Origin of the sequence: Streptomyces sp. NPDC085481 (assembly GCF_044541845.1) — a bacterium.
In the GTDB taxonomy this organism is placed as follows: Bacteria; Actinomycetota; Actinomycetes; order Streptomycetales; family Streptomycetaceae; genus Streptomyces.
Map to the genome: position 1 here is coordinate 110,332 of NZ_JBITTJ010000014.1, position 56,480 is coordinate 166,811.

The 56,480-nt window shown below is 72.5% G+C and carries 46 protein-coding genes, 1 tRNA gene and 1 pseudogene (1 of these 48 running past the window's edge); 22 read left to right on the forward strand and 26 right to left on the reverse strand.

Features of this window, described 5'->3' with window-relative positions:
• Window positions 1-11: 11 nt before the first annotated feature.
• Window positions 12-230 carry a hypothetical protein gene (locus tag ACIGEZ_RS26750; RefSeq protein WP_399835516.1) on the reverse strand — a complete coding sequence of 73 codons (219 nt, stop codon included), beginning with the start codon at window positions 228-230 and terminating at the stop codon, window positions 12-14.
• A gap of 82 nt (window positions 231-312) precedes the next feature.
• Between ACIGEZ_RS26750 and ACIGEZ_RS26755 the strand changes: the two genes are divergently transcribed.
• On the forward strand, window positions 313-801 hold the full coding sequence (locus tag ACIGEZ_RS26755; RefSeq protein ID WP_399835519.1) for a GNAT family N-acetyltransferase: 489 nt from the start codon (window positions 313-315) through the stop codon (window positions 799-801).
• A 146-nt stretch (window positions 802-947) separates the two neighbouring features.
• Here ACIGEZ_RS26755 and ACIGEZ_RS26760 read toward each other — a convergent pair whose 3' ends face one another.
• Window positions 948-2,420 carry a CehA/McbA family metallohydrolase gene (locus tag ACIGEZ_RS26760; protein WP_399835522.1) on the reverse strand — a complete coding sequence of 491 codons (1,473 nt, stop codon included), beginning with the start codon at window positions 2,418-2,420 and terminating at the stop codon, window positions 948-950.
• A gap of 103 nt (window positions 2,421-2,523) precedes the next feature.
• Between ACIGEZ_RS26760 and ACIGEZ_RS26765 the strand changes: the two genes are divergently transcribed.
• From ACIGEZ_RS26765 to ACIGEZ_RS26775, 3 genes are all read left to right on the forward strand, one after another.
• On the forward strand, window positions 2,524-3,360 hold the full coding sequence (locus ACIGEZ_RS26765) for an LLM class F420-dependent oxidoreductase (RefSeq protein WP_399835524.1): 837 nt from the start codon (window positions 2,524-2,526) through the stop codon (window positions 3,358-3,360).
• 73 nt (window positions 3,361-3,433) lie between these two features.
• Window positions 3,434-6,028, forward strand: coding sequence for a bifunctional FO biosynthesis protein CofGH (locus tag ACIGEZ_RS26770; protein WP_399835527.1), 2,595 nt, complete (start codon window positions 3,434-3,436; stop codon window positions 6,026-6,028).
• Window positions 6,029-6,161: 133 nt separating this feature from the next.
• Complete coding sequence (locus ACIGEZ_RS26775; RefSeq protein WP_399835530.1) at window positions 6,162-7,280, forward strand: ADP-ribosylglycohydrolase family protein; 1,119 nt, start codon at window positions 6,162-6,164, stop codon at window positions 7,278-7,280.
• Window positions 7,281-7,327: 47 nt separating this feature from the next.
• Here the strand turns inward: ACIGEZ_RS26775 and ACIGEZ_RS26780 are convergent, their stop codons facing one another.
• Both ACIGEZ_RS26780 and ACIGEZ_RS26785 read right to left on the reverse strand, forming a co-directional pair.
• Window positions 7,328-8,869 (reverse strand): sodium:solute symporter family protein, encoded by a 1,542-nt coding sequence (locus tag ACIGEZ_RS26780; protein ID WP_399835532.1) that lies wholly within the window; start codon window positions 8,867-8,869, stop codon window positions 7,328-7,330.
• Window positions 8,870-9,045: 176 nt separating this feature from the next.
• A complete protein-coding gene (locus tag ACIGEZ_RS26785) occupies window positions 9,046-9,828 on the reverse strand; it encodes an SDR family oxidoreductase (protein WP_399835534.1) in 783 nt (260 codons plus the stop codon).
• Window positions 9,829-9,910: 82 nt separating this feature from the next.
• On the opposite strand from ACIGEZ_RS26785, the gene ACIGEZ_RS26790 reads away from it, so the two are divergent.
• Window positions 9,911-10,747 carry a hypothetical protein gene (locus ACIGEZ_RS26790; protein WP_399835537.1) on the forward strand — a complete coding sequence of 279 codons (837 nt, stop codon included), beginning with the start codon at window positions 9,911-9,913 and terminating at the stop codon, window positions 10,745-10,747.
• 103 nt (window positions 10,748-10,850) lie between these two features.
• Here the strand turns inward: ACIGEZ_RS26790 and ACIGEZ_RS26795 are convergent, their stop codons facing one another.
• The 3 genes from ACIGEZ_RS26795 to ACIGEZ_RS26805 all read right to left on the reverse strand — a co-directional run bounded on the left by ACIGEZ_RS26795 (window position 10,851) and on the right by ACIGEZ_RS26805 (window position 13,032).
• Window positions 10,851-11,051, reverse strand: coding sequence for a DUF397 domain-containing protein (locus ACIGEZ_RS26795; protein ID WP_399835861.1), 201 nt, complete (start codon window positions 11,049-11,051; stop codon window positions 10,851-10,853).
• A gap of 238 nt (window positions 11,052-11,289) precedes the next feature.
• A complete protein-coding gene (locus ACIGEZ_RS26800; RefSeq protein WP_399835540.1) occupies window positions 11,290-12,153 on the reverse strand; it encodes a helix-turn-helix domain-containing protein in 864 nt (287 codons plus the stop codon).
• Between the two features lie 174 nt (window positions 12,154-12,327).
• Window positions 12,328-13,032 (reverse strand): GPP34 family phosphoprotein, encoded by a 705-nt coding sequence (locus ACIGEZ_RS26805; RefSeq protein ID WP_399835543.1) that lies wholly within the window; start codon window positions 13,030-13,032, stop codon window positions 12,328-12,330.
• Window positions 13,033-13,206: 174 nt separating this feature from the next.
• Here ACIGEZ_RS26805 and ACIGEZ_RS26810 point away from each other — a divergent pair, with 174 nt between their 5' ends.
• Both ACIGEZ_RS26810 and ACIGEZ_RS26815 read left to right on the forward strand, forming a co-directional pair.
• Entirely contained in the window at window positions 13,207-15,447 is a 2,241-nt protein-coding gene (locus ACIGEZ_RS26810; RefSeq protein ID WP_399835546.1) for a serine hydrolase, read from the forward strand.
• Window positions 15,448-15,595: 148 nt separating this feature from the next.
• Window positions 15,596-17,383, forward strand: coding sequence for an MFS transporter (locus ACIGEZ_RS26815; RefSeq protein ID WP_399835548.1), 1,788 nt, complete (start codon window positions 15,596-15,598; stop codon window positions 17,381-17,383).
• 21 nt (window positions 17,384-17,404) lie between these two features.
• Here ACIGEZ_RS26815 and ACIGEZ_RS26820 read toward each other — a convergent pair whose 3' ends face one another.
• From ACIGEZ_RS26820 to ACIGEZ_RS26850, 7 genes are all read right to left on the reverse strand, one after another.
• Entirely contained in the window at window positions 17,405-17,830 is a 426-nt protein-coding gene (locus tag ACIGEZ_RS26820) for a hypothetical protein (RefSeq protein ID WP_399835551.1), read from the reverse strand.
• Window positions 17,827-18,264, reverse strand: coding sequence for an SHOCT domain-containing protein (locus tag ACIGEZ_RS26825; RefSeq protein WP_399835553.1), 438 nt, complete (start codon window positions 18,262-18,264; stop codon window positions 17,827-17,829). The genes ACIGEZ_RS26820 and ACIGEZ_RS26825 overlap by 4 nt, the downstream gene beginning before the upstream one ends.
• A 128-nt stretch (window positions 18,265-18,392) precedes the next feature.
• Window positions 18,393-19,046: an HdeD family acid-resistance protein gene (locus tag ACIGEZ_RS26830; RefSeq protein ID WP_399835555.1), complete on the reverse strand. Its 654-nt coding sequence runs from the start codon at window positions 19,044-19,046 to the stop codon at window positions 18,393-18,395.
• A 66-nt stretch (window positions 19,047-19,112) separates the two neighbouring features.
• Window positions 19,113-19,313, reverse strand: a complete 201-nt coding sequence (locus ACIGEZ_RS26835; protein WP_399835558.1) for a hypothetical protein — start codon at window positions 19,311-19,313, stop codon at window positions 19,113-19,115.
• Window positions 19,314-19,416: 103 nt separating this feature from the next.
• Window positions 19,417-19,935 (reverse strand): hypothetical protein, encoded by a 519-nt coding sequence (locus ACIGEZ_RS26840; protein WP_399835560.1) that lies wholly within the window; start codon window positions 19,933-19,935, stop codon window positions 19,417-19,419.
• Window positions 19,936-19,954: 19 nt separating this feature from the next.
• A complete protein-coding gene (locus ACIGEZ_RS26845) occupies window positions 19,955-21,679 on the reverse strand; it encodes an MFS transporter (RefSeq protein WP_399835563.1) in 1,725 nt (574 codons plus the stop codon).
• 117 nt (window positions 21,680-21,796) lie between these two features.
• Window positions 21,797-24,574: a LuxR C-terminal-related transcriptional regulator gene (locus tag ACIGEZ_RS26850; protein ID WP_399835864.1), complete on the reverse strand. Its 2,778-nt coding sequence runs from the start codon at window positions 24,572-24,574 to the stop codon at window positions 21,797-21,799.
• 320 nt (window positions 24,575-24,894) lie between these two features.
• Between ACIGEZ_RS26850 and ACIGEZ_RS26855 the strand changes: the two genes are divergently transcribed.
• On the forward strand, window positions 24,895-26,808 hold the full coding sequence (locus ACIGEZ_RS26855) for a glycoside hydrolase family 15 protein (protein WP_399835566.1): 1,914 nt from the start codon (window positions 24,895-24,897) through the stop codon (window positions 26,806-26,808).
• 208 nt (window positions 26,809-27,016) lie between these two features.
• Here the strand turns inward: ACIGEZ_RS26855 and ACIGEZ_RS26860 are convergent, their stop codons facing one another.
• From ACIGEZ_RS26860 to ACIGEZ_RS26880, 5 genes are all read right to left on the reverse strand, one after another.
• The gene (locus ACIGEZ_RS26860) at window positions 27,017-27,445 is read right to left on the reverse strand and encodes a hypothetical protein (protein WP_399835569.1); all 429 of its coding nucleotides are present in this window, start codon (window positions 27,443-27,445) and stop codon (window positions 27,017-27,019) included.
• Window positions 27,446-27,570: 125 nt separating this feature from the next.
• Entirely contained in the window at window positions 27,571-29,022 is a 1,452-nt protein-coding gene (locus tag ACIGEZ_RS26865) for an ATP-binding protein (RefSeq protein WP_399835867.1), read from the reverse strand.
• A 175-nt stretch (window positions 29,023-29,197) separates the two neighbouring features.
• Window positions 29,198-29,413: a hypothetical protein gene (locus ACIGEZ_RS26870; RefSeq protein ID WP_399835572.1), complete on the reverse strand. Its 216-nt coding sequence runs from the start codon at window positions 29,411-29,413 to the stop codon at window positions 29,198-29,200.
• 136 nt (window positions 29,414-29,549) lie between these two features.
• Window positions 29,550-29,622: transfer RNA gene (locus ACIGEZ_RS26875), tRNA-Arg, on the reverse strand.
• Window positions 29,623-29,684: 62 nt separating this feature from the next.
• Window positions 29,685-31,700 carry an acyl-CoA dehydrogenase gene (locus ACIGEZ_RS26880; RefSeq protein WP_399835574.1) on the reverse strand — a complete coding sequence of 672 codons (2,016 nt, stop codon included), beginning with the start codon at window positions 31,698-31,700 and terminating at the stop codon, window positions 29,685-29,687.
• 284 nt (window positions 31,701-31,984) lie between these two features.
• Between ACIGEZ_RS26880 and ACIGEZ_RS26885 the strand changes: the two genes are divergently transcribed.
• From ACIGEZ_RS26885 to ACIGEZ_RS26900, 4 genes are all read left to right on the forward strand, one after another.
• Complete coding sequence (locus ACIGEZ_RS26885) at window positions 31,985-32,671, forward strand: ScbR family autoregulator-binding transcription factor (protein ID WP_399835576.1); 687 nt, start codon at window positions 31,985-31,987, stop codon at window positions 32,669-32,671.
• Between the two features lie 106 nt (window positions 32,672-32,777).
• Complete coding sequence (locus tag ACIGEZ_RS26890) at window positions 32,778-34,058, forward strand: cytochrome P450 (RefSeq protein WP_399835579.1); 1,281 nt, start codon at window positions 32,778-32,780, stop codon at window positions 34,056-34,058.
• A gap of 122 nt (window positions 34,059-34,180) precedes the next feature.
• Window positions 34,181-34,852, forward strand: coding sequence for a ScbR family autoregulator-binding transcription factor (locus tag ACIGEZ_RS26895; protein WP_399835581.1), 672 nt, complete (start codon window positions 34,181-34,183; stop codon window positions 34,850-34,852).
• A 102-nt stretch (window positions 34,853-34,954) separates the two neighbouring features.
• Window positions 34,955-36,748: a class I adenylate-forming enzyme family protein gene (locus tag ACIGEZ_RS26900; protein ID WP_399835585.1), complete on the forward strand. Its 1,794-nt coding sequence runs from the start codon at window positions 34,955-34,957 to the stop codon at window positions 36,746-36,748.
• On the opposite strand, the gene ACIGEZ_RS26905 is transcribed toward ACIGEZ_RS26900, so the two are convergent.
• Window positions 36,721-37,992, reverse strand: a complete 1,272-nt coding sequence (locus ACIGEZ_RS26905) for a M6 family metalloprotease domain-containing protein (protein ID WP_399835587.1) — start codon at window positions 37,990-37,992, stop codon at window positions 36,721-36,723. The two genes, ACIGEZ_RS26900 and ACIGEZ_RS26905, sit on opposite strands and share 28 nt — an antisense overlap.
• Before the next feature lie 264 nt (window positions 37,993-38,256).
• Here ACIGEZ_RS26905 and ACIGEZ_RS26910 point away from each other — a divergent pair, with 264 nt between their 5' ends.
• Both ACIGEZ_RS26910 and ACIGEZ_RS26915 read left to right on the forward strand, forming a co-directional pair.
• Window positions 38,257-38,919, forward strand: coding sequence for a TetR/AcrR family transcriptional regulator (locus ACIGEZ_RS26910; protein WP_399835589.1), 663 nt, complete (start codon window positions 38,257-38,259; stop codon window positions 38,917-38,919).
• Between the two features lie 121 nt (window positions 38,920-39,040).
• Window positions 39,041-40,585: an MFS transporter gene (locus tag ACIGEZ_RS26915; protein ID WP_399835592.1), complete on the forward strand. Its 1,545-nt coding sequence runs from the start codon at window positions 39,041-39,043 to the stop codon at window positions 40,583-40,585.
• Window positions 40,586-40,634: 49 nt separating this feature from the next.
• Here the strand turns inward: ACIGEZ_RS26915 and ACIGEZ_RS26920 are convergent, their stop codons facing one another.
• On the reverse strand, window positions 40,635-41,123 hold the full coding sequence (locus tag ACIGEZ_RS26920) for a MarR family winged helix-turn-helix transcriptional regulator (RefSeq protein WP_399835595.1): 489 nt from the start codon (window positions 41,121-41,123) through the stop codon (window positions 40,635-40,637).
• Between the two features lie 132 nt (window positions 41,124-41,255).
• Here ACIGEZ_RS26920 and ACIGEZ_RS26925 point away from each other — a divergent pair.
• A pseudogene (locus ACIGEZ_RS26925) lies at window positions 41,256-42,041 on the forward strand (dioxygenase); the annotation flags it as partial.
• On the opposite strand, the gene ACIGEZ_RS26930 reads toward ACIGEZ_RS26925, so the two are convergent.
• Window positions 42,041-42,595 carry a GNAT family N-acetyltransferase gene (locus ACIGEZ_RS26930; RefSeq protein ID WP_399835597.1) on the reverse strand — a complete coding sequence of 185 codons (555 nt, stop codon included), beginning with the start codon at window positions 42,593-42,595 and terminating at the stop codon, window positions 42,041-42,043. The pseudogene ACIGEZ_RS26925 and the gene ACIGEZ_RS26930 overlap by 1 nt on opposite strands.
• Before the next feature lie 154 nt (window positions 42,596-42,749).
• Between ACIGEZ_RS26930 and ACIGEZ_RS26935 the strand changes: the two genes are divergently transcribed.
• Window positions 42,750-43,775: an RNA polymerase sigma factor RpoD/SigA gene (locus ACIGEZ_RS26935; protein ID WP_399835600.1), complete on the forward strand. Its 1,026-nt coding sequence runs from the start codon at window positions 42,750-42,752 to the stop codon at window positions 43,773-43,775.
• A gap of 78 nt (window positions 43,776-43,853) precedes the next feature.
• Here ACIGEZ_RS26935 and ACIGEZ_RS26940 read toward each other — a convergent pair whose 3' ends face one another.
• Window positions 43,854-44,813: a helix-turn-helix transcriptional regulator gene (locus tag ACIGEZ_RS26940; RefSeq protein ID WP_399835602.1), complete on the reverse strand. Its 960-nt coding sequence runs from the start codon at window positions 44,811-44,813 to the stop codon at window positions 43,854-43,856.
• A 62-nt stretch (window positions 44,814-44,875) separates the two neighbouring features.
• Here ACIGEZ_RS26940 and ACIGEZ_RS26945 point away from each other — a divergent pair, with 62 nt between their 5' ends.
• The 4 genes from ACIGEZ_RS26945 (at window position 44,876) to ACIGEZ_RS26960 (ending at window position 50,567) form a co-directional block, all read left to right on the forward strand.
• Window positions 44,876-46,426, forward strand: coding sequence for an MFS transporter (locus ACIGEZ_RS26945; protein WP_399835605.1), 1,551 nt, complete (start codon window positions 44,876-44,878; stop codon window positions 46,424-46,426).
• Between the two features lie 267 nt (window positions 46,427-46,693).
• Window positions 46,694-47,455, forward strand: coding sequence for a DeoR/GlpR family DNA-binding transcription regulator (locus ACIGEZ_RS26950; RefSeq protein WP_399835608.1), 762 nt, complete (start codon window positions 46,694-46,696; stop codon window positions 47,453-47,455).
• Entirely contained in the window at window positions 47,452-48,468 is a 1,017-nt protein-coding gene (gene pfkB / locus ACIGEZ_RS26955) for a 1-phosphofructokinase (protein ID WP_399835610.1), read from the forward strand. The genes ACIGEZ_RS26950 and pfkB overlap by 4 nt, the downstream gene beginning before the upstream one ends.
• Window positions 48,465-50,567 (forward strand): fructose-specific PTS transporter subunit EIIC, encoded by a 2,103-nt coding sequence (locus ACIGEZ_RS26960; RefSeq protein WP_399835613.1) that lies wholly within the window; start codon window positions 48,465-48,467, stop codon window positions 50,565-50,567. Before pfkB ends, ACIGEZ_RS26960 begins: the two co-directional genes overlap by 4 nt.
• A 78-nt stretch (window positions 50,568-50,645) precedes the next feature.
• On the opposite strand, the gene ACIGEZ_RS26965 is transcribed toward ACIGEZ_RS26960, so the two are convergent.
• Complete coding sequence (locus tag ACIGEZ_RS26965; protein ID WP_399835615.1) at window positions 50,646-52,076, reverse strand: hypothetical protein; 1,431 nt, start codon at window positions 52,074-52,076, stop codon at window positions 50,646-50,648.
• A 303-nt stretch (window positions 52,077-52,379) separates the two neighbouring features.
• On the opposite strand from ACIGEZ_RS26965, the gene ACIGEZ_RS26970 reads away from it, so the two are divergent.
• A complete protein-coding gene (locus tag ACIGEZ_RS26970) occupies window positions 52,380-53,522 on the forward strand; it encodes a glycosyltransferase (RefSeq protein WP_399835618.1) in 1,143 nt (380 codons plus the stop codon).
• A gap of 10 nt (window positions 53,523-53,532) precedes the next feature.
• A complete protein-coding gene (locus tag ACIGEZ_RS26975; protein WP_399835620.1) occupies window positions 53,533-55,125 on the forward strand; it encodes a glycosyltransferase family 39 protein in 1,593 nt (530 codons plus the stop codon).
• Window positions 55,126-55,210: 85 nt separating this feature from the next.
• On the opposite strand, the gene ACIGEZ_RS26980 is transcribed toward ACIGEZ_RS26975, so the two are convergent.
• On the reverse strand, window positions 55,211-55,990 hold the full coding sequence (locus ACIGEZ_RS26980; RefSeq protein ID WP_399835623.1) for a DUF6227 family protein: 780 nt from the start codon (window positions 55,988-55,990) through the stop codon (window positions 55,211-55,213).
• A gap of 202 nt (window positions 55,991-56,192) precedes the next feature.
• Window positions 56,193-56,480 carry the 3' portion of a P1 family peptidase gene (locus tag ACIGEZ_RS26985; RefSeq protein WP_399835624.1) on the reverse strand. The gene runs 762 nt beyond the window's last position, so 288 of the gene's 1,050 nt are visible here — the last part of the coding sequence; its start codon lies beyond the right edge, outside the window; it ends in the stop codon at window positions 56,193-56,195.

A 56,480-nucleotide genomic window follows, 5' to 3' on the forward strand; every position in this document is an offset into this window, starting at 1 on the left:
GTGCCGGCCGGTCAGTGCTGCCCGGGGAGCAGGCCCTCCACCAGCTTGTTGGCGGCGGGCATGTCGGCCGCCGAGGCCGGCTTCGCCTTGGGGGCCAGGACGCCGCTCAGCGGCACGACCGAGGGAAGGTTCGCGCCGGCACTGTCGGCGGCGGCACCCGGCGCGGTGGCGAGGAGCCCGCCCGCGACGGCGAGGGAGGTCAGGGCGGCGGCGGTGAGCATCTTCTTCATGCCCACTCCAACGCGGAGCCCGCGGATCCGGTTACGCCGCGGGGGACCGGGCCGCGCGCGGCCGTCTTCTTAGGATGCGTGCATGCATGGGGAGACGAACTGGCTGATACGCCCGGCGCGGGCGGAGGACGTGGAGACCGTCGCCGAGCTGAAGGCCGTGGTGATGCGGGACGACCTCGTGCGCCTGGGCCGCTACGACGACCACCGGGTGCGCCAGCGGCTGCGGGACGACTTCCGGCTCGCGCACACCTCGGTGATCGAGGTCGCCGGCGCCTTCGCGGGGTGCGTGGCCTTCGGCCCGTACGAGCACGGCCCCGGCCGCTATCTGGAGCACTTCTACCTCGCCCCCGAGGCCCAGGGGCAGGGCCTCGGGACGGCGGTGCTGCGCGCGCTGCTCGACCGGGCCGACGCCGAGGGCGTACCCGTGCGGCTGACCGTGGTCCAGGGCAGTGCGGCGCGCCGGCTCTACGAGCGGGCGGGCTTCAGGCTCGAGTCCGAGGACCCGATCGACGTGCGGATGGTGCGCGAGCCGGAGCTCGGATCCTCGCGCCGGCCGGCCGGCGGGTCGTGACGTCCAGCTCGCGCCGACCCGGCCGCCGCGAGTGCGGCCCGCTCCTCGTCGGAGAAGCACGGCACCCCGCGCCAGGCGGCCGACCGTGAACAGTCGCGCGCGGCGCGGATGTGACGGTTCCCGTGTGAGTTCTTCCGGGGAGGCCTTCAGGACGCCTCCAGGAAGACGGGGTTGGTGAAGGCCACGAGCGCCCCCGGCAGGGGCGGCAGCGTCGCCGGGTGGCGGACCTCCGCCCGTACGTACGTGGCGTAGGCGGCGGTCGTCGTCCACTCGGCCGTGCCCGTGCCGTCCGCTGCCAGGGGCGCGGTGTGCAGCACGCCCTGGTCGGTGACGAAGCGGGCGGTGCGGCCGGGGGCGCCGGTCACGCGGAGGCGGGCGGTGACCGGTTCGTCGGCCGGGACGGTGAGGCGCTCGCCGAGACCGGCCGTGCGCCCGCGGGTGTCGGCGAGCGTGAACTCCACCGAGACGGCGGAGGATTCGGCGACATAGCTGCGCCCGGCCCGCAGCCCGTCCAGGATCGCGTCCCGGCTCAGCTCGTCGGCGAGGACCACCGTCTGCGGGGTCCCGACCAGGTCGGGGTCGCGGTGGGCGTCGCTGTTGCCCATCGCCGGGGTCCAGCGGCCACGCGCCAGCGCCGCGTCCCAGCCGGCGAGGGCGACCTCGTCGTCCGGGGTATAGGGGCCGTTCCACACCTCGACCGCGTCCGCGTCGCCGAGTCCGGACTTCCAGGCGCAGCCGATGCAGGTGGCCTGCGGATGCGCGGGCACGACCAGGCCGCCGGCCCGGCGGATCTCGCGGGCGAAGTGGCCGAAACGGTTCTCCCGCGCCCGGTAGCGCCAGTCGACGAAGGTGCCCGGCTCGGTGCCGAGGGCGAGGACGTGGCCGTTGCGGGTGGTGACCTCCTCGCCGAGCAGGATCAGCAGGTCGTCCCCGGCGTGCGCGGCCCATGCGCCGTGCCCGGCATGGGTGTTGTGCTCCGTGGTCGTGAGGAAGTCGAGCCCCGCCGCCCGGGCGAGCGCGGCGACCTCGGCCGGGGTGCGGCGCCCGTCGGAGTACACGGTGTGGAGGTGGCAGTCGCCCCGGTACCAGGCCCGCCCGCGGCCCCGGGCCCGCTCCGGCGGATGGACGGGCGCCACGGCGGGCGCGGACGCCCCGAGCCGCAGGGTGACCGTCACCGTGTAGGCGAGCCCCTGCGGGGCGACCGTGTACGGGGCGAGCACGACGTACCAGGTCCCGGCCTTCAGCGGCCCCGCGACATAGCCGGGCGTCGCGTCGTCGCCCCGTACGAAGAACTCCGTGCGCGCCCCGCCCGACCAGCCCCGGAACCCGCGGCCGCCGAGGGCCGTGCCGCGCTGGTCGAACAGGCCGATGTCCAGGGCGTTGCCCTGCGTCCCCGCCGGCACGGCCGGCCGCTCGTACGCGTAGGAGACATGCAGCTCGCGCACCCCGCGCGGCAGCTCCACCGGCAGGTAGACGTAGTCGGGGGAGCCGGGCGGCAGGGTGCCGGTGACCGTCCGGGTGAGATCCCCGTCGGCGGCCTGGGCGAAGCTCACGGTCCCCAACGTAAACGCGGTCGCCGCGCCCGTCGCGAGAAGCGCGCGTCTGGTCGTATTCGTCATGTACACGACTCTCCTCGCGTGTCGTGAACAAGGGAACGACAACGCGGTACGGATCCCCGTCGCACCTCTCGGAAATCGGGGCCCCAACCCCTACCGTGCCGCTATGCGGATCTCGACCACGATCTTCCTGACCGACGAGACCATCACCCCCGTCCGCCTCGCGCGTGAGCTGGAGCAGCGGGGCTTCGCGGGGCTCTACCTCCCCGAGCACACCCACATCCCGATCGAGCGGACCACGCCCTACCCGGCCGCGGGCACCGAACTGCCCCCGGAGTACGGCCGCACCCTCGACCCCTTCGTCGCCCTCGGCCAGGCCGCCGCCGTCACCGAGCACCTCGCCCTCGGCACCGGCGTGACACTGATCACCGAGCACGATCCGATCGGCCTGGCCAAGCAGATCGCCACCCTCGACCACCTCTCGGGCGGACGCTTCACCCTCGGCGTCGGCTTCGGCTGGAACAAGGAGGAGGCCGCCGACCACGGCGTGGAGTGGGAGACGCGGCGCGAGCTCGGACGGGAGCGGATGGCGCTGATGCGGGCGCTGTGGGCGGCGGAACCGACCGCGTACGAGGGCGGGTTCGGGGTGTCGGTCCGGGCGTCCTACGCGTACCCCAAGCCGGCCGGCGGCGCCCCGCGCACCCTCCTCGGCGGCGCGGCGGGCCCCAGGCTCTTCGCGCAGATCGCCGAGTACGCGGACGGCTGGATGCCCATCGGCGGCCGCGGCCTGACGCAGTCGATGCCGGTGCTCCGCGAGGCCTGGGAGCAGGCCGGCCGCGACCCGAAGACCCTCCAGGTCGTTCCTTACGCGGTCCTGCCGAACCCGGGGAAGCTGGCGCACTACGCCGAGCTGGGCTGCGAGGAAGTCGTCCTCCAGCTGCCGCCGGCGGGCGAGGGGGAGGTGCTGGGGGTGCTCGACGAGTTCGCCCGGTATCTGCCGTGACGGCGGGCTCCTACTGGAACACGTTCCACTCCGTCGCGTTCCGGTCGGCCATGGCCGCTCGTATGCTCGGTCCATGACGGATCACCAGGCACGCCGCCCCGCAGGCCCCACCGAGAACGCCATGCGCCGCGCCCTCAAGAGGGCCAGGGACGGGGTGGCGCTCGACGTCACCGAGGCCGCCGTGCTGCTCCAGGCGCGGGGTGCGGACCTGGACGACCTCGTCGCGTCGGCCGGGCGGGTGCGGGACGCGGGGCTCGCGGCGGCGGGGCGGGCCGGGGTCATCACGTACTCGAAGAGCGTGTTCATACCGCTGACCCGTCTGTGCCGGGACAAGTGCCACTACTGCACCTTCGCCACCGTGCCCGGCAAGCTGCGCCGGGCCGGCCACGGGATGTTCATGACGCCCGACGAGGTGCTGGACATCGCCCGCCGCGGAGCCGCGCTCGGCTGCAAGGAAGCGCTGATCACGCTCGGCGACAAGCCCGAGGAGCGCTGGCCGGAGGCCCGCGAGTGGCTGGACGCGCACGGGTACGACGACACGATCGCGTACGTACGGGCCATGGCGATCCGCATCCTGGAGGAGACCGGGCTGCTGCCCCACCTCAACCCCGGGGTGATGTCGTGGACGGACTTCCAGCGGCTCAAGCCCGTCGCCCCCTCCATGGGGATGATGCTGGAGACCACCTCGACCCGGCTGTGGAGCGAGCCCGGCGGCCCGCACCACGGCTCCCCGGACAAGGAGCCCGCCGTGCGGCTGCGGGTCCTGGAGGACGCCGGACGGTCCTCCGTGCCGTTCACCAGCGGGCTGCTGCTCGGGATCGGCGAGACGTACGAGGAGCGGGCCGAGTCGCTGTTCGCGCTGCGCCGGATCGCCCGCGCCTACCACGGCATCCAGGAACTGATCATCCAGAACTTCCGCGCCAAGCCCGACACGGCGATGCGCGGCATGCCGGACGCCGAGCTCGACGACCTGGTGGCCACCGTCGCCGTCGCCCGGCACATCATGGGCCCCTCCGCCTGCCTGCAGGCACCGCCGAACCTGGTCGACGCCGAGTACGAGCGGCTGATCGCCGCCGGCATCGACGACTGGGGCGGCGTCTCCCCGCTCACCATCGACCACGTCAACCCCGAGCGGCCCTGGCCGCGGATCGACGAGCTCGCCGAGAAGTCCGCCGCCGCCGGCTTCGAGCTGCGCGAACGGCTCTGCGTCTACCCCGAGTTCGTCACCCGCGGCGAGCCCTGGCTCGACCCCCGTCTCCTCCCGCACGTGCGCGCGCTCGCCGACCCGGAGACCGGCCTCGCCGACCCCGGGGCCCCCGTGCGCGGACTGCCCTGGCAGGAGCCCGACGAGGCCTTCACCGCCGCGGGCCGCACCGACCTCCACCACACCATCGACACCGAGGGCCGCACCGGCGACCGCCGCGAGGACTTCGACGAGGTGTACGGGGACTGGGAGGCGCTGCGCGAGGCCGCCGCGCCCGGGATGGTCCCGCAGCGCATCGACACCGACGTCCGCGATGCCCTCGCGACCGCCGCCGACGACCCGACCCGGCTCACCGACGCCCAGGCCCTCGCCCTCCTGCACGCCGACGGGCCGGCGCTCGACGCGCTGACCCGGATCGCCGACGACGTACGCCGGTCCGTGAACGGCGACGACGTGACCTACATCGTCACGCGGAACATCAACTTCACCAACGTCTGCTACACCGGCTGCCGCTTCTGCGCCTTCGCCCAGCGGCGCACCGACGCCGACGCGTACACGCTCTCCCTCGACCAGGTCGCCGACCGCGCCCAGCAGGCCTGGGAGGTGGGCGCGGTCGAGGTGTGCATGCAGGGCGGCATCCACCCGGACCTGCCGGGCACGGCGTACTTCGACATCGCGCGGGCCGTGAAGGAGCGCGTCCCGGGCATGCACGTGCACGCCTTCTCGCCGATGGAGGTCGTCAACGGCGCCTCGCGCACCGGCCTCTCGATCCGGGAGTGGCTGACCGCCGCGAAGGAGGCCGGGCTCGACTCGATCCCCGGCACGGCGGCCGAGATCCTCGACGACGAGGTCCGCTGGGTGCTCACCAAGGGCAAGCTGCCCACGGCCACCTGGATCGAGGTGATCAGCACCGCGCACGAGCTCGGCATCCGGTCCAGCTCGACGATGATGTACGGGCACGTGGACCAGCCCCGGCACTGGCTCGGGCACCTGCGCACGCTCGCCCGCATCCAGCAGGAGACCGGGGGCTTCACCGAGTTCGTGACGCTGCCGTTCATCCACACCAACGCGCCCGTCTACCTCGCGGGCATCGCCCGGCCGGGACCGACGGTCCGCGACAACCGGGCCGTCACGGCGATGGCCCGGCTGTTGCTGCACCCCCACATCCCCAACATCCAGACCAGCTGGGTGAAGCTGGGCGCGGAGGGCGCCGCCGAGATGCTGCGCTCGGGCGCCAACGACCTGGGCGGCACGCTGATGGAGGAGACCATCTCCCGCATGGCGGGGTCGAGTTACGGCTCGTACCGTTCCATCCGGGACCTGGAGGCCATCGCGGAGGCGGCCGGCCGCCCGGCCCGGCCCCGGACGACCCTGTACGGCGAGGTCCCCCAGGAGCGACAGCAGGCGGCCCGCACCTCGGACGGGCACCTGCCGGAGCTCCTGCCGCTGCTGACGCAGGACTAGGGACTCTCTGGTCAAAAGTGGACCGACGGGCGTCAGATCACATACCGTTCCGGCCCCTGAACGAGCGCATCCGGTCTATTACAGTGCTCGGCAGACCGGTCTACGGGACCTCGTACCGGGGGGAGGGCACGTCGTGACCACCACAGCCGCGGCCGTGTGGGGCCGTACCGAACAGCAGGACTTCCGCGCCAGGGTCCGCGGCTGCCTGCTCGGCGGCGCGGTCGGCGACGCGTTCGGCGCGGGCGTGGCCGCCCTTCCCCTGGGCGGGATCCGCGAGGCGTACGGGCCCGAGGGCCTGACCGAGCCGGTCCCCGCGTACGGCCGCAGGGGGGCCGTCACGGCCGCCACGCAGATGGCCCTGTTCACCGTGGACGGCCTCATCCGCGCCCAGGTCCGCCGCGACACCGGCGCCTGGCACCCGCCCACCGACGTCCACCGGGCGCACCTGCGCTGGGCGGCGACCCAGCGTGACTGGGGCCCCGACGAGCGGCGCCGGGACCTCGGCTGGCTGGCCCGCGAGGAGTGGCTGTACGCGCGCCGGGACCCGGCCAGGGCCTGCCTGACCGGCTTCGGCGACGAGGTCCTGGGCACCCTGGACCGGCCCAAGAACCCCGGCGCGACCGACTCCGGCGCCCTGGTCCGCTCGGCGCCGTTCGGACTCCTGGTCGGCTGGGAGCCGCAGTTGGTGTGCCAGCTCGCGGTGGAGTGCGCCGCCCAGACGCACGGCGACCCGGCCGGCTACCTGTCGGCCGGCGCCCTCGCGGTCGTCGTGCACGGCCTGGCCCGCGGCGACAGCGTCGACGGAGCCGTACGCACGGCGCTCGAGCAGCTCGCCCCGCGGCCCGGCCACGAGCCGGTCAGCGGGGCCCTCCAGGCCGCGCAGGCCGCCGTACGCCAGGGGATGCCGGACGCGGAGCGGGTGACGGCGCTCGGCGCGGACGAGGACCGGGCGCCGGGGCAGCTCGCGGCGGCCGTGTACTGCGCCCTGGTCGGCGAGGACATCCGGCACGGGCTGCGCCTCGCGGTCAACCACGACGGCCCGTCCGCCGCGACCGGCGCGCTGACCGGCGCCCTGCTCGGCACCCTGCACGGCGAGACGGCCCTCCCGCCGGCCTGGGTGGCCGAACTGGAGGGCCGTGCCACGGTCCTGGAGCTCGCGGACGACTTCGCCATGGAGATGACCCAGGGCGCCGCCCTGCACGGTCCGGTGGAGTCGGCGCCGGGCTGGCTGGCGCGGTATCCGAGGGACTGACCCTCCGAGGGACTGACCTCCGGGGGACCGCCACCCCCGGGGGCCGCCTATCCGAGGGGCTGACCGGCCCGGTCGCCGGAGGCCTGCTCCGGGACCGCGGCGGCCCCGCCCCCGTCGCCGTTGATCCGGTCGAGGATCGCGTCCCGCTCCGGCGTCGCCTCGGGCCGCACGTAGCCGATCAGCACGTACAGGACCAGCGAGGTGGCGAGCGGCGAGACGATCTGGATCTGCAGCTCGATGCCGTCGAGCCCGTAGTTGGTCAGCCAGAAGGCGAAGAGCCCGGCCGCCCAGGAGACCAGCGCCGCCGTCGGGCCCGACGTGCGGAAGGTGCGGAGCAGGCCGAGCATGAACGGGATCGCGATCGGCCCCATGAGCCCGGCCACCCACTTGATGACGACCGTGATGATGTCCTTGAACGTGGGGGAGTCGACCTGCGTCGCGACCGCCATCGACAGGCCGAGGAAGGCGATCGTCGACAGGCGGGCGGCGAGCAGCCCGGCCCGCTGCGTCCAGGTGCGGGCCGCCTTGCTGAGGACGGGGGCGATGTCCCGGGTGAAGACGGCCGCGATCGCGTTGGCGTCGGAGGAGCACATGGCCATGGTGTGCGAGAAGAAGCCGACGATGACCAGCCCGAGCAGACCGTGCGGCAGGAGCTGCTCGGTCATCAGCGCGTACGAGTCGGAGGCGTCGGGCTTCTTCGGCTGGACGAGCAGCGGGGCGACCCACATCGGGAAGAAGAGGACCAGCGGCCAGACGAGCCACAGGACGGCGGAGAGCCGGCCGGAGCGGGTGGCCTCGCGGGCGGACGGGGTGGCCATGTAGCGCTGGGCCTGGTTCCACATGCCGCCGCTGTACTCGAAGGTCTTGATGAAGAGGTACGCGAGCAGGAAGGTCAGCGTGTACGGGCCGGCCGTCGGCGCCGTGTGCCCCTGGAGCTCCGGCCGGTCCCAGACGGTCCACAGCGCCTCGATCCCGCCGAGCTTGCCGAGGACGGCGACGAGCATCGCGACGCCGGCGAGCAACTGGATGACGAACTGGCCGAGTTCGGTGAGCGCGTCGGCCCAGAGCCCGCCGACGGTGCAGTAGATGCCCGTGATGACGCCGGTGATGAGGATGCCCTGGTCGAGGGAGATGCCGGTGAAGACGGAGAGCAGGGTGGCGATGGCGGCCCACTTGGCGCCGACGTCCACGATCTTCAGCAGGACGCCGGACCAGGCGAGCGCCTGCTGGGTGGGCAGGTTGTAGCGGTTCTTCAGGTACTCCAGCGGGGAGGCCACGTGGAGCCGGGAGCGCAGCCGGTTGAGGCGGGGTGCGAAGAGGTGGGCGCCGACCGCGATGCCGATGGCGATCGGGAAGGACCAGGTGACGTACGAGGTGACCCCGTAGGTGTAGGCGATGCCGGCGTATCCGGTGAACATGACGGCGCTGTAGCCGGACATGTGGTGGGAGATCCCGGAGAGCCACCACGGCATGCGGCCGCCGGCGGTGAAGAAGTCGGAGACGTCGTCCACGCGCTTGTGGGACCAGACGCCGATGGCGACCATCACGCCGAAGTAGCCGATGAGCACGGCCCAGTCGAGACTGTTCATTGCGCCCTCTCCCTGAGGTCTGGTCCGCCTTGTGAACGCGGTTCATGGTGTGGCGAGTTGCAAGGCGGGGACAATGCAAGGGAGAGTCAAGGGGCAGTAAAATCGTTCTACTTACTGACCCTTGTTCATGTCCGTGAACTTATCGAAGGGCAGGGATGCTACCGGGTCACGGCCCCTCAGCGCATCAGCTCCCCCGCGTTGACCAGCAGCGACTGCCCGGTGATGGCCCGTGCCCGGTCCGAGGCGAGGAAGGCCGCCGCCTCCGCCACGTCCCCGTCCGTCGCCAGCTCCGGCAGCGCCATCCGCTCGGTGAGCCGGGCGAGCACCTCCGCCTCCGGCACCTGCTCGGTGTGCGCGGTGAACTGGACGTACGCCTGGACCGGCGGCCCCCACATCCAGCCCGGCAGCACGGTGTTGACCCGGATCCGGTGCGGGCCGAGCTCGTGCGCGAGCGAGTACATGGCCGAGGTCAGCGCCCCCTTGGACGCCGCGTACGCCGCCTGCCGCACCTGCGAGGGCGCGGCCACCGCCGACTGGGTGCCGATCAGGACGACCGAGCCGCCCCGCTCCTTCAGGGCCGGCAGACAGGCCCGGGTCATCCGCAGCGTGCCGAGCAGGTTGACGTCCAGGACGCCCTGCCAGGTCGCGAAGTCGGCGTCCTCCAGGCCGCCGAAGTACGAGTCCCAGGCGGCCACGTGCACCACGGCGTCGATCCCGCCGAAGCGCTCGACCGCGAGCGCGGCGAGCGCCTCGCACTGGGCCTCGTCGGTGATGTCCGTGACCCGGTAGGCGGTCCGGGTCCCCTCGGGGTCGATCTCCGCGGCCGACTTGGCGAGATTGGCCTCCGTGCGGGCGCCGAGCACCGCCCGGCCCCCGTCCCGTACCACCGTCTCGGCGATCCGGTGGCCGAGACCGGCGCCGACACCCGACACGACGACCGTCTTTCCCTGGAGCAGCATCCGGGTCCTCCCTGGGCCTGTTCATCGATCTGACGGCCCGTCAGAGTAGGGGTGAGTCGTCGACAAGGGAAGGGGAACGAGGATGAGCGAGGAGACCCGGAGCGAGACGTACGCGGAGCTGGCCGCGGTCGGCCCGTACGGGGTGCACCCCGGCCACGCCCTGATCACCATGGTCGAACCGCACCCGGGCCACGAGTACGCCTACAACCGCTGGTACGAGGACGACCACTACTACGCCGGCGCCATGGCCATGCCCTGGATGTTCGCCGGCCGCCGCTGGGTCGCCACCCGCGAACTCCAGGCGCTGCGTGGCCCGGAGAAGTCCGCGGTCGCCCAGCCCGTCACCGCGGGCTGCTACCTCTCCACGTACTGGATCACCGACGGCCGCTACGACGACCACATGAAGTGGACCGTCGGCATCAACGAGCGCCTCAACCGGGACGCGCGGGTCCACCACGACCGCACCCACGTCTTCACCTCGTTCCAGGACCACGAGGCGACCGTCTACCGCGACGGGGCGGCCGGGCCGCGCGACTTCCACGCGCTCGACCACCCGTACGCCGGCCTCGTCCTCCAGGTGATCGACACCGAGGGGCCCGAGCGGCGGGCGGAGCTCCTGGAGCGGCTGCGCTCGCGCGAACTGCCGCGGCGGCTGGCCGGCTCGCCCGCGGCGATGGTGACGGTCTTCCGGCCCACGCCGCTGCCCGGCGACCGGATGACCTATGTGAAGCAGGTCGAGGGCGTCGACACCCGGCTGACCCTGCTGTGGTTCCTGGAGCGCGACCCGCGCGACTGCTGGGCGGATCACTTCGCGGACCTGGAGTCGATGGCGGGCGGCGACGACGCCCGGGTGGAGCTGGTGGCGCCCTTCATCCCGACGGTCCCGGGCACGGACCGCTACGTGGACGAGCTGAGGTAGCCCGCGGACCGGGGTCGTGCGGACAAGGCCGAGCCCCCTCGGCCAGGACGGCGGACCGGTCGAGAGGGCTCTTTCCTTGCGCGGGTCGGGTGTGCGCCCGGGGTCACAGCGCCCCGGCGCTCACCTCGCCCACGAACGCGTTCCACGTGCCCGGTCCGAAAGAGAGGGAAGGGCCCTCGGGGGCCTTGGAGTCACGCACGTCGATCGCGCTCACGGCGGGGGACTTGACTTCGACACAAGCCCCGTTGCCGCCGGAATACGAGGACTTCGTCCAGTTGTCCGTGCCGCCCTGAATAATGGCCATGTTTCTCAACTCCGGTTTCTTCGAACTCTGCCAGTAGCTGTCATGCCAAGGTTCTTGCTGTTTGGCGTGATCGACGCTACTCGCCAAGACCCACCCTGTGGGACCGTCGTTCACTCGACCGGATGGCATATTCCAACTGGGCTTCCGCCGGGGCGAGTCGGGGGTGTACCGTACCTGCCTCTCCCCTCACGCCCCGGTCCGAATGGTGGCATTCGGCCCGCGAAGCCCGGCAATGCCCCTAATTTCCGCCGGCGTACTCCTTCGCAATCCGCGTCACGAACTCCCGGGTCTGTTCCGCATTCAGCGCCTGCGCCCGAAGATGCTCGTACATCACGCTGTACTTGGCGACGTCCTGCGCCTTCTCCAGATACAGGTCACTGGTCACACCCTCGATGTAGACCACGCTGGAGTCGGACGTGTCCGGGAATTCCAGAATCGCGTAATGCCCGCTGATGCCCGGATGCGCGCCCATCTCGAACGGCAGCACCTGCACGGTCACGTGCGGCAGATGGGACTGCTCGATGAGGTGCTCCAGCTGCTCCACCATCAGCTGCTTGCCGCCGACCACCCGGCGCAGCGCGCCCTCGTCGATGACCGCCCAGAGCCGCAGCGGGCGCTCCTCGTCCTTGATGCGGTCCTGGCGGCGGGTGCGGACCGTGACCCGCTTGTCGATGTCGGCCGGGGCGGACTCCGGCAGCGCGCCGTTGATGACCGCCTCGGCGTACGCGTGGGTCTGGAGCAGACCCGGGATGATCTGCGGCTCGTACACCCGCAGGCTCTCCGCGTCGGTCTCCAGACCGATGTAGACGCTGTACGGGATGTCGCCGAAGGCGTGCCACCAGCCCTGCTGGCGCGAGTCCTTGGCCATCTGCATGAGCGAGTCGACGACCCGCTCGTCCTCGACCTCGTACACCCCGCACAGATCTCGGACATCGCGCTGGCTGATCGAACGGCGGCCGTTCTCGAGGCGGCTGATCTTCGACTGGGAGACGAGGAGACGCTCGGCGACCTGCTCGGCCGTCATGTTCTTCGCTTCCCGGAGCCGGCGCAGCTCCTGGCCCAATCGGCGTCGCCTGACGGTGGGGTTGACACTGGACGCCACGGAAACTGCACCTCCGGCTGTCGGCTGCGTAGCTGTACGTATCTACTGCTTGGCAGACTGCCACCAAAGGTGTGGTGTGCGCTGGGAAATGGCGACAACGCAACGGTGCGGGGCGGTCGTGTTCGACGACCGTCCCGCACGCGATGCGGCTCCCGGGCCTGTTCGAGCGGTGGATCACATGGCGGCGCGGGCCATGGTGCCGCGACGCGGCTGGGCCGGTACGCCGCCCGCCGCCGGGTTGCGGCGGGGCTGCGCGCCCACCCCGTTCTGGACGTCCATCACGGCGTGTGCCACGAGGCCGCCCATCGGGTCGTGCCGGATCAGGTCGCGCAGCCGGGACCGCGACGACCGTCCTTCGTTGCCTGGGTACAGGTGCTTGCCGAGACCGACCGCGTGGGCCAGCGCGGCGAGCGCCGCGGTCCGCGGGTCCGGCGGTACGCCGGTGCGGATCGCACTGTCCAGCCGGGCCCTGATGTCCCGGCTGATCGCCGTGTCCGTCGCCTGGTAGCGAGTCGTCGGCAGCACTCCGCACATCTGGCCCTCCACGGCATGCACCATGCCGCAGCGCTCCAGATGAGCGAGGTAGATCTGGCGCAACCCCAGTCGGGGCCCGCCGATCCAGTGGACCGCCCGAACCGGGCTGCCGCGTCGGCGCAGCAGTTCCAGCGCGGAGTCCAGTGTCGGATCTCCGGTCGGCCGTGGCATCACCACGGCGATACGATCCCCGTCAGGGGCTATCCGTCCTGCCAGAGCCAGCTCCACTAGCTGTGCTCCGGCCAGGCCGAGGTCGAGCGACTGCGGCTGCGCTGTGGTACCCGTGGCCGGGTCCAGAGCGAGCAGCAGAAGCTCCTCCGGAATAGTTCTGCGGCTCCTGCCCATCCATGCCTCCCCGCGTGGATGAATGACAGGGTGACCCCTCTCACATTCATCTGTCGAGAGCGCCTGGGTGCTTCGTACGGGAACCGGTAGGTATGTCGTTCTCGTCTAGCACGGGGGCCAAGGGGTTCACACAGGACACTGGTACACGGTTCGGACGTCCGGACGAGTTTCGGTATGACGCATGGAGGAGGCACGGTGGCGGGCGAGTCCCCCGACAAGGCGGAGCAGCGGGAGAGCGCGAAGCCCTCGCAGGACCCGACCCCGGTCGGCGGTGAGGGCAGGGACCCACGCCTGTCCGTCCTCGACGGCCGTGTGGACCAGCCGACCGCGGTCTTCAAGGCCCTGGCTCCACGGACGGCCCCGGAGGCCGAGGCGGAGACCGTCCCGGAGGACGCGCCGGTGGAGGCCGACGGTTCCGAGGACGGGCCCGGGTCCGGTTCCGGCCCGGGTGAGGGCGACCGCCTGCGGGAAGCGGTGGCGGCCTGGGTGGCGACGGAGGACGACGGCGAAGCCGAGGCCGAGGACGGCCGGTACGGCGGCGAGACGCCGGCCGAGGAGCCCGCGAAGGCGGAGGCCGACCCGGAGCCCGACTCCCGGACGCAGGTCTTCACGCGGCTCACCCGTGACGCGGAGCCGACCGCACCGGCGCGGCCCGAGTCCGAGTCCCCGAAGGCCGACGCCCCGCCTGCGGGCGAGCCGTCCGGCAAGGCCGCGGACGGCGAGTCGTGGTTCGCGCGGAATGCGGCCGCGCCCGAGGCCGAGGGGCCGAAGGCCGGGGATTCGAAGGGCGAGGCGCCGAAGGCCGAGGCACCGACGGACGAGGAGCCCGAGCCGGCGCCCGCCCCGAAGGCCGGGGCCGTGGACCAGCCGACCGCGGTGTTCAAGGCGGTCAAGCCGCCCGTCGAAGCCGTCAAGCCGCCCGTCGACCAGCCGACGACCGCCCTGAAGCTGCCCGAGTCGATGTTCGTGCCGCTCCAGGGCGACATCCCCCAGGAGCAGCCGAAGCCGACGCCCAAGCAGCAGCCGGCGCCGCAGCCGGCGCCCAAGCCGCAGCCGAAGGCCGCCGCTCCCACCCCCGTCCCCCCGTCGCTCGCGGAGGCCGAGCGGACCAGGCAGCAGCCGCTGCCGCCCCGCCCGCCGCTGGAGATCCTGGCGGAGCTGACGAACACCCCGCCACCGCCGGTGACCCCGCTGCGGAACACCGTCCGGCGGCTGAAGATCTGGACCCCGCTGGTCCTGCTCCTGATCGTCGTGTTTGCGGTCGTACAGTTCGTACGCCCGCTGCCCGCCCCCGCCCTCACCCTCTCGGCCGCCCCCACGTACACCTTCGAGGGCGGCGAGCTGCGGCTGCCGTGGCCGTCCGAAGGACAGGGCGCCGCCGAGGTCGAGGGCGTCGGTTCGCTCGGCACGTACGGCCCGCAGAAGCCGGCCCCGATCGCGAGCGTCGCCAAGACCATGACGGCGTACGTGATCATGCGTGACCACACCATCAAGGGGACGCAGAAGGGCCCGGAGATCGAGGTCGACAAGACCGCCGGCGAGCAGGCGAAGGCGAAGGACGAGTCGACGGCCCCCATCAAGGAGGGCGAGACCTACACCCAGAAGGAGCTCCTGCAGCTCCTGATGATCCCGTCCGGCAACAACGTGGCGCGGCTGCTCGCCCGCTGGGACGCCGGCTCGGAGGCCGCGTTCGTCGAGAAGATGAACGCCGCGGCCAAGCAGCTCGGCATGACGGACTCGACGTACACGGACCCGTCCGGTCTGCAGTCGACGACCGTGTCGACCCCGCTCGACCAGCTGAAGCTCGCGAAGGCGGTCATGCAGTACGACGTGTTCCGCGAGATCGTGGACATGCCGAACGTCACCATCGACGGCATCCCCGGCCAGATCGAGAACAACAACAAGATCCTGCTGAAGCCGGGCGTGAGCGGCATCAAGACCGGCTCGTCCACCCCGGCCGGCGGCAACCTGCTCTGGTCGGCGAACACGGTCGTCGACGGCAAGAAGCAGCGCATCCTCGGCATCGTCATGGGTGCCAAGGACGCCGACCAGCTGTGGCAGAAGCTGGACCTGGCCATCGCGAACAGCCTCACGATCATCCAGCAGGCGCAGAAGGACGTCACCTCCGCCGCCGTGGTCAGGAAGGGCCAGGTCGTCGGTTACGTGGACGACGGCCTCGGCGGCCGGACGCCGGTCGTGGCGACCAAGGAGCTCAGGGCGGTCGGCTGGCCGGGCCTGAAGGTGGACCTGGAGCTGACCGACGGCGGCAAGGCCGTCCCGCACACCGGCAGGACCGGTGACGTGGTCGGCCAGATCTCGATCGGCACCGGAAACGGCAAGGTCAGCGCCCCGGTCGCGCTGCAGAAGGACCTGGCCGAGCCGGGCTTCGGCACCAAGCTGACCCGGCTGGGCTGACCGTCGGGCGCCCCGGGAGCCACCGGGGCGCCCAGCTGTTAGCGTTCCCTGGGGACGGGAGACGGGCAGCAGCAGCACAGGGCAGAACGGGAAAGGGCCGTAGTTGACCACCGCCGAGGGGACCCGCGAAGCCGGAGGTCAACCCCACATGTCTTCGCCTTCGCGAATAGAGCTCCCGGGGCAGCGGCCGGCCCCCGAGGCCCCCGCCGCCCCCCGCCCGCCGCGGCGCAAGCGCCGCTACCCGGTGCTGATCGCGACCGGGGTCGCCGCGCTCACCCACATCCTGTGGTTCTTCTTCTTCGCGAACAGCGGTGGTGATCTGGCCGCGCAGGACGCGTGGGCGGAGTTCGTGGGCCGGCACCCGGACTCGGCGTACAACCTCGCCTGGTACGGCGGGATGCACCCGGTCTCGTACAGCGTGGTCTCCCCGTACCTCATGTCCGTGCTCGGGGTCCGGACGACGATGATGGTCGCCGGGACGCTGTCGGCGGGTCTGACGGCGCTGATCCTGGTGCGGGTGCGGGCGGTCCGCAATCCGATGGCGTGCGCCCTGGCCGGCGTCTTCGCCTTCCTGTGCAACGCGCTGTCGGGGCGGGTCACCTTCGGCCTCGGCATGATGTTCGCGCTCGGCGCGGTCGCGGCCGTCTTCTGCTGGCCGCACCGCTGGCGCCACAGACGCTGGGCGAAGGCCGCCGTCGCGGCGCCGCTGGCCGGCCTCGCGACGGCGTGCAGCCCGGTGGCCGGGCTCTTCCTGGGCGTCGCCGCTGCGGCGCTCTTCCTCAACAAGCGCCGCCCGGGCGCGTACGCCCTCGGCCTGGCGCCGGTCGCGGTGGTGGCGCTGTCGGCGTGGCTGTTCCCCTTCTCGGGTACGCAGCCGATGTCCTGGGCCTCGACGTCCCTGCCGTTCGTCTTCGGCGTCCTGTGCTTCCTCCTCGTCCCCCGCGAATGGCGGACGATACGCACGGGCGCGGCGGTCTACTCGGCGGGCACCCTCCTGACCTGGCTGATCGACTCGCAGATCGGCTCGAACGTCTCGCGCCTGGTGATGCTCTTCGCCGGCGTGGTGCTGCTCGCGGCCCTCCCGTACGCGGCGCCGCGCTCGCGCCGCTGGTACGCGATCGTGCTGGCCTTCGTGGGCCTGAACTTCTGGATCGGCTTCAAGGGCGTGGACGACGTCATCCGCACGGCCCCGGACGCGTCGTGGGCACGCGAGGTGGCGCCGCTGATCAACCAGCTCCAGGTGCGCGGAGCGGAGAAGGCCCGCGTGGAGGTGGTCCCGGCCTCGAGCCACCGCGAGTCCTCCGCCCTGGCCCCGTACATCAACCTGGCCCGCGGCTGGAACCGCCAGGCCGACATCCAGCGCAACCCGCTCTTCTACGACGACACCCTGAACGCCTCGAACTACCAGGACTGGCTCGACCGCTGGGCCGTCCACTACGTCGTCCTGCCGACCGGCGCCCCGGACTCGGGCGCGGAGCGCGAGGCGGAACTGGTCGACGACGGCCTGCCGTACCTGAAGCAGGTCTGGTCCGACGCCAACTGGCGGCTGTACGAGGTCACCGACCCCACCCCCCTCGCCGACCCGCCCGCCCAGGTGCAGCGCGCCGAGGCCAACGAGGTCGTCATCCGTCTGGACGCCCCCGCCCGCGTCCTCATCCGCGTCCCGTACTCGCCCTGGCTGGCCCTCCTCGACGAGAACGGCGGCAAGATCGAGCCGCCTCAGGAGACCGAGGCCTCCAAGGCGGCCCGGGAGGCCTCCGAAGAGGACCTCCCGAAGGTCTTCGCCAACGAACAGGGCTGCCTCCTGAAGGTCGAACCGGACGCGGAGGGCGACGAGTGGACCGAACTCATCGCCCCGAAGGCGGGCGTCTACCGGCTGGGAGCGCCGTACAAGCTCTTCCCGCGGGGCACGACCTGCCCGGAGGAACTGCGCTGACGCAAGGGTTCCAGGAACCGGCTACGTCTCCGTGGTCTCGTCGTGCCCGACCACGCACAGCGCCCAGATGATGAACCCCGACATCGCGATCATCAGGACCGACCAGACGGGGTAGTACGGCAGGGACATGAAGTTGGCGATGATGATCAGCGCGGCGATGCCCACGCCCGCGATCCGCGCCCACATCGCCGCCCGGTAGAGGCCCAGGCTCACGATCACGCCGATGGCACCCAGGATCAGGTGGATCCAGCCCCAGCTGGTCAGGTCGAACTCGAAGACGTAGTTGTGCGTGGTGACGAAGACGTCGTCCTCGGCGATCGCCATGATCCCCCGGAAGATCCCGACCACGCCGGTGATCCCCAGCATGACGGCCGCGAAGACGGTCAGCCCGCCCGCCCATGCCTGTCTCGCCGAGTGCCCGGTGCGCGGGGTGGGTGTCGTGGTCATGACGCTGCCTCGTTCCGTGTCGAGTCGCCGGACAGGACCAGTGCCTTCGCCCGGCGGAACTCCTCGTCCGTGATGTCGCCACGGGTGCGCATCTCGGAGAGCTTGGCGAGTTCGTCGGCGTGGCTGGGCCGGTCGGCGGTCTTCTTGATGTAGGCGTCGAACTCCTTCTGCTGTGCGCGGGCCTGCGCGATCTCGCGCTTGCCCATGCCCTTGCCGCGGGCGATCACGTAGACGAAGACGCCCAGGAACGGCACGACGATGACGAACACCAGCCAGCCGGCCTTGGCCCAGCCGCTCATGTCGTCGTCGCGGAAGATGTCGACGATGATCCGGAACAGCAGGATCAGCCACAGGATCCAAAGGAAGAACCACAGGATGGACCAGAAGGCGCCAAGGAGCGGATAGTCGTACGCCAGGTACATCGGTGCACTCATGTCTCCTCCGTTCCGGCCGCCTGTCGGGCAGCCGTTCCGTACCCCTCAAGCGTGGGCGGGGAGTGGACCGGGCGGCCTCACCCGACGAGGGTGAGCGCGTACGGGACCGGGCCACGGCCCTGCCGGCGTCAGGCCACTGTGCCGGAGCCCTCGTGGCCCGTGACGCCCGCCCTGCGCAGTGCGGACCGCCACGCGAGCGCCACCGCCGTCTCGGCCAGGCCGAGCAGGACCAGCCACAGGCCGAGCAGGCGGGTCAGGGCGCGCGCGGACTCGGTGGGCAGGGCGAGCACCACGATGCCCGCGGCGATGCCGAGGACCGCGACGGCCATGACGACGCCGCGGTGCGGCAGGTCCTTCGTGGCGATGGCCGTGTAGAGGGTGACGATGCCGGAGACGAGCCAGACGCCGCCGACGATCAGCGAGAGGGCGGCGATGGTCTGCAGCGGGTTGCGCAGGCACAGCACACCGCCCACGACGAACAGCACGGCCAGCAGCAGCCCCGGCAGCCGTTCGCCCTGCTCCTCCCGGCCGAAGACCGCCACGAACCGGAACCCGCCCATCGCCAGCAGGTAGAGACCGACGAGCACGGCAAGGACGTGCAGGGTCACGTCCGGCCAGACCAGCGCCAGGATGCCCGGCACGAGCGTCGCGATCGCCATGCCGAGGATCCAGGTCCACGAACGGCCGAGGCGGGCGAGCTGCTCCGCGGGGTCGGCGAGGCCCGCTCCGCCGCCCATGGGGTCCGGTCCGGCACCCGGTACCGGACCGCGCGATGTGGTCATGGCTCCTCCTGGCGTGATCGAGCCGGTCGCTTCCGGTGCCGCCGTTCGGCAGCCCTTCCGCCGCCCTCAGCCCTCCGGCAGCTGTCGCATCTCCACGACGTGCAGCCCCAGGGACTGGAAGCGGGCCAGCAGCCCGTACAGGTGCGCCTCGTCGACGACGGGGCCGTACAGGACCGTCTGCCCGGACATCACCACATGGCTCAGCTCGGGGAAGGCCTTGGTCAGCGTCTCCGACATGTGCCCCTCGACGCGGATCTCGTAGCGCATGAGCTGTTCTCCCGCGGGTGTCCGGGGGAAAGGGTGGCGGCTTCCTCACGATCGTGCGCCTCGGCAGCCCCGCCGGCCTCACCTGGTGCAGGTGAGCCGGGCCTCAGTGCTTCAGGAAGAGCTTGAACGAGATGATCAGCAGGCCGAGCGCCAGGTTGACGAGGGCCGTGCCGGCCATGAGGCGCCGGGACGCGCCGGCCCGCCGCGCAGCGACCAGCGACCAGCCGATCTGGCCGGCCACGGCGACGCTCACCGCGAACCAGAGGGTGCCCTCCAGGTCGAGGCCGAGGAGCGGGCTGATCGCCACCGCCACGGCCGGCGGCACCGCGGCCTGGACGATCGGCCACTCGTCGCGGCACGCACGCAGGATCGTGCGGCGGTCCACGCCCTGCTCGGCCAGACGCGTCCCGAACAGCTCCGCGTGCACGTGCGCGATCCAGAACACCGCGCCGGTGAGCAACAGCAGCAGCACCAGCTCGGTGCGCGGGAACTCGCCCAGCGAACCGGCGCCGATCACCACGGAGGCGGCGAGCAGGGAACCGTAGACGCCACCCGAGTAGTCGGCATGGGCCCGGCGCTCGGCACGGACCTCAGGGGTCGCTCGGGGACGGGGCCGGGTCACGGTGCCTCCAGGGGCTGGCTCAGTGCGTCGACTCGCCCGTCCCGGCGTCCGGTGTGCCGGCATCGGGGGCGCCGGGACCGGGGCCGTCGGGACCGGGTGCGCCGGCATCGGGTTCGCCGGGACCGGGTGCGCCGGCATCGGGTCCGCCGGCGTCCGGCTGTCCGGAGCGGCCCGCCCGGCCCGTCGGCAGGTGGCGGGTGACGGCGAAGCTCGCGAGGGCGATGCCGCCGGTGGCCAGGATCGCCGCCTTGAGGCCGCCGAGCTGCGCCGAGGCGTAGGAGTCCGTGACGGCCTCCACCTCGGACGGCGGCAGCCCGGCCTGCTCGGCCGCCGCGTGCACCTGATCGGTGGGGACGAAGGCGATCCCGGCCTCGAGGCGGACCGTGGCCTGGTCACGGGTCTCCTGTGACAGGCGCGGGTCGTTCGTCACGTGGGTGGTGAAGGCGCCCGCCAGCGCGCCGATGAGGATCGACCCGATGAGTGCGGTCCCCAGCGCCGAGCCCAGGTTCTGGGCCGTGAACTGGAGTCCGCCGACCTCGCTGCGCTCGTCGTCGCCCGCACTGGACTGCACGACGTTGCCCAGCTGCGAGGCGAGCAGGCCCATGCCCACGCCCAGTACCGCCATCGCCCCGGCGAACTGCGCGTCGTCGATGACGGGGTCGATGGTGGACAGCAGCCACACGACGGCCACCAGCAGGGTCAGCAGGCCCAGCCGGACCACCCGGCGCGGTCCCCACAGCCGGCCCAGTGCGGACCCGGACAGCGACACCGCGAGCATGGCGATCGACACCGGGAGCAGCCGCAGCCCCGTCTGGAAGGCGTCGAACCCCTGCACCACCTGCAGGTACAGCGGGATGGCGAAGAACAGCCCGAGCAGGATCAGGTTCTGGCTCAGCAGCGTCAGCAGCCCGGAGCGCAGCGGCGGCCTGCTCAGCAGGAGCAGGTGCACCAGAGGATCGGCGCCCTGCTCCTCCCGGTGCCGCTCCCAGCGGCGGAACGACAGCAGGACTGCGATCCCCGCGGCGACGACGAACAGCGTCGGCGCGAAGCCGAAGATCGTGAAGGGCGGGTTGCGCGGCTGCACCCACCCCCACGTGCTGCTCTGCAGCACGCCCAGGACACCGAGCCCGAGGCCGGCCGCCGAGAGCGCGGCGCCGACGCCGTCCAGCCGGGGGCGGCGCGCGCCCGTGTCGGCGGTCCGCGGGATCACCCGCTGGGCGCACAGGACGGCCACGACGACCACGACCTCGCCGGCGAAGACCAGCCGCCAGGTCAGGTACGTCGTCACCCAGCCGCCCAGCAGCGGCCCGACCGCGATGCCCGCGCCGGCCAGTCCGCCGATGACCCCGTAGGCGACGGCCCGGTCCCGGCCCCGGTACGACTCCGCGACGAGCGCGGCCATGGCCGGCAGCACCAGGGCGGCGCCGAGCCCCTCGATGACGGACCACCCCAGCGCGAGGACCCACAGGGTCGGGGCCGCGGCGGTGATGGCCGACCCCGTGGCGTAGACGGTCAGGCCGACGAGGAACATGCGGCGGCGTCCGAGGATGTCCCCCAACCTGCCGCCGATGAGCATGAAGGCGGCCATGACCAGCGCGTACAGGGTGATGACCGCCTGGATGGCGGTGACCTCGGTGTCGAAGTCCTCCACCAGCTGACTGATGGAGACGTTCATGACGGAGGTGTCCAGGACCATCAGGAACTGGGCCGTCCCGAGGACGATCAGGGCGCGCCAGCGTCTCACGTTGTCCACCTCGTCCCGTCCCGCCCGGGCACCGGCGAGGTCCGCCGGGGCGGCGGCCGCCGGGTGCCCGGCCGCCGGTCCCATTGCAGCCGACGGACCCGCCGTACGCCTCACCCGTCAGGGGGGAGGGGAGGGTGCCCGGGGACGGGGCTGCGCCTCGGGGAGCGGCTTCGCCCCGGGAGGCGGCTGGTCCGGCGCGCCGGACAGGCGCTCAAGGAGCCCGAGCTCGCGGGCGCGGCGAACCGCGTCGCCCCGCCGGTTCACCGCCAGCTTCCGGTAGACGCCCTTGAGATGGGTCTTCACCGTGTTCGCCGAGAGGTACAGGTCGGCGGCGATCTCCTCCGTCGACATCATCCGGGCCAGCCGCAGCAGCACGTCACCCTCGCGCTCGCTCAGCTCCGTCGCGGCGAGCCGCGCGGGCTCCGGCCCGCCCGCGGCCGGTCCCGCGCCCCCTGAAGGACCGGCCGTGAGCCAGCCCGCGGCCAGCTCCTGCAACGGCGGCGTGGCCAGGAGGGGCCGGATCCAGGGCCGGGCGTCCAGGAAGGGACGCCGCAGTCGCTCCCGCCGGGCGTCGAGGAGCGCCTGCGCGACGAGTCTGCGGGCGGTGGCCGAGTCTCCCGCCTCCTCCGCCGCCTGTGCCCTGACCAGCGCCGCCCTGACGGTCACCGCCGGGCCCTTGTGGCCGTCCGCGCGGATGCCGTCGACCAGGTCGACCGCCGACTCGGAGCGGCCCACGGCGAGCAGGATCCGTGCCGCCTCCACGGCACAGGCCGGGGCCTCGTGGGGCACGCCGTCGAGCACCTCGGCGGCCGGCCCCGGCCGTCCCTCCGCCAGGTGCGCGGCGGAGGCGACCAGCGCCTCGTAGCTCGTCGCCCAGGGCGAGGCGACGGCGGTGGCGACGGGGTCCGCCACCGCGGCGGCGGCCTGCGGGTGGCCACGGCCGAGCAGCAGCCGGGCCCGGGTGATGGCCCGCCCGGCCGCGAGGACCGGATCGTGCGTCGCGGAGGGCAGCAGCGCCGTCTCGTCGAGGAGCGCCTGGGCGCGGTCCAGCTCGTCGCGGTCGACGGCCACCGCGGCCAGCACCACCTGCCCGATGCCCGGAGCGCACGGCGGGGGCAGGCTCGACCGCTCCGCCTCGGACACGCGCGCCAGAACCCTGCGCTCCGCCCGGCCAGGCCAGCCGTTCAGGTAGTCGATCAGCGCCAGATGCCCCGACGACTCCTCCCGCGGGAACGCGGTCGACGCCCCGCCGGGCGTGCCGGCCACCGTGGTCAGGGCGGCGCGCGCCTCCTCGAACCGCCCGGCCCACAGGCGCGTGGAGCCCAGCTGGGTCAGCAGGAGCGCGATCAGCTCGGGATGCTTGTCCAGGAGCCGCGCGGGGACCTCCTGCCGCAGTCGCTCCGCCGTCTCGGCGGCCTCCTCGGCCCGTACCGGAGAACCGCTCAGCCGCGCGGCCACCGCCTGCAGCAGCGCGCAGCTGAGCTGTGCGGCCGCCGCGCCGGCCGCCGCGTCCCCGGACGGGCCCGTGGCCTCGGCGGCCAGCCGCTGCTCGGCGCGGTGCAGGTGCGCCAGGCCGCGGGGGACGTCACACCGGGCGAGGTCGAGGGCCGCCCGGACGAGATCCGTGGCACCGCTCGTGACCTCGGGCCCCATCCCGGAGAACAGCCGGGTCAGTTCGTCCGAACCCAGGCCGGTGAAGAGCTGCCCGATCGCCAGGTCCTCGACGAGGAAGCCGGCGGCGAAGCCCCAGTCGCCCCCGGCGGCACCGTGGGCGACCGTCTCCGACAGGGACCCGGCACGGCACAGCCACCGCGCGGCCCGCCGGTGCAGCTGCGGTTCGAGGCCCGGCAGGCGCACCCGGAGATGGGCCCGCAGGATCTCCCGGAACAGCGGGTGGAGCCGGTACCACGAGTGGCCGAGGTGCTCGACGAACGCGTTCTCCCGGTGCAGGGAGACGAGCAGCGGCTCGGCGTCGGTCCGGCCGGTCATCGCGTTCGCCAGCTCCGGGGTGAAACGTTCCAGCACGCTCACCCGCAGCAGCAGGTCCTGCGCCTCCTCCGGCTGCCGCTTGAGCACCTCGGCGAGCAGGAAGTCCGCCACCGTGCTGTGGCCCGCCTCGAACTCCTTCAGGTAGGTCTCCGGGTCGCCGCTCTCCAGCGCCGCCATGGCGCACAGGCGCAGGCCGGCGGCCCATCCCCGGGTACGGTCCACGAGGGCGCGCGTGGCGTCGACCGGCAGGCTCAGACCGTGCAGCTCCAGGAGCAGGGCGGCCTCCTCGTGGGTGAAGGCCAGCTCCGCGACGCGGATCTCCGTGAGCTCGCCGGCCACCCGGTAGCGGTGCAGCGGCATCAGGGGTTCGGTGCGGGTGACGAGGACCAGGCGCAGGCCCGGCCCGGCGTGCCGCAGGACGAAATCCAGCTGGTCCGCGATCTCCGGCGCCGTCACGCGGTCGAACTCGTCGATCACGAGGACGACGGGCCCGTCCGCCGCGTTCAGCTCGGCGGCGAGCGCCGGCAGCAGCGTCGGGTCGAGCCGGCCGGCGTCCGCCGGCACCCCGACCGGGCCGGCCAGCGGTCTGCCGCACTCGCGCAGCGCCTGCAGCACGTACGCCCAGAACACCCCGGGCCGCGGTTCCCCCGCCTCGGCGGTCAGCCACGCGACCGGCAGCCCGAGCCCGGCCGCCCAGTCCGCGGCCAGCAGCGTCTTGCCGGCCCCGGCAGGCCCGTTGACCAGCGTCAGAGCCGTCCGCAGCGCCTGGTCGAGATGCCCGGAGAGCCGCTCCCGCCGCAGATACGTCACGGGCCTCGTCGGCGGCGTGATCCGCGTCCGGAGAAGGGGGTCGCCCAGGGGATCATCACCCGGGGCACCACTCAGCGGACCGTTCAGGGCACTCAGCGGACCACTTGGGGCAGCACCCAGCGGATCACCCAAAGGACCACCCAAAGGATCGCCCAAGGGATCGCCCAAAGGATCGCCCAAGGGATCGCCCAAGGGATCGCCCAAGGGATCGACCGGGCCGACGACCGGACCGGTCGCCCCCGGGACGTTCCCGTCGGTCTCCGCCACGGCGCTCACCGCCACAGTCCGTCAGGGTCGGGGAACCTGGAGTGCTCCCGACCCTCAGAATCTCAGCTCCGGCGCCTCGGCGCGCGAGGTGGACGTCTCACCCTCCCCGGGTGAGGCGACGGCCCACGGCACTGCCGAAGGCTTGCCGTGTGAACCGATACCCACCCATCGCGGAGCACGGCATGGTCGGTGATCTCCAGACGGCCGCCCTGGTGTCGTCCGGCGGAACCATCGACTGGTGGTGCACCCCCCGCTTCGACTCGCCCAGCGTCTTCGCCTCCCTCCTGGACAGCGAACGCGGAGGTCACTGCCGGCTGGCCGCGGAGTTCCCGGACGACGACGCTCTGACCGTCCGCCAGCTGTATCTCTCGGACACGGCCATCCTGGTCACCCGGTTCATGGCGCCCGGCGGAGTCGGCGAGGTCGCCGACTTCATGGTGCCCATCGACTCCACGGCCGCCACGGACGTCCATCGTCTGGTGAGGGTCGCCCGGGTCGTCCGGGGCACCCTCCCCTTCTCCTTCAGCTGCCAGCCGCGCTTCGACTACGGCCGCGCAGCGCACACCCTCTCGCAGACCGACGACCGCTCCGCGCTCTTCCGAGGACCAGGGGGCGACCTGCATCTGCAGGCCACCACCGGCCTCGCCTTCCACGCGGACGGCAGCGACATCGCCGCACGCTTCACCCTCTCCGCCGGCCAGGCGGTCGCCGTGGTGCTCACCAGCACGGCCAGTGGCGCCCCCGCCCCACCCGCCCCCTCCCCGGACGGCATCGCCGACGAGATGGAGACGTGCCGCTCCTTCTGGCTCTCGTGGCTGCGCTCGTGCACGTACCGAGGCCGTTGGCAGGACATCGTGAACCGCTCGGCGATCACGCTCAAGCTGCTCACCTACGCCCCCACCGGAGCACCCATCGCCGCCGCCACGATGGGCCTGCCCGAACAGGTCGGCGGCGAGCGCAACTGGGACTACCGCTACACGTGGGTCCGTGACGCGTCGTTGTCCGTCAGGGCGCTGATCGATCTGGGCTTCCACCGGGAGGCACAGGCGTTCCGCCGCTGGCTGCGCGAGCGCATCGAGGCCAAGGACTCCGCCTCGGGAGACCCGTTGCAGATCATGTACCGCGTCGACGGCGATCCCCACCTCACCGAGGAGACCCTCGACCATCTGGAGGGCTATCGGGGCTCCCGGCCGGTGCGGGCGGGCAACGCGGCGGCCGACCAGCTCCAACTCGACATCTACGGTGAGGCGTCGGACGCCCTGATGGTGGGTCGGGACATCGGCGCGATCCGCGGCTGGCGGGCCCTGAGCGACGTCCTGGACTGGCTTGCCGACCACTGGGACCAGCCCGACGAGGGCATCTGGGAGACCCGCGGCGGCCGCCAGGACTTCACGTACAGCCGCCTGATGACCTGGGTGGCGTTCGACCGCGGGGTCCGCGCGGCCGGCGCCTTCTCCCGTCCCGCCGACCTCGCCCGCTGGACCGGTGCGCGGGACGCGGTCTTCCACCAGATCCTCGAACGCGGCTGGCACGACAGGCGGCAGGCCTTCGTACAGCACTACGAAACCGACGTCCTGGACGCCTCGCTCCTGCTCATGCCGAGGGTCGGCTTCCTCTCGCCGCACGACCCGGACTGGCTCAGCACGCTGGACGCCATGGACGGCGAACTGGTCAGCGACAGCCTCGTCTACCGGTACGACCCGAAGGCGTCCCCCGACGGCCTCCGTGGCTCGGAGGGCACCTTCAACCTGTGCAGCTTCTTCTACGTCGAGGCGCTCGCCCGCAGCGGCAGGCTCATCCAGGCTCGCTACGCCTTCGACAAGATGCTCACCTACGCCAACCATGTCGGCCTCTTCGCCGAAGAGATCGGCCCCTCGGGCGAGCAACTCGGGAACTTCCCACAGGCGTTCACCCACCTCGCCCTGGTCACCGCGGCCATGGCCCTCGACGAGGAGCTGGCGAAGGCGGACACCGGGCTGAGCGACGGCGGCCACGACCGTCCGGTGACCCACGGCCTCACGGCGCCCGACGAGGACACGGGCGAGGCCCACGGCAGTGGCTGAGCCGTCCGGCGCCACGCGGGCGGGCCACGGAAGGGCGCTCGCCGCCCTCGCCCGCACGCAGTTCGTCTGCCGTTTCGCCGGCTCCGACATGAACGTGATGATCACCGGCACCAGCGAGGACGGACGTCCTCACCGCGTGCCAAGCCGTGCAGACGATCCAAGGCGTCGAGTACGGACCCGTCCTCCTCGTCACCCGGCTCCCGGCTGATCACCAGGAGAACCACCCGGGTGTGGCCGAGTAGACCTGCGGCGTGTAGTCACAGCTCCGCTCGCTGAAGGGTTCGGCCGCCAACCTCGCTGCCCGCTGTTCGCCGCCGGCGTCCACCCTGTCGGCTGCCACGACGAGAGCCAGGGCGGCGACCATGCAGGCAATGAGGAACGGAGGGCGGGAAGGCTTGCTCCTCATCGTCGCCGTCGCCGCGCCGACGACGGCCGCCAGGAAGGCGCCTGCCACCAGTGCGAGAGCCACGAGTGTGAGGTGGTTCAGCGCCGGCGACGCGTGGCACAGCACGTATCGGCGGCCCGACCGAAAGCCCTGCACCCGCTCGAAGAGCGCGACCAACACCAGCGCCGAACCGAACGCAAAGACGTGCCAAGGCCGCACAACAGCGTGCTGACCAGCCTTTACGTCGCCCACAGCGCCCCCAACAGCCCACCCACCCAAGTCCCGTGCCGCACCTTACAGAACGGCGGCTCAGCGGCTTCAGCAAGAAGCTCCACACGTGCCGTGTTCCCCGTACAGGGGCGGTGACTGCGACTGGGTCAGTCGCCGTGGTAGAGGCGAACTGGATCGATCAGCTGGATGGCGGGGTCGTTTTCGGCGAGCTGGCGCAGTTCGTCGGTGAAGCCGGTGCCGCTGTAGCACTGCAGCCGTGTGACGTCGGTGGCGGTGCCGCGCGCGGTGAGGAGAGCACGGATGTGCTGGAGACGTTCGAGGTGGCCCTTTCCCATGACGTCGTTCCATTTGGCTTCGCCGATGGCGAGTAGTGTTTCGCGGCCGCTGTCGGTCTCGCCATGGACCGCGACGTCGACTTCGTGGCTGGTCTTCGCGGCAGGATCGTTGACGGTCCCGCTGGCGACACTTGTGACCTGCCCGCCGTGGGTTGCGGGGGACGCGTGCCAGCGGGCCCATTCGCGGCAGACCCGTTCGAAGTGCGGGCCGACAACCTTGCTGCGGAAGGTGGACTGGGCACGGCGCCAGACGGCAGGGGCGCGTCCGGGGCGTTCCAGATCGCCCCAGGCGGGGCGCATGACCGCGTGGTAGAAGGCGATGAGGGGTTCGGCGATGCGGTAGGCGGAGCGGTTGCGGCGGAAGGCGTCGGCCTCGTGGCTGATCATGCCGACGTCCTGGAGGACGCTGAGCGGATGGGCGAGGTCGGTGGACTTGCGGCCGAGGTAGTCGGCGATGCCGCCGCGTGCGGCGTTTCCGGCGGCGATGGCGGCCAGGACGGAGTGGTAGAGCGCGGTGTCGTGGATTTCGGGTTCCTCTGCGAGCAGGTAGCGGGCCTCGCGGAAGAGCGGACGGGCGGGATTGAGGACGGCGCGGGTGACCCAGGCGTCGAAGTCGTGGGGCCCGGCGGGGGCGTCGCCCTGGGTGAACTCGCGGCGGTAGGCGGGGGTGCCGCCGACGATGGCGTGGGTGAGCAGCGCGGTGCGCGGGTCGGCGATCTCCCAGAACTCGGCGGCGAGGCGGAAGTCCAGGGTGGGGACAACGAGTTCCAGGCCGGCGCGGCCGCGCAGCGGGGCGTTGCCGGCGAGGAGTCCGCCCATGAAGGACAGCGCGGAGCCGCACAGCAGGAGCCGTACGGGGGTGTTGGCGTGCTGGGCGGCAGGGTCGAGCGCGCGCTGGATGATCGAGGGGAGGGCGGGGGAGGCCTTGGCGAGGAAGGGGAATTCGTCGATGACCGCGACGGTGGGGCCGCCCCTGTCGGCGATGCGCATGAGCTCGGTGACTGCCTCGTCCCAGTGGGCGAAGCGGAACGGGGTGGGCTGGTCGCGGTGGCGGGCGAGGGCTTCGCCGAACTGGCGCAGGGCGTCGGCTTCGGTGGTCTCGGTGGCGGTGAACATGAAGCCGCCGCTCGCCCGTGTGACGGCGTCCAGGAGGAAGGTCTTGCCCTGGCGGCGGCGGCCGGAGACCACGCCGAGGGTGGCACGCGGTCCGGGCAGGGCGGCGAAGCGGGTCAGCTCGGCCCACTCGAAGTCGCGGTCGAACATCTCGGCTGGTTTATCCACTGCACACCCCTGTATGGATAGGTGCGCTTATTATATCTGGACTTATTCAAAAGTTCTGGCTTCCATGCCTGACTTCCATGCGGACGCGCCCGGCGTTGGCCAGGGTGCGCGCGACGCGTCGGGTGGCCGGCCGGCCGCAGTGGCACGCCGCATGCAGTCACACACCGTGTCCGGGCCTCGGGGGATCGCCGCGGTCGCAGCCGCCGAACTCGAACGCGGCACCGAAGGCCCTTTCCTGCTCCGCCCGGGCACGTTGCCGTGCATCGCGCCGTCGAGGGGTGGTAGCCAGGGCCGCATCCCCCGGGGGTGCGCCGGGGCGGAGGTGAATCTGGTGCAGGAAGTCGTAGGCGTTCGCGAACTCGGTCTGCGGCATGCGGACTCCTCCAGGAGGTTCCGGCCGTCGTGGTTGCGGACGTGGGGTCGGCCCGGCCGTGAGTGACCGCCGCCGTTGAAGTCGGCCGTAGATGTCAAAGGGCACCTAGGAACGTTCCTAGGTGCCCTTCTTCTTGTGCCCCCGGCAGGATTCGAACCTGCGACACCCGCTTTAGGAGAGCGGTGCTCTATCCCCTGAGCTACGAAGGCTGGGTTCCGACGCTCGACAGTGTAGCGGGTGGGGTGGTGGCCGCCGGGGGGTGAATCCCCGGTCAGCCGGCGAAGCGGTCGAGGTAGTCCGGGTTGGCTATCGGGGTGGCGGTCAGGTACTCGGCGGGGAGGTCGAAGGCGTCGGCCAGGGGGAGCAGGTGGGGGGCCAGGGTGGCCACGGTGTGGTCGGTGGTGGTGTGGAGGGACTCCACGTGGGCGGGGGTCAGGTGGCCCGCGGCGAGGAGGTCGCCCGTGTGGGGGCGGAGCTCGTGGAGGAGGAAGAGGCGGGCCAGGTCCTCCAGGACGGGGCGGGTGGTGCTCGCGCGGGTGGTGGCGGCCAGGAAGGCGTCGGCCGCGGCGACGCGGGCGTGGGCGGCGACCATTTCCAGGGCGGCGCCCGAGGTCTCGTTCCAGCGGGCGACCGGGTCGCCGGAGGGGCCGCCGCGCAGGGCCGCACGGGCGCGGGTCTGCCAGATGCGTTCCACGCAGGCGTGCAGGTCGCGGAGGTAGGACAGGTCGGTCAGCTCGGCCTCGGCGGCGCGGACCCGGTCCTCCGTGGGGGAGGACGGGGCGGGGCCGGCTTCGTGGGCGAAGACCAGTTCCGAGGCGGCCTTCACCCAGATGACCAGGTTGTCGCCCTCGGCGGTGATGCCGCCCTCGACGTTCAGGGGGAGGTCCGCGAGGCCGTTCTCCGGGAAGAGGCCCTGCGCGCCGCAGCGTTCGCGGGCCTCGACGGTGATGTCGCGGGCCTGCCAGGTGATCCAGCCCTTGGCGACCGCGATGAGGCGCTCGGTCTCCTCGCGCTGCTCGGGGTCGGTCGGGTCGTGGCCGGCCCAGCGGTCGAGGACGGAGCGGTGCAGGAAGGTCATCGCGTAGGCGGTGGCGAGTCCGCGCAGCAGGCGGGCGTGGTGGCTGCGGTGGGCGGTGAGCGCCATGCGTTCGCCGGCCCGGGGGGCGGCGACCCTGCGGTGGTGGGCGTACTGGACGGCGATGGCGAGGGCGGCGCGGGCCATGCCGAGGGTGCCGGCGCTCATGCAGAGCTTGCCCATGGTGACCCGGCCGACGGAGCGCAGGAACCGCTTGCGGCGGTTGCCGAGGCTGCTGGTGAAGCGGCCGTCCTTGTCGAGGCGGCCGTGGGCGGCCTCCAGCATGGCCTCGCGGGGGAGCCGTACGTGCTCGAAGGAGGTGAGGCAGTGGTCTATGGGGGTGCCGGTGCGGTCCGGCAGGCGCTGGACACGTATGCCGGGCAGATGGCCGTTCGCGTCGCTGAGCGGGGTGAGGAAGAGGTAGATGCCCTGGTCCTCGCCGTCGATGAGCAGGCGGGCGGCGACGACGGCGCTCTTGGGGCCGCCGGCGAGGCTGGTGTTGGGCATGAACTTCCGTGCCCCGGGGTTCGGGGTGTGCAGCTCGAAGCCGCCGCTCTCGCGGTCGAGGACGGCGACGGTCTCCAGGGAGGTGACGTCGTTGCCGTGGGCGAGCTCGGTGCACAGGAAGGTGCCGGTGTGCTCCATGGAGGTGTACGCGGTGAGGTCGCGCCGGTAGCCGTCGTGGTCGAGCAGGCTGCCGAGGAAGAGGTTGTAGTGGACGCTGGCGAGCGTGCACAGGCCGCCGTCGACGAATCCGGTCCACTCGTGGAGCGCGGCGAGGCGGCGGGCGTCGTAGCTCAGGGCCTCCGCGCCGGCGACGGCGGCGGCGGGCGTCTCGGTGCCGGATCCGGCGGCGGTGTCGTTGACCAGGTGGAGCCGCTCGTAGGAGAGCGCGGTGCGTTCCTGGGGGGTGAGCCCGGGGCGGTGGGCGAAGGCCTCGCCGGAGATCAGCCGGCGCCACTCGCCGTGGATCCGCTCGCGGTCGTCCCCGTCGAAGAGGAGGCGGGTGAGCTCGTCGGCCCGGACGCCGGCCGCGGCGCCGGCGTGGTCCACGCCGTCGAGGCGGTCCACGCCGCCGGCGTGGTCCACGCCGTCGAGGCGGTCCACGCCGCCGGCGCGGTCAACGCCGTCGACGCAGCCGTCGACCCCGCCGTCAAGGCCGCCACCTGCGGCAACGCTTTCTCTGAGCTGCGCTTCCGCGTGCTGGAGCATCGACTCGTCCCCCGAAATGAGTGGACCCGGTTGGGATGGTGGTGACTTTGTAGTGACTTGCCCCGATAAAGATACGGACCAACCGGTTTTGTTTCAATATCCTTGTCAAACCGGTTGGATGGTTTTATTCTCGAAATGTGGACGTGTGAAGAAACCGGTCTCGCCCGGGCTCACCTTACTGCCGGCGGGGGTTCTTGTGCGGACCGGTCGCCGACTCCTCACTCCATGTGAGCCGTTGGAATACCAGCCTTACGGGTTCTCCGCCGTGGGGTACGGAGGATGTAGTGGCACAACAAGAACGGGCCATCCGCACACGCCAGAAGATCGTGTTCGCGGCGGCCGAACTGTTCGACGAGGTCGGCTACGAGGCGGCGACGATCTCCGAGGTCCTCAAGAAATGCGGGGTCACCAAGGGTGCCCTCTACTTCCACTTCGCCTCCAAGGAAGAGCTCGCCCAGGAGGTGCTCGCCGGACAGGTCGGCGCCCTGCCCCCCGTACCGGAGCGTGAGCTCTTCCTCCAGCAGCTGACCGACGAGGCGCTCGTCCTCGCGCATCTGCTGCACGTCGGCGACCCCATGGTGCGGGGCAGCGTGCGCCTCACCGTGGACCAGGGCTCGCCGCACGACGGCCTCGACCGCCGGGTTCCGATGCAGGGCTGGATCGACCACAACATGGAGGTCCTCACCCGGGCCAAGGAGGCGGGCGAACTGCTTCCGCACGTGGACATCGCCTCCGCGGCCACCCTGTTCACCGGCAGTTTCACCGGAGTACAGGTCTTGTCCAAGATCATGACCAATCATGCTGACCTGGTGGGGCGGGTGGCGGACCTCATGCGGACGCTGCTGAGCGCCATCGCCGTACCGGGTGTGCTCGTCCGCCTCGACTTCACCCCCGCCCGAGCGGAGCAGTCGTACGAGGAGGCGGTACGGCTGCGCGACGCGAGCGCCGCCGTGACGGCCGGCACGGGCTGACCCCGCTCGCAGGTCGGCAAGGGGGAGGGGAAGCGATGTTCCTCTCGGTTGCGTGTGCGGTGGGGGCACGGAACGCGACGACGAACCGATTGGAGTGCACACACATATGGACACGCACGCGGACAGCCGTACGGACGCCCGTACGGGCACTGCTTCCTGCCCCTACGCCCTCGACGTCACCGGACGCGACCTCGCCGGAGAGGCCGCCTCGCTCAGGGAGCAGGGCCCGGCCGTCGAGATCGAACTGCCCGGCGGCGTACGGGCCTGGGCCGTGGTCGGCCAGGAGCACGTCGAGCGGCTGCTGCTCGACCCCCGCGTCTCCAAGGACGCCCGCCGCCACTGGCCCGCCTTCGCCGACGGCCGGATCACCCCCGAGTGGCCGCTCTACCCCTGGGTCGCCAACGAGAACATGCTCTTCTCGTACGGGGCCGAGCACGCCCGCCTGCGCCGGCTGGTCGCCGCCGCGTTCACCGCCCGCCGCACCGCCGCCCTCGCCCCCCGTATCGGGGAGATAGCGAGCGCGCTGCTCGACTCGCTCGCCGCCACCCTCACCGCCGGCGGTCCCGCGGAACTCCGCACCGCCGAACTCCGCACCGCCTACGCCGAATCGCTCCCGCTCCAGGTCATCTGCGAGCTCTTCGGCGTCGCCGAGGGCCCCGCCCGCGACGAACTGTGCGCCGCCCTGGGCACCGTGTTCAGCTCCAGCGTCTCCGCCGAGACCATGGAGGCCGCCCGCGGCGCCGCCTTCCGGCTGCTCGCCGAACTCGTCGCCGCCCGCCGCCAGGAGCCCGGGGACGACCTCACCTCCTCCCTGATCGCCGCCCGCGACGGCGCCGACGCCCTCACCGAGAACGAACTCCTCGGCTCCCTCTTCCTGTTGATCGCTGCCGGCCAGGACACCACGGCCGCGGTCATCGTCAACGCCACCGCCGCCCTGCTCGCCCACCCCGAGCAGCTCGCCCACGTGCGGGCAGGCCGCGCCTCCTGGGAGGACGTGGTCGCCGAGACCATGCGGATCCACAGCCCCGCCGCGTACTCGCCGATGCGCTTCGCCGTCGAGGACATCGAGCTCGACGGGGTGACGATCGCCCAGGGCGACCCGATCCTGGTCAACTTCGCGGCCGGCGGCCTCGATCCGCACCGCTACGGGCCGGACGCCGGCCGGTTCGACCTGCTGCGCACGGACCGTGACACCCTCGGCTTCGGGCACGGCGTGCACCGCTGCCTGGGCGCGCCGCTCGCGGTCCTGGAGGCCACCGTCGCCCTGTCGGCGCTCTTCGAGCGGTTCCCCGACCTGGAACTCGGCTGCCCTGCGGAAGAATTGGCTCCGCTTCCGACGTTTCTGCTCAACGGATACGGGGCGCTGCCCGTGCGGTTGCCCGCGTAACGCGCCGACGAGCTGTCGCGGTCTCTTTCCGTACGCCGAAAACCGCAGGGCCGGTTTGTTACAGTTGCTTGCCAGACTGACACGTGTTGGCACCTCGGCGGCGAAGCGACGGAGACCACCCCTTGGCCAAGCAGGAGCGGGCGATTCGGACCCGCAACGCACTCATCGAGTCGGCCGCCGCGCTGTTCGACCGGGACGGCTTCGAGGTCGCCTCGCTCGCGACGATCAGTGCCCGGGCGGGGGTCAGCAGTGGCGCGTTGCACTTCCATTTCCCCAGTAAGGCGGCGCTCGCCGACGCGGTCATCGCGGCGGCGGGCGACCGGCTGTTCCGGATCACCCGGGACCGCGAGGCGCTGCCGCTGCAGATACTCATCGACGCCAGCCACGAGCTCGTCCAGGGGCTGCGGGCCGACTCGGTGCTGCGCGCGGGCTTCGATCTGAGCGCCAACGCCGAGCGGCGGCCGAGGGCGGCCCAGGACCTGCGGGCGCTGTGGCGCGAGTGGGTCGAGTCGACCGTGGCGCGGGCCGACCGGGAGGGGCTGCTCGCCCCCGACGTGACGGCCCGCGACGTCGCCGCGGCGGTGGTGGCGGTGGCAGCGGGACACGAGGCGCTGGGCCACCAGGACCCCTGCTGGCTGGAGCGGGCGCCGCTGACCCGCTTCTGGTCCTTCCTGCTGCCGCGGGTGGTCGGCCCGGCCCGGGTGGAGCTCTTCGTCGCCTCGGGTGACCTGGAGGGCGAGCGAGCGGGCGTGTCGGTGGGTCCGGTGCCGGCGCGGTCGGTGCGTGGCAAGTGACACGTTGACCCGGGCGGAAGGCGGGCATAGCGTCGGCTTCCGGGACTGAGCACGCGCTTAGCCGGCGCTGGGAATCGGCGAACGCCGGGAAAGAGGCGAACCGTGGTCGAGCCGCACACCGACCGGCAGCCCGGAGACCGGCGCACCCACCCGGACACCGACCGGCAGCCCGGAGACCGGCACACCGACCGGCAGCCCGGAGACCGGCACACCGACCGGCAGCCCGGAGACCGGCACACCCACCCGCACACCGACCCCCTCGCCGCCCCCGGCGCCCCCTTCGCCGTCGTCGACGGCGTCTACGCCTCCGGCCCCCGCACCCTGCGGGAGTTCGTGGAGGCCACCTGGGCCTTCGGTGAGCAGCCGTTCCTGGTCTCCGAGGACGGGGTGCTGAGCTACCGGGAGTTCTTCGACGCCGCCTGTGGGCTCGCCCGCCGCCTGGTCGACGTGCACGGCCTGCGCCCCGGCGACCGCGCCGCCGTCGCCCTGCGCAACCACCCCGAGTGGCAGATCGCCTTCTGGGCCACCCAACTCGCGGGCCTCGTCGCCGTACCGCTCAACGCCTGGTGGACCGAGGACGAGTGCGCGTACGCCCTCGACGACTGCACGCCGCGCGTGCTGCTCGTGGACGGCGAGCGGGTCCCGCGCGTCGCCGCCTGGGCCCGGGCCCGCTCCGTACCCGGGATCGTCTTCCACGGGGAGCCGGACGGCGTGCTGCCCGAGGGCTTCGAGGCGTACGTCCCCGACACCGACCCGTTCCTCGGGCCGCCGGCCGTGGACGTGCTGCCCGAACACGACGCCACGATCATGTACACCTCCGGCACCACCGGCCGCCCCAAGGGCGCCGTCGCCACCCACCTCGCCCAGGCCGGGGCGGCGATGAACCCCCGCTACTACGTCGCCGCCTCCGCGCTGCGCCGCGGCCGGATCCCCGGGTCCGGTCCCGCGCCGGTCTCGCTCACCACCTTCCCCTTCTTCCACGTGGCCGCCTTCACCTCCTTCTACTCGGTGATGGCGGCCGGCGGCACGCTCGTCCTGATGCGCAAGTGGGACGCGGCCAAGGCGCTCGAGCTGATCCGCGCCCACCGCGTCACCCACTACGCGGGCGTCCCCACCACCGCGCTCCAGCTGCTCGATCTCGCCGAGCGCACCGGCGACCCGCTGGAGTCCCTCACCATGCTCAACACCGGTGGAGCGGCCGCCCCTCCGGAGATCACCGCGCGGATCGCCGCCCGTTACGGGGAGCGGATCGAGCCCCGCAACGGCTACGGCCTCACCGAGACCTGCGGCGGCGTGCTCGCCAACTTCGGCGCCGAGTACCGGGCCCACCCCGAGAGCGTGGGCCGGCCGGCCCCGGCCACCGAGGTGCGCATCGACCGCCCGGACGCCGAGGGCGTGGGCGAGCTGTGGCTGCGCGGCCAGTCCCTGGTCCGCGGCTACTGGGGCGACGAGGAGGCCACCCGCGCCGCGTTCACCCCGGACGGCTGGTTCCGTACGGGAGACCTGGCGCGGGTGCGCGACGGGCGGGTCACCGTCGTGGACCGGATCAAGGACCTGGTCATCAGGGGCGGCGAGAACGTGTACTGCGTCGAGGTCGAGGGCGTGCTGCACGACCACCCGGACGTCGTCGAGGCCGCCGTCCTCGGCGTCCCGCACCCGACGCTCGGCGAGGAGGTCGCCGCCGTGGTCCGGCTGCGGCCGGGCGCGAGCACGGGCGCGGAGCAGCTGCGGGCGCACGTGGGGGCGCGGCTGGCCGCGTTCAAGGTGCCGGCGCACGTCCTCGTACGGGAGGCGGAGCTGCCCCGTAATCCGACCGGGAAGGTCCTCAAGCGGGAGCTGAAGGGGCAGGCGGAGGACGAACTGGCCGCTCAGGTACGGGAGACGCGGACCCGGTAGCCCCCGGCGCCGTCCTCGTCGACGACGCTGATGCGGATGCCGTTCGCCCGGTCGGTGTAGGCCTCGCCCGGCCGGTAGGGGGCGTCCGACAGCTCCGCGTGGACGTTGGGGCGCCGGGTGCAGCCGCCGGTGTCGCGATTGCTGTCGGTGACGGTGATCGGTCCGTGGCCGGTGTCCACGTCGGTGTCGACCCGGTAGACGAGGACGCCCGGCTCGCACACGGCCTCGTCGTTGCCGTCGCGGGTGCGGACCTCGACCGCGTACCCGGAGGTGAGGGAGAGCGGGACGAAGACCAGTTTGGCGCCGCCCGAGGTGGCCAGCGGGGTCAGCGTGTACTCGGTGTCGCCGGTTCTGGAGGCGCAGCGGACCTGGTCGTTGTCGAGCCAGCCGAGCTTCCACTTGTGCCAGCCGAGCAGGTCGTTGTTGGCGCCCCAGTCCTCGGACATGATGTCCCAGTGCCCGACGGTGCCGCCGCCGTCGACGGTGTAGAGGTCGGGCAGGCCGAAGACATGGCCGTTCTCGTGCGGCAGGACCCGGTAGCCGGTCTCGGCGTACGTCCCCGAGCCGTCGTCCTGCCGGCTGTAGACGAAGGACGTGTTGGCGAGCGGGACCCCGTCCGCGTAGGGGGCGTCGTCGTTCCCGGAGAAGGTCACGGAGAGGACGGTGTCGAGGGCCGAGGGGCCGGCGTTCGGCGTGACGAGGATGTTGACCAGGTCGTACGAGCTGAAGTCCACCTTCGCGTCGGCGGCCTTCACGATGTCCTCGACGAGCCCGCGGTAGCCCGGCTCGTACGGCGAGCCGCGCTCGATCCCGTACGCGGAGAAGGGGCGCGGCATCCGCAGCCACTCGGGTATCGGGGTCTCGGGGTGGTAGTGCAGGCGGCCGTAGGAGCTGGTGCGGAACCAGTCGGCGGTCTGCGGGAAGAACTCGCGGAAGCGGTTCATGGCCGTGCCCTCGCCGGACGCGTCCGGGAAGTCGATCATCAGGTTGAGGGCCCTGACCCGGCCGGTGGAGCGCGCGTACCCGGGGGCGGTGGGCAGCCCCTCCGACATCTGCACACCCATCGTCGTGGCGATCCGGCACGGGCCGAGCGGCGCGTCCCCCGGTCCGGCGGCCACGGGTCCCGCGGAGGCGGGGGCCGGGCCGGGCAGGGTCGTGCTGGCCGATGCCAGGGCGGCGATCGCGAGCGCTGCCGCCGAAGCCAGGGCGATGGGTCTGCGTATCCGCCGGCGGGTCTCCTGCATGCGGTCGCCTCTCTGGTCCGCGCCGGTGCGTTCGGCGCCGTGCGATCAGCCTGTGGCGGCGGGTGAGGGGGCGCGCGCCGGAGGGGCCCGACCGGGGGATTTCGGCGGGGGCGGGAGACCGGTCGGCGACGCCGTCCGCGGCTGTGACCCAGGTCACAGTTGAAGCGGGAAATAACCGGGGAGCGCGTCCCCGTTTAAGCCTGTGTTCGACGAAGTGGGGACTCAGTCCCCGGATGACTCTGGATGACTCTGGGAGGTACGGCAGTGAGCAGCAGCACCGCCGACACCGCGCCGGCCCGCCGCGTGCCCCGCCCGCGGGCGGACGCCCTGCGCAACCGCGAGCGGATCGTGACGGCGGCCCGCGAGATGTTCGTCGAGTCCGGCGCCCAGGTGCCGCTCGACGAGATCGCGCGCCGCGCCGGCGTCGGCAACGCCACGCTCTACCGCAACTTCCCCGAGCGCGACGACCTCGTCCGCGAGGTCGTCCTCTCCCTCATGGCCCGCATCACCGAGCGGGCCCTGGAGGCCGGCGAGCAGGAGGCGGACACCTTCGACGCGCTCCGCCGCTTCACCCACGCCGCCGCCGACGAGCGGATCGGAGCCCTGTGCCCGATGCTCGACGGCGACTTCGACAAGAACCACCCCGAGCTCGAGGCCGAGCGCGAGCGCCTGGAGGAGGCCGTCCAGGGCCTCGTCGACCGGGCGCACACGGCCGGCCGGCTCCGTACCGACGTCGGCGTCGGGGACCTCATGGTCGCGGTCTCCCAGCTGACCCGGCCGCTCCCCGGGACGGCCTGCATGAACATGGACCGCTTCGTCCACCGTCACCTGCAGGTGTTCCTGGACGGCCTGGAGGCGCCCGCGCGCTCCGTACTGCCCGGCTCCGCCGCGACCCTGGAGGACCTGAGGAGCGAATCGTCGTCCTGACCTCGTGACCTCGTGACCTCTCCGGGGGCGTGATCCCCGCCGTAACCGCACGACCCCTTACCCCTTACTGCTCCACAGACATCCCTTTTTCACCGTTCCGCGCCAAGAGGTGGCTACCCCCATGTCCAAAACCCTCCAGAACTCCCCGCCGGCCCAGGCCGACCCCAGTCGCTGGAAAGCCCTGGTCTTCATCGCCCTGGCCCAGCTGATGGTCGTGCTCGACGCGACGATCGTGAACATCGCGCTGCCCTCCGCCCAGCAGGACCTGGGGATCTCGGACGGCAACCGGCAGTGGGTCATCACCGCCTACGCCCTCGCCTTCGGCGGTCTGCTCCTGTTCGGCGGCCGCGTCGCCGACCTGTGGGGCCGTAAGCGCACCTTCGTGGTCGGTCTGATCGGCTTCGCCGCGGCCTCCGCCCTCGGCGGCGCGGCCACCGGCGAGGCGATGATGCTCGGCGCCCGCGCCCTGCAGGGTGCGTTCGGCGCGCTGCTCGCCCCGGCCGCCCTCTCGCTGCTCGCGGTGATGTTCACCGACGCCAAGGAGCGCGCCAAGGCCTTCGGCATCTACGGTGCGATCGCCGGTGGCGGTGGCGCCGTGGGCCTGATCCTCGGCGGCTTCCTCACCGAGTACCTCAACTGGCGCTGGACCTTCTTCGTCAACATCCCGTTCGCCATCGTCGCGGCGGCCGGTGCGTACTTCGTGATCCGTGAGCCGGCCGGCGGCCGCAACCGCTCGCCGCTCGACATCCCCGGCGTCGTCCTGTCCACCCTCGGTCTGGTCTCGCTGGTCTACGGCTTCACGCGCGCCGAGTCCAACGGCTGGAGCGACCCCACGACCATCGGCCTGTTCGTCGCCTCGGTCGTGCTGCTCGGCGCCTTCGCCCTCACCGAGTCGCGGGTGAAGTCCCCGCTGCTGCCGCTGCGCGTCGTCACCGACCGCAACCGCGGCGGCGTCTACCTCTCGCTCGGCCTCGCCGTCATCGCGATGTTCGGCCTGTTCCTGTTCCTGACCTACTACCTGCAGGTCGTGAAGGGCTACTCGCCGGTCAAGACGGGATTCGCGTTCCTGCCGATGATCGCGGGCATGATCACCGGCTCCACCCAGATCGGTACGCGGCTGATGACCCGGGTCCCGCCGCGGTACCTCATGGGCCCCGGCTTCCTGACCGCCGCGGTCGGCATGCTGCTCCTGACCCAGCTGGAGATCGGCTCCTCGTACGCCGGTCTGATCCTGCCCGCGCAGCTGCTGCTCGGCCTCGGCATGGGTACGGCGTTCATGCCGGCCATGTCGCTCGCGACGCACGGCGTCGACCCGCGCGACGCCGGTGTGGCCTCCGCGATGGTCAACACCTCGCAGCAGGTCGGCGGCGCCATCGGTACGGCCCTGCTGAACACCATCGCCGCCTCGGCGACCACCGCGTACCTGGTGGACCACGCGGCCGGCGCGACCACCCCGTCCGCGCAGAAGCTGCTCCAGCTCCAGGGCATGGTCGAGGGCTACTCGGCCGCGATCTGGTGGGCGGTCGGCATCCTGGCCACCTCGGCCGTGATCGCGCTGACCCTGATCAACACCGGCAAGCCGGGCGCCGGCACGGTGACCGCTTCGGGGTCCGGCGCGGGTGAGGGTGTCGAGGACGAGGTGAAGGTGCCCGTCATCACCCACTGATCCCCTCCGGTACCCGCCGCCACCTCACCGCGCCGCCTGCCCTGGTTCCTCAGCGGAGCCAGGGCAGGTCCGCGTTCGCGTCCGTGGGCTGGAGGCCCTCCGCCATCACGCGCATGATCGCGCCGAGCTGCTCGACCTGGTCCGGGGTGAGCCGGTCGAAGAGGGCCTGGCGTACGGCGGCGACGTGGCCGGGTGCGGTGCGGCGCAGGACCTCGTAGCCCTCGTCCGTCAGCGTGGCGAACTGGCCGCGCTTGTCGGAGGGGCAGTCCTCGCGGGCGACCCAGCCGTTCTTCTCCAGGCGGGCGACCGCGTGCGAGAGCCGGGAGCGGGTGATCTTCGCGCTCTTGGCCAGCTCCGTCATGCGCAGCCGGCGGCGGGGGGCCTGGGAGAGCTGGACGAGCAGCCCGTAGTAGATGTGGGGCATCCCGGCGTCGCGCTGCAACTGGCGGTCGAGATGGTCCTCCAGGAGGGTGGTGGCGTGGAGGTAGGAGCGCCACACGCGCTGCTCCTCGTCGCTGAGCCAGCGAGGTTCGGTCATGGACCCATGGTACGAGCAATTCTTGAAAGTTGAACTAGATCGGGTTTAGGCTGTCCGAAAGCAGTGAGCTTGAAACTTCAAGGATTCAGTCCGAGGATTTCATGCCCAGCGGTCGAGAAGGAGCCGGAAGTCATGGACGCCACGCCGGAACGGATGCCCGCCCTCTACCTTTCGCACGGCGCCCCGCCGCTCGCCGACGACCCGGTCTGGCCCGGCGAACTCGCCGCCTGGTCGGCCCGCCTGCCCCGCCCCAAGGCGATCCTCATGGTCTCCGCGCACTGGGAGGAGGCCCCGCTCGCCCTCGGCGCCACCGAGACCGTGCCGCTCGTCTACGACTTCTGGGGCTTCCCCGAGCACTACTACCGGGTCCGGTACGCGGCCCCCGGCGCGCCCGGTCTCGCCGAGTCCGTCCGCAAGCTGCTCCGCGGCCCCGGCGTGCCCGTGCAGGACATCCCCGACCGGGGGCTCGACCACGGCGCGTACGTGCCGCTCGTCGAGATGTTCCCGGACGCCGACATCCCCGTACTCCAGATCTCCATGCCCACCCTGGACCCGCGCCGGCTCATGGACATCGGGCGCAAGCTGGCGCCCCTGCGCGACGAGGGTGTCCTGATCGTCGGCAGCGGCTTCTTCACCCACAACCTGGCCGCCCTGCGCCACACCGGCGGCGGGGTGCCCGGGTGGTCCGCCGAGTTCGACAGCTGGGGCCACGAGGCCCTGGCCGCGCACGACGTCGACGCCCTGCTCGACTTCGAGCGCAAGTCGCCCGCCGGCCGGCTCGCCCACCCGCGCACCGAGCACTTCGCACCGCTCTTCGTGACCATGGGCGCGGCGGACGCCGCGGGGGACCTGGACCGGGAGCGGAGCGTGATCGACGGCTTCTGGATGGGCCTGGCGAAGCGCTCGGTGCAGTTCGGTCAGCGAGCGGGGCGGAGCGGGGCCCCGGACGAAGAGGGGCCCGGGAGCTCCTTCTCGTACCAGGCCACGTCCCAATAGCGGCCGAACTTGCGGCCCACCTCCGCGTACGTGCCGATGTGGCGGAAGCCGAAGCGGGCGTGGAGGCGGGCCGAGGCCTCGTTGGGCTGGGCGATCCCCGCGTAGGCGCGGTGGAGGTCCTCCGCGGCGAGGGCCTTGAACAGCTCCTCGTAGAGCCGCGTGCCGATGCCGCGGCCGCCGGAGGCGGGGGAGAGGTAGACGCTCACCTCCACGGAGGTGGCGTACGCGGCCTTCGGCCGGAACGCGCTGCTCGTCGCGTAACCGAGGATCTCCCCCGTGTCCGCGGCCTGGGCAACCAGAAGGCGGTGGGGGCCGTCCTTAGGGTGGGAGCGGAGCCAGAGAAGCCGCTGCTCCGGGGTGAAGGGCTCCGTGTCGAAGGTGACCGCGGTCTCCCGCACGTAGTGGTTGTAGAGCTCCGTGAGGGCGGCCAGATCACCCTCCGTGCCCGGCCTGACCTGCACGTCCGTGGGTCCCATCGCGCTGCCCTCCCTGTCACCGGCGGCGCAGGATACTGCATGATCGCGAAAATCGATGTGCCGGGTGGGAATTCTGTCCTGATTCCAGTCGTTGTTTCCGTCGGATGCAGGGCACCCGGAAGGGTGTCGCGACCTACTCAGCAAGGGAGCACGCATGGCAACCCGTGCCGTCGCCCGTCGTCAGTCGTCCGCCGCGAGCGGAAGCAGCCGGGCAAGCAGCGTTCGCGCCGTGGGCGGGGACATCGCCGACCGCGACCTGGTCGGCATGTACCTCGACGAGATCGCACGCACGCCCCTGCTCGACGCCGCCAAGGAGGTCGAGCTCTCCCAGACGATCGAGGCGGGGGTGTACGCCCAGCAGATCCTCGACGGCGCTGCGTCATCAGATGCTGCCGCGGCGGGGTCGACCAAGGCGGGCGGGGCGACCCGCGAGGAGCTCGAGGCGCTGGTCGCCGAGGGCGAGCGTGCCAAGGACCTCTTCATCAAGTCGAACCTGCGACTGGTCGTCGCCGTGGCCCGGCGCTATCCGCGCAGCGGGCTGCCGCTGCTCGACCTGATCCAGGAGGGCAACGCCGGCCTGGTCCGCGCGGTCGAGAAGTTCGACTACGCGAAGGGCTTCAAGTTCTCGACGTACGCCACGTGGTGGATCCGCCAGGCCATCACGCGGTCCATAGCCGACCAGTCCCGCACCATCCGGCTGCCCGTCCACCTGGTGGAGGAGCTGGGGCGCATCCGGCGGGTGCAGCGCGAGTTCAACCGCGAGCACGGGCGCGACCCGGAGCCCGCGGAGATCGCGACGGAGCTGGGCTCGACGCCGGAGCGGGTCATCGACGTCCTGGACTGGGCGCGGGATCCGGTCTCGCTGAACATGTCGGTGGACGACGAGGGCGAGACGCAGTTCGGCGACCTGCTCGAGGACACCTCGGCGATCTCGCCCGAGCAGTCCGTCCTGACCCTGCTGCGCAGCGAGGAGCTCGACGACCTCATCGACAAGCTCGACCACCGCACCGCGTCGATCATCCGCATGCGCTACGGCATCGAGGACGGCCGCGAGCGCACCCTGACGGAGGTCGGCAAGCAGCACGGCCTCACCCGCGAGCGCATCCGCCAGATCGAGAAGCACGCCCTCCTCGAACTGAAGAAGATGGCCCGGGACACGGGCTTCGACGCGGTGGCCTAGGCCGGGCCTAGGCCGGCAGCCGGCGGGTCCAGGGGCCGAGGTCCCTGGACCCGCCGTGACGCCGTGCGGGCGCAGTCGTCAGGCGCGGGTCGCCGCGCCCAGTCGGGTGGCCAGGTCCTCCACGTACGTGACCAGGGACGCCGGGCCGTGGATCGTGAACGGCGCGTCCACCAGGGCGAGCCGGACCGCCAGCCACTCCGTCGAGTCGGTCGTGCGCGTGCGGAGGCGGCAGGTCGTGGCGGTGACCGGGCTCGGGGTCAGGTGGGACGGGAGCCGGCCGGCCACGAAGTCGGCGGGGGCCTCGAAGCTGACGTCCAGGTCCAGCTCCGGCTGGGCGCGCGACATCGACCGGGCCATGTACGCCGCCGCGTCCCCCGCCGGCAGCTCCCGCGGAGTGAAGCGCGCGCCCGTGGGGAACGGCTCGCTCACCCGGTCCACCCGGAACGTCCGCCAGTCCTCGCGCCCCAGGTCGTACGCGACGAGATACCACCGCCGCCCCGTCGACACCAGCCGGTACGGCTCCACGAGCCGCTTCGTCTCCGTCCCGTCCCCCGCCCGGTAGCCGAACCGCAGCCGCTCCTGCCCCGTCACCGCACCCGCGAGCGCGGTCAGCGTCTGCGGCGCGACGGTCGCGCCGTCCCCGCGGGTCAGCGGGATCGTCGCGTTCTGGAGCGTGGAGACCCGGTGCCGCAGCCGCGACGGCAGCACCTGCTCCAGCTTCGCCAGCGCGCGTACGGAGGCCTCCTCCACGCCCTCGATCGCGTGCCCCGCGCCCGCCCGCAGCCCCACCGCGATGGCCACGGCCTCCTCGTCGTCGAGCAGCAGCGGCGGCATGGCCGTACCCGCGACCAGGCGGTAGCCGCCCACCGCCCCCATGGTCGCCTCGACGGGGTAGCCCAGGTCGCGCAGCCGGTCGATGTCCCGCCGGATCGTGCGCGGCGAGACCGAGAGACGTTCGGCCAGCTCGCTGCCCGGCCACTCGCGCGGGGTCTGGAGCAGCGACAGCAGATTCAGGAGTCGTGCCGGTGTGTCCGTCATGGTTTCCAGGATGAGGCCCATCTAGGACATGACCTGACCTACATCACTCATACCTTCCTCATATGAGTTCACACGACGCCGTCCCCGCCGCTCCGGACGCGGCCGCCGCCTCCGCCGCAGACAAGAGGCGCTGGATCGCCCTCGCCATCGTCATGACCGCCGCCTTCATGGACCTGGTCGACGCCACGATCGTCAACATCGCGATCCCCAGCATCGAGCGGGACCTCGGCGCCTCCTTCGGGGCGATCCAGTGGATCACCGCCGGTTACGCCCTCGCCTTCGCCGCGGGCCTGATCACCGGCGGCCGGCTCGGTGACATCTACGGCCGCAAGCGCCTCTTCCTCTTCGGCACCGCGGGCTTCACCCTCGCCTCCGCGCTCTGCGGCTTCGCCGCCAACCAGGAGATGCTGGTCGGCTCCCGCCTGCTCCAGGGCGCGGCGGCGGCGATGATGGTGCCGCAGGTCCTCTCGATCGTGCACGTCACCTTCCCGGCGCACGAGCGCGGCAAGGTCTTCGGCATGTTCGGCGCGATCATCGGCCTCGGCGCCGTCTCCGGCCCGCTGCTCGGCGCGCTGCTCACGCAGTGGAACATCGCGGGCCTGGAGTGGCGCCCGATCTTCCTGATCAACCTGCCGGTCGGCGTCGCCGCCCTGATCCTCGGCCGCCGCTTCATCACCGAGTCCAAGGCGCCGAAGGCGCTGCGACTGGACCTGGTCGGCGTGGTCATGGTGACGGTCGCGCTGCTCATGCTGATCTACCCGCTGACCCGCGGCCGTGAGCTGGGCTGGCCGCTGTGGGGCCACCTGATGATGGCGGGCAGCCTGCTCGTCTTCGCCGCCCTCATCGCGTACGAGAAGTACAAGACGAAGAAGGACGGCTCGCCGCTCGTCGAGCTTTCGCTGTTCAAGGTGAAGAGCTTCGCGGCCGGTATCGCGGTCCAGCTGACCTTCGGCGTCGTGATGGGCATCTTCTTCCTGGTATGGACGCTCTACATGCAGATCGGGCTCGGCTGGACCCCGCTGAAGGCCGGTCTGACCGGTGTGCCCTTCTCGATCGCCGTCTCCACGGCGGCGGGCCTCTCGGTGCAGAAGCTCGTCCCGCGCTTCGGCCGCAAGGTGCTCCAGGCGGGCGCGCTGACGATGGCCGCGGGCATCCTGCTCTACTTCTTCGAGGCCGGCCGTTACGGCACCGGAATCCACTCCTGGCAGATGATCCCGCCGCTCGTGGTGATGGGTCTGGGCATGGGCCTGATCGTGGCCCCGCTGACGGACGCGGTGCTCTCGGAGGTGCCGCGCGAGCACGCCGGTTCGGCCTCGGGCCTGATCAACACGACCGGGCAGATGGGCAACGCGCTCGGACTCGGCCTGGTGTCGGTGCTGTTCTTCGGCTCGATCGACGAGAAGCGGCTGGCCGCGTTCCCGGCGGAGACGGGCAAGGCGTTCACGGAGGCCTTCCAGAACTCGCTGGGCTGGGCGGCCGTGGTACTGGCCGGCATCTTCCTGGTGATGTTCGCGCTGCCGGCGAAGCCGAAGCAGCACCTGGAGGGCGGGGAGGACGCCGAGTCCGCCGCCGGGACGGACGAGGTGGAGAGGGAGCCGGTGCTGGTCTCCTGAGCGCGCAGCTCGTACGCGCGGAGCCGGTGCTTACGGAGTCGGTAGGTACGGAGCCAGTGCGTACGCAGCTCGCGAGGGCCTTGGTCCCGGGATCCGTCCCGGGGGCGGGGCCCTTCGTCGCGTACGGGCATGGCCGAACGTCCGGTCATGCCCGTACCCGAGTCCGTTCCTGCCCGCTGAATGCCCGGATCCGTTTACTTCCCTCAGATCCCGGCGTAACCTGACGCTGAAACCACAGGTTCGGGCATGGAACGGACGTAAACCCACATGTACGCACCGGAGCGCCAGCAGGAGATCCTCCGCCTCGCCCGCGAGAGCGGCCGGGTGGACGTGCTCTCCCTCGCCGAGGAGTTCCAGGTCACCGCCGAGACCGTACGGCGCGACCTCAAGGCCCTCGACCGCGCCGGACTCGTCCGCCGCGTGCACGGCGGCGCCATACCGGCCGGGCGGCTCGACTTCGAGCCCGACCTCGCCGAGCGCGAGTCCACCGCGGCCGACGAGAAGGACCGGATCGTCCGCGCCGCCCTCGCCGAACTCCCGCAGGAGGGCAGCGTCGTCCTCGACGCCGGCACGACCGTCGCCCGGCTCGCCGCCGACTTCCCCCTCGACTGCGGCCTCACCGTCGTCACCCACGCCCTGCCCGTCGCCGCCCGGCTCGCCGACCACCCCGGCATCGACCTCCACCTCGTCGGCGGCCGGGTGCGCCACCGCACGCGCGCCGCCGTCGACGCCTGGGCCCTGCGCGCGTACGGCGAGATCCGCGCCGACGTCGCCTTCCTCGGAGCGAACGGCTTCTCCGTCGAGCACGGGCTCACCACCCCCGACCTCGCCGAGGCCGCCGTCAAGCGCGCGGTCCTCGCCTCCGCGCGCCGGGTCGTGCTGCTGGCCGACTCGGCCAAGCACGGCCAGGAACACTTCGCCCGCTTCGGCTCCCTCGCCGACGTCGACCTGCTCATCACCGACAGCGGGCTCAGCCCCGAGGACGCCGCGGCCATCGAGGCGGCGGGAACGGAAGTCGTACGCACATGATCCTCACCGTCACCCCCAACCCCTCCCTGGACCGGACGTACGAGGTCCCGGCCCTGGAGCGCGGCGAGGTGCTGCGCGCCGCCGGGGAGCGCATGGACCCCGGCGGCAAGGGCGTCAACGTCTCGCGCGCCGTCGCCGCGGCCGGGCACCGCACGGTCGCCGTCGTCCCGCTCGGCGGGGCGCCGGGCGCGCTGGTCGCGGAACTCCTCGCGGGCCAGGGCATCGAGGTCGCCCCTGTGCCGGTCGCCGGCCACACCCGCTCCAACATCGCGATCGCGGAGCCGGACGGAACGCTGACGAAGATCAACGCACCGGGCCCGCGCCTGACACCGGCGGAATCGGAGGCGATCCTGACGGCCGTGGGCGCGTACTCGCCCGCCGCCGACTGGATCGCCTGCTGCGGCAGCCTGCCGCGCGGCCTCGCCCCCGAGTGGTACGCCGAACTGGTCACCCGAGCCCATGGCGCCGGGGCCCGGATCGCCCTCGACACCTCGGGCCCGTCGCTGCTCGCGGCCCTCGCCGCCCGCCCCGACGTCGTCAAGCCGAACGCCGAGGAGCTCGCGGAGGCCGTCGGCCGCCCGCTCGCCACCGTCGGCGACGCGGTCAAGGCGGCGGAGGAGCTGCGCGCGCGGGGGGCGGGCACGGTCCTTGCTAGCCTCGGCGCGGACGGCCAGCTCCTCGTCTCGGCGGCCGGCACCTGGTACGGCTCCGCGGCCGTGGACGCCGTCCGCTCCGACGTCGGCGCGGGCGACGCCTCCCTCGCCGGCTTCCTGGCCGCGGGCGGCCAAGGTCCCGACGCCCTGTCCGCGGCCCTCGCCCACGGAGCGGCAGCCGTCCGGCTCCCGGGCAGCGAGATGCCGAGCCCGGCGGACCTTGACGCGTCGCGGGTCGCGGTCACGGCGGACGTCCCCCTCGACCGCGTACTCGGCGAACCCGTCGGCCGCATCGGCCCCATCGACCGCATCGAGCCCATCGGGCGGGACGACACCAGCGAGCAAGGGAGCCCGCGATGAGCACCGTGATCACCGCGGACCTGGTCGACCTCGACCTGTCCGCCGACACCAAGGAGGCGGCGGCCCGCTCGCTCGCCGAGCGCATGGTCGCGACGGGCCGGGTGACCGACCTCGACGGCTTCCTGGCGGACGTGGCGGCCCGCGAGGCCCAGATGCCGACCGGCCTCGACGGCGGCATCGGCATCCCGCACTGCCGCAGCACCCACGTCACCGAGCCCACGCTGGCCTTCGGCCGCTCGGCGGCGGGCGTCGACTTCGGTGCCCCCGACGGCCCGGCCGACCTGATCTTCCTGATCGCCGCTCCGGCGGGCGCCGACGACGCCCACCTGACGATCCTTTCCTCGCTGGCGCGCCAGTTGATGGACGACCGGTTCACGGGCGCACTGCGGGCGGCGACGTCGCCGGGGGCGGCGGCGGGGCTGATCGCGGGCGAGCAGGCGCCGGGGGGAGAGTCCGCGGACTTCGCCGAGTCGGCGGAGTCGGCGGAGTCGGCCGAGCCGGTGTCGGGTGAAGCGCCCGCCGAGCCCGCCGAGCCCTGCGAGCGCGCCGAACCCTGCGAGTCCTCCGAGTCCTCCGAGTCCTCTGTCGGTGCCGCCGACGCGCCGGACCACGAACCGTTCCGGATCGTCGCCGTCACCTCCTGTCCCACCGGCATCGCCCACACCTACATGGCGGCCGAGGCCCTGGAGAAGGCGGGCGAGGCCGCCGGGGTGCAGCTCGTCGTCGAGACGCAGGGGTCGGCCGGGTTCGAGCGGCTCGACCCGGCGGTCGTGGCCGCCGCGGACGGCGTGATCTTCGCGCACGACGTGCCGGTACGGGAGAAGGAACGGTTCGCCGGAAGGGCGACCGTCGACGTCGGCGTCAAGGCCGGCATCAACCGCCCCGCCGAACTCATCGCCGAGGTCCGGGACAAGGCGGCCCGCGGCGAGGCCACCACCCCCGGCGCTGCGAGCGGAAGGCCCACACCTGTGGAGAACGCGGGCGAGCCGGACGAGGGCTACGCCACCAGGCTCCGCAAGTGGCTCATGTCCGGCGTCAGTTACATGGTCCCCTTCGTCGCCGCCGGCGGACTGCTCATCGCCCTCGGCTTCGCCATCGGCGGCTGGGACATCGACAAGGCCCCCTCCGTCGCCGAGCACTTCGACTGGGGCCAGGTCGACAGCTGGGCCGCCCTGATGTTCCAGATCGGCGGACTGGCCTTCGGCTTCCTCGTACCCGTCCTCGCCGGCTACATCTCGTACGGCATGGCCGACCGCCCCGGTCTCGTCCCCGGCTTCGTCGGCGGCGCCATCGCGCTCACCATCAACGCGGGCTTCCTCGGCGGCCTCGTCGCCGGTCTGGTGGCCGGCGGCACCGTCCTCGCCATCCAGCGGGTGCGGATCCCGGCCGTCCTCAGAGGCATCATGCCGGTGGTCGTGATCCCGCTGTTGTCCTCGATCGTCGTCGGCTTCCTGATGTTCCTGGTGATCGGCAAGCCGATCGCGAGCCTGCAGAAGGCGCTGACCGACTGGCTGTCCGGCCTCTCCGGCGCCAACGCGGTCATCCTCGGCGTCATCCTCGGCCTGATGATGTGCTTCGACCTCGGCGGTCCGGTCAACAAGGTCGCGTACGCCTTCGCCGTCGGCGGCCTCGCCGACCCCAACGAGGGCTCGCTCAAGGTCATGGCCGCGGTGATGGCCGCCGGCATGGTGCCGCCGCTCGCGATGGCGCTGGCCACCACCGTGCGGGGCAGGCTCTTCACCAGGACCGAGCGGGAGAACGGCAAGGCCGCCTGGGTCCTGGGCGCCTCCTTCATCTCCGAGGGCGCGATCCCGTTCGCCGCGGCCGACCCCCTGCGGGTCATCCCGGCGGCGATGGCGGGCGGCGCGGTGACCGGCGCCCTGTCGATGGCCTTCGAGTGCACCCTGCGGGCCCCGCACGGCGGCGTGTTCGTGATCCCGCTGATCGGCAACCCCCTGCTGTACCTGCTGGCGATCGCGGCCGGCACCGTTGTCAGCGCCGGCCTGGTCGTCCTCCTCAAGGGCGCGCGGAAGCCCGCCCCGGAGGAGGTCCGGGGGGAAGAGGCCGAGGCTGGGACGACCGTGGTCGTCGCAGCCTGACCGGCCCCTGGGCAGGAGGGGCCCCGAGGGGCGGTGCGTACCACGTGATGCACCGCCCCTCGGTGCGCCCTCAGGGGGTCAGCGGCGGTTCACCGGACCCGCGGAGTCGAGGCTGCGCTTGAACTGCATGCTGCGCCGCGCCGCGAGCGCCGGGGTCGCCTGCTGGAGCCAGGCTTCGTCCCAGATGAAGTTCTGTCCGTTGACGTCGCCGTGCGTCTGCCACACCTGCCCGTTCTGCGTGAGCACCTTGATGTAGGCGTTGCCGTCGTTGGCCTCGATTCCGACGGCACACACCCCGGCCGGGTAGTCCGGGTTGGCGGGGTCCAGGCCGACGGCGACCGGGTTGGTGAGGTCTGTCCAGGTGATAGTCCCGCCGAGCTGCGGTGCGCGTCCTGCGAACACCTTGCCGCCGGTGAGCACGACCTGGAAGTCCTCGGTGCCGTTCGGCGCGAGGATGTCGATGTCAGAGCACGGGCCCGTGGGGCCGGTGGCCCCGGTGGCCCCGGTGGCGCCCGTCGGTCCGGTGGGACCGGTCGGTCCGGTCGGGCCGGTGGGGCCGGTCGGGCCGGTGGCTCCGTCAAGGCCGTTGGTGCCGGTGGCTCCGGTGGCTCCGGTGGGTCCGGTCGGTCCGGTCGGGCCGGTGGGCCCGGTCGGGCCGGTAGCGCCGTCGAGGCCGTTGGTGCCGGTGGCTCCGGTCGGACCAGTGGGACCAGTGGGACCAGTGGGCCCGGTCGGGCCCGTGGCTCCGTCAAGGCCGTTGGTGCCGGTGGCGCCCGTCGGTCCGGTCGGGCCCGTCGGTCCGGTGGGGCCGGTCGGGCCGGTGGCTCCGTCAAGGCCGTTGGTGCCCGTGGGTCCAGTGGGCCCGGTGGGCCCGGTGGGGCCGGTCGGGCCGGTGGCACCTGTCGCACCGTCGACTCCGTCGGTTCCGGTCGGTCCGGTCGGTCCGGTCGGACCCGTGGGTCCGGTCGAACCGGTGGAACCTGCAGGACCGGTGGGGCCCGTCGGCCCCTGGGGCCCGGTCGGGCCGGTGGGACCGGTCGGGCCCTCCTTGCACTCGTCGTGCCCGCCCATGATCGTGCGCAGGGCGGCGGCCTCGTAGTGACGGCCCTGGACGTACCGGTCGACCTGGTGGTCCAGGAACTCCGCGAGGGCGTGGCCGGCCATGGGCGGACCGTCCTGCTCCCACGGCGGCGGGCCCTCGTCCTCGCCGGGTGGCGGACCGTCCTCCTCCTCCGGCGGCGCACCCTGGTCCTTGCCGCGCGGAGGCGCGCCGTCGTCCTTGTGCGGCTTGTGGTGCGGCTTGTCGTCGCAGTGGTCTCCGCCGTCGGGGCCGGCCGTCGTGATGCCCGTCCGGTCGCCGGGGGCGGGGTCGCCCCAAGCAGACGCCGTGGGCGCGAGGCCCGTCAGGACGAGGGCGACCGAGGCGAGTGCGCCACCGCCCACCCAGACGCGCCGCCGGGGAAGCGGGCCGAGCGGTGACCTGGACTGAGTCCTGGGATCAGGACGCATGCATGCTCCTTCCTCCGCCGGCTCAGGGCGCCGGCGCGAGTGAATCCGGATGTTGTGAGGGAAGCGGCGTGAACCGGGCTTCCTATCGGATCATCGGATCGCAGCTGTGAAGGCTTGACGGCCCGGAGGGCACTCTCAGCGCCATGGCGTATCCGCTCTAGCCGAATGGATGCGTACGCGACGGCGAACTCGAAGCGGCCCGTCGGCGTGCCGCCGCCGCCCCCACCGCGGCCGTGCGTACCGTCGCCCCCCGACCGATCCACCGGAAGTGGTGTTGCCGTGCAGCCGTCCATCTGCTTGTGCATGATCGTCAAGAACGAGGCCGCGGTCATCGAGCGCTGCCTCGCCTCCGTCCGGAACCTGGTGGACACCTGGGTCGTCTCCGACACCGGCTCCACCGACGGCACCCAGGACCTCGTCCGCCGATCCCTCGCCGGCATCCCCGGCGAGCTGCGCGAGGAGCGGTGGGTGAACTTCGGCCACAACCGGAGCCTGAACATCGCCGCCGCCCGCGGCCGCGCCGACTACCTGCTCCTCCTCGACGCCGACCACGTCCTGCGCCAGGACGGACCGCTGCCCGCGCTGACGGCGGACTCGTACATGCTGCGGCACGAGGGCGCACTGGAATACCGCATCAAACGGCTGGTCAGAGGCGGTCTGCCGTGGCGGTACGAGGGGGTCACGCACGAGTACCTGACCGCCGACCGGGAGCACACCCAGCTGAACCTCGACGCGCTCGTCATCGAGGACCACGCCGACGGCGGCTCCCGCCACGACAAGTTCGAGCGCGACGCCCGCCTCCTGAGCGCCGAGCTCGACCGGGACCCGGCCAACCCGCGCACGGTCTTCTACCTCGCCCAGACCCTGCGCGACATGGGCCGTACGAAGGAGGCCATCGGCCTCTACGAGCGGCGCGCGGCGATGGGCGGCTGGGGCGAGGAGGTCTACTACGCCCTGCTCCAGGCCGGGGTCCTGGCCGCCGACTCGGGCGACTGGCCGCGCGCGCAGGACGCCCTCGTACGGGCCTGGGAGTCCCGCCCTCAGCGCCTCGAAGCCTGCTACGAGCTCACCGCGCGGCTGCGGAGCCGGAACCACCACCACGCCGCCCACGCGATCGTCTCGGCCGTCCTCGACCGGCGGCCGCCCACCGAGGACCTGCTGTTCCTCCAGCCGTGGGTGTACCGCTGGGGACTGCTCTTCGAGTACTCGATCACCGCCTACTGGGTCGGCGACCACCAGGCCTCGCTGGCCGCCTGCGACCGGCTCCTCGCCCTGCTCGACCTGCCCGCGCAGTACCGCGAGCAGACCCGGACCAACCGGGAGTACGCGGCGGCGGGACTCGCGGCGGCCGCGGCCCGGGCTGCCGCCGGCCGGGCCGGCGCGGCACCGGCTGCCGGGGCCTCCGCTCCCGCCGCCCCCGCTCCCATCGTCCCCGTCCGCGTCTGAGGAGCAGTCGATGGGAACCCCCGCCTCCCCCTCCACCCCGGCCCCCGCCCCCGTACGGGAGACCGATGCCGCCGGCCACGGCCAAGCCTCGGGCTCCCGGCGCCCCGCCCCCCGCTCCGGCGCCGAGGAGCACCGCCGGCTGCGGGGCGTGTGGCTGTGGCCCGGGCTCCTCGCCCTCGTCCTCGCCCTGTACGGCGCCGGGGACCCGCAGCTCTGGCAGGACGAGCTCAACAGCTGGGACATGGCGACCCGTTCGACCGGCCGGCTGCTCGAAACGGTGCGGCACGTGGACGCCGTCCTCGCCGCGTACTACTTCCTCCTGCACGGCTGGACCGGCCTCTTCGGCGACTCGGACCTCGCGCTCCGGCTGCCCTCGGTGCTCGCGGCGGCCGGGGCCGCGGTCTGCACGGCGCTGATCGGGGAGCGGCTCTTCGGGCGGCGGGCCGGCCTCGTCGCGGGGCTGCTGTTCGCCCTGACCCCGGCGGTGATGCGGTACGCGCAGGAGGCCCGCCCGTACGCCCTCGTCGTGTTCGCGGTCGCCCTCGCCACGCTGCTCCTGCTCCGCGCCCTGGACCGCCCGGACAGCCGGTGGCGCTGGGCGGCGTACGCCGCGGCCGTGGCGGCGGTCGGCCTGCTGCACCTGGTGGCGCTGACCGCCCTGGCCGGGCATGTCGCGGCGGCCGCCGCGAAGGGCCGCGCCGCCGCCCTCCGGTTCGCCTGCGCCGCCCTCGCGGGAGTGGCGGCGGCGTCCCCGGTCGTGCTCCTCGGCCGGGCGCAGGCCGGTCGCCAGATCTCCTGGATCCCGGGCCCCGACCTGGCGGGCCTGGCGACACTCTGGCCCCAGCTGTTCGGGTCCGCGCTGGTCACGGGCCTGGTCATGACGCTGGCGGCGCTGGCCTGGGCGGCACCGGGGAAGCGGGGCGCCCCGGCGCATCGGGCCGGCCCGGACGAGAGCGCGGACCGGACACGGGTACTGGCCGCGGCGACCGCCTCGGCCGTGGCGCCCCCGCTGATCCTGTGGACCGTCTCGCACGGCGACGTGTCGTACTTCCACTTCCGCTATCTGCTGTTCACGCTGCCCGCCTGGGCGGTCCTGGCCGGGGCCGCGCTGCGGGGCGTACGGCCCCGGGCCGTCGTCGCCGTGCTCCTGGCCGGGCTCGGCCTGCTCACGCTCCCCGAGCAGGGCACGCTGCGCGAGCCGTACGCGCACTTCTGGCAGGGCGTCGACTACCGGGGCGCGGCCGCCACCATCCGGAACTACCACCGCCCCGGCGACGCGGTGATCTACGACCGGGGCGAAGACCACTGGCGCCTGCTCGACGCGGGCGTACGCCACTACCTGCCCCGCGAACTGCACCCACGGGACGTCTTCCTGGCCCGCTCGGCGGCCGACCGGGCGGACCTGTGGGCTTCGGAGTGCCCGGACCCGGCGCGCTGTCTGCGAGCCGAGCCGCGCATCTGGCTGGTCGTCCCATCCGGCGAGGGCGACCCCCTGAACGCCCTGCCGGCCGCCCAGGCCCGCGCCCTGCGCGCCCACTACACGGCGACCGGCACCGAGCGCCTGACGGGAGTGACGGTCGCCCTGCTGATCCGCAAGGGCTAGGGGCGTCCGGCGGACCAGGGCCGGGCCTGCCTTGGCCCGGCCGGGTCAGGCCAGCCCGGCCCGGCCCGGCTAGGGTCCGCTGCCGTCAGCGGACCCGGGAGCGGGACTCCATCGCCTCGCGGGCCGCGCGCTCGTCCTCGTACACCTCGCACATGTGCCGACCGTCCGGCGTCGCCGTGTGTTCGACCTCCCAGAGGCTGACCTCGCTGCCGTCGAGCAGCAGGAACTGGTGCTCGTAGAGGGTGAAGCCGGCGTCCCGGCCGCCCTCCATGGGGCACTGGCGCCCGAAGGCCTGCGTGATGTGGTGCGCGAACGCGAGCCGCAGCCGCCGCGCGGCCGCCTCGCCCGGCCGGTCCGGATTCTCCGCGCGCCGCAGGACACGGCGGGCGTGGTCGGCGGAGTTGTCCGGCACGTACATACGGGGCTGGGTGGGTATCGGGCGGGCCAGGAGCGCGCTGAGCGCCTCCAGGTCGTCCTCCTCGTCGCCCGGCGTGCCGTCGGAGCGCTCCACGCTCCAGCCCAGCGAAGGGCCGGCCGGCAGGCGGGAAGCGGCGAGCCGGGCCTCGGCCTCCTCCACGTACAGCTCGTGCTGCTCGGCGCCGTCCCGGCCGGTGTTGTGCACCAGCTCCCACAGGCTGAGGGCCGTGCCGTCGGAGAGCAGATAGGTGTGGCGGTAGGTGGAGCGGTGCAGCGACGCGCTGTGGTGCGAGGAGTGCAGCGCACTGGAGTGGGCGAGCGCCGACTCCAGGCGCTCGACCGTGGAGTCGGGCAGGTCGAAGGAGTTGAGCGCCCGGCCGAGGAGCCGCTCAACCTGGGTCTCGGTCGTCTCGTACGGATCGTGCGGAGGATCCTGCGGATCGTTCAAGGGGGTCTCCAGGCCGTCGCCGCATGTCACTTGGTGCTTGCTAAACGTAGTCCCTGGCTCTGACATCGTGTCCGGCGTTCGGGAAAACGAACAGGGGCGCATGGCGAGTTCCCGCGCCCCCACGCGAATCACCCAACTCCCTTTGGTATACCGGGAGTCGGCAGAACGGGCCAGCCACACGACACGTCGCCGTCCGCCTCCCCTACGCCTCCCCGTACAGCTCGCGGTAGGAGGGGTACTCGCCGCCCGGCCCCGAGAACCCGGCGGCCGGCGCGAGAACGGCCTGGACGATGGCACGCGTCACGGTGTCCGCGCCCGCCGCGAGGACGTCGTTGAGGGCGAGCGGTCCGGCTTCGGAAGGCAGTTCGCGCTCGCCGGTCGCGAGGGCGAAGACGGTGTCGCCGTCGTTGAGGAGATGCACCGGGCGGACGGCGCGCGCGATGCCGTCGTGCGCCGTCCCCGCGAGCTTCTGCGCCTGTGCGCGGGTCAG

Excerpts from the sequence above, each read along its gene's own strand:
- ACIGEZ_RS26750 (WP_399835516.1), bottom strand. The coding sequence starts at position 230 with ATGAAGAAGATGCTCACCGCCGCCGCCCTGACCTCCCTCGCCGTCGCG.
- ACIGEZ_RS26755 (WP_399835519.1), top strand. The coding sequence starts at position 313 with ATGCATGGGGAGACGAACTGGCTGATACGCCCGGCGCGGGCGGAGGAC.
- ACIGEZ_RS26760 (WP_399835522.1), bottom strand. The coding sequence starts at position 2,420 with ATGACGAATACGACCAGACGCGCGCTTCTCGCGACGGGCGCGGCGACC.
- ACIGEZ_RS26765 (WP_399835524.1), top strand. The coding sequence starts at position 2,524 with ATGCGGATCTCGACCACGATCTTCCTGACCGACGAGACCATCACCCCC.
- ACIGEZ_RS26770 (WP_399835527.1), top strand. The coding sequence starts at position 3,434 with ATGACGGATCACCAGGCACGCCGCCCCGCAGGCCCCACCGAGAACGCC.
- ACIGEZ_RS26780 (WP_399835532.1), bottom strand. The coding sequence starts at position 8,869 with ATGAACAGTCTCGACTGGGCCGTGCTCATCGGCTACTTCGGCGTGATG.
- ACIGEZ_RS26785 (WP_399835534.1), bottom strand. The coding sequence starts at position 9,828 with ATGCTGCTCCAGGGAAAGACGGTCGTCGTGTCGGGTGTCGGCGCCGGT.
- ACIGEZ_RS26790 (WP_399835537.1), top strand. The coding sequence starts at position 9,911 with ATGAGCGAGGAGACCCGGAGCGAGACGTACGCGGAGCTGGCCGCGGTC.
- ACIGEZ_RS26795 (WP_399835861.1), bottom strand. The coding sequence starts at position 11,051 with ATGGCCATTATTCAGGGCGGCACGGACAACTGGACGAAGTCCTCGTAT.
- ACIGEZ_RS26805 (WP_399835543.1), bottom strand. The coding sequence starts at position 13,032 with ATGGGCAGGAGCCGCAGAACTATTCCGGAGGAGCTTCTGCTGCTCGCT.
- ACIGEZ_RS26810 (WP_399835546.1), top strand. The coding sequence starts at position 13,207 with ATGACGCATGGAGGAGGCACGGTGGCGGGCGAGTCCCCCGACAAGGCG.
- ACIGEZ_RS26815 (WP_399835548.1), top strand. The coding sequence starts at position 15,596 with ATGTCTTCGCCTTCGCGAATAGAGCTCCCGGGGCAGCGGCCGGCCCCC.
- ACIGEZ_RS26820 (WP_399835551.1), bottom strand. The coding sequence starts at position 17,830 with ATGACCACGACACCCACCCCGCGCACCGGGCACTCGGCGAGACAGGCA.
- ACIGEZ_RS26825 (WP_399835553.1), bottom strand. The coding sequence starts at position 18,264 with ATGAGTGCACCGATGTACCTGGCGTACGACTATCCGCTCCTTGGCGCC.
- ACIGEZ_RS26830 (WP_399835555.1), bottom strand. The coding sequence starts at position 19,046 with ATGACCACATCGCGCGGTCCGGTACCGGGTGCCGGACCGGACCCCATG.
- ACIGEZ_RS26835 (WP_399835558.1), bottom strand. The coding sequence starts at position 19,313 with ATGCGCTACGAGATCCGCGTCGAGGGGCACATGTCGGAGACGCTGACC.
- ACIGEZ_RS26865 (WP_399835867.1), bottom strand. The coding sequence starts at position 29,022 with ATGTTCGACCGCGACTTCGAGTGGGCCGAGCTGACCCGCTTCGCCGCC.
- ACIGEZ_RS26870 (WP_399835572.1), bottom strand. The coding sequence starts at position 29,413 with ATGCCGCAGACCGAGTTCGCGAACGCCTACGACTTCCTGCACCAGATT.
- ACIGEZ_RS26880 (WP_399835574.1), bottom strand. The coding sequence starts at position 31,700 with ATGCTCCAGCACGCGGAAGCGCAGCTCAGAGAAAGCGTTGCCGCAGGT.
- ACIGEZ_RS26890 (WP_399835579.1), top strand. The coding sequence starts at position 32,778 with ATGGACACGCACGCGGACAGCCGTACGGACGCCCGTACGGGCACTGCT.
- ACIGEZ_RS26905 (WP_399835587.1), bottom strand. The coding sequence starts at position 37,992 with ATGCAGGAGACCCGCCGGCGGATACGCAGACCCATCGCCCTGGCTTCG.
- ACIGEZ_RS26915 (WP_399835592.1), top strand. The coding sequence starts at position 39,041 with ATGTCCAAAACCCTCCAGAACTCCCCGCCGGCCCAGGCCGACCCCAGT.
- ACIGEZ_RS26920 (WP_399835595.1), bottom strand. The coding sequence starts at position 41,123 with ATGACCGAACCTCGCTGGCTCAGCGACGAGGAGCAGCGCGTGTGGCGC.
- ACIGEZ_RS26930 (WP_399835597.1), bottom strand. The coding sequence starts at position 42,595 with ATGGGACCCACGGACGTGCAGGTCAGGCCGGGCACGGAGGGTGATCTG.
- ACIGEZ_RS26935 (WP_399835600.1), top strand. The coding sequence starts at position 42,750 with ATGGCAACCCGTGCCGTCGCCCGTCGTCAGTCGTCCGCCGCGAGCGGA.
- ACIGEZ_RS26940 (WP_399835602.1), bottom strand. The coding sequence starts at position 44,813 with ATGACGGACACACCGGCACGACTCCTGAATCTGCTGTCGCTGCTCCAG.
- ACIGEZ_RS26945 (WP_399835605.1), top strand. The coding sequence starts at position 44,876 with ATGAGTTCACACGACGCCGTCCCCGCCGCTCCGGACGCGGCCGCCGCC.
- ACIGEZ_RS26950 (WP_399835608.1), top strand. The coding sequence starts at position 46,694 with ATGTACGCACCGGAGCGCCAGCAGGAGATCCTCCGCCTCGCCCGCGAG.
- pfkB (WP_399835610.1), top strand. The coding sequence starts at position 47,452 with ATGATCCTCACCGTCACCCCCAACCCCTCCCTGGACCGGACGTACGAG.
- ACIGEZ_RS26960 (WP_399835613.1), top strand. The coding sequence starts at position 48,465 with ATGAGCACCGTGATCACCGCGGACCTGGTCGACCTCGACCTGTCCGCC.
- ACIGEZ_RS26965 (WP_399835615.1), bottom strand. The coding sequence starts at position 52,076 with ATGCGTCCTGATCCCAGGACTCAGTCCAGGTCACCGCTCGGCCCGCTT.
- ACIGEZ_RS26970 (WP_399835618.1), top strand. The coding sequence starts at position 52,380 with ATGATCGTCAAGAACGAGGCCGCGGTCATCGAGCGCTGCCTCGCCTCC.
- ACIGEZ_RS26975 (WP_399835620.1), top strand. The coding sequence starts at position 53,533 with ATGGGAACCCCCGCCTCCCCCTCCACCCCGGCCCCCGCCCCCGTACGG.